General features: G+C 57.6%; 54 protein-coding genes and 1 pseudogene (2 of these 55 running past the window's edge). 49 read left to right on the top strand and 6 right to left on the bottom strand.

Translation table 11 applies throughout. From position 1 onward, the window contains the following. From B9Z51_RS07790 to B9Z51_RS07750, 9 genes are all read left to right on the top strand, one after another. Positions 1–69 carry the final stretch of an isochorismatase family protein gene (locus tag B9Z51_RS07790; RefSeq protein WP_108374849.1) on the top strand. 537 nt of this gene lie to the left of the window's left edge, so the window shows 69 of its 606 coding nt (coding positions 538–606); the start codon falls outside the window, past its left edge; its stop codon occupies positions 67–69. A 157-nt stretch (positions 70–226) separates the two neighbouring features. Beyond that, on the top strand, positions 227–2,125 hold the full coding sequence (locus B9Z51_RS07785; protein ID WP_108373422.1) for a propionate--CoA ligase: 1,899 nt from the start codon (positions 227–229) through the stop codon (positions 2,123–2,125). Between the two features lie 209 nt (positions 2,126–2,334). Further along, positions 2,335–5,202: a 2-oxoglutarate dehydrogenase E1 component gene (locus tag B9Z51_RS07780; protein ID WP_108373420.1), complete on the top strand. Its 2,868-nt coding sequence runs from the start codon at positions 2,335–2,337 to the stop codon at positions 5,200–5,202. A gap of 44 nt (positions 5,203–5,246) precedes the next feature. Beyond that, positions 5,247–6,500 carry a 2-oxoglutarate dehydrogenase complex dihydrolipoyllysine-residue succinyltransferase gene (odhB, locus tag B9Z51_RS07775; protein ID WP_108373418.1) on the top strand — a complete coding sequence of 418 codons (1,254 nt, stop codon included), beginning with the start codon at positions 5,247–5,249 and terminating at the stop codon, positions 6,498–6,500. Positions 6,501–6,560: 60 nt separating this feature from the next. Next, positions 6,561–7,988, top strand: a complete 1,428-nt coding sequence (gene lpdA, locus B9Z51_RS07770; RefSeq protein WP_108374847.1) for a dihydrolipoyl dehydrogenase — start codon at positions 6,561–6,563, stop codon at positions 7,986–7,988. A gap of 125 nt (positions 7,989–8,113) precedes the next feature. Next, on the top strand, positions 8,114–9,211 hold the full coding sequence (zapE, locus tag B9Z51_RS07765) for a cell division protein ZapE (protein WP_108374845.1): 1,098 nt from the start codon (positions 8,114–8,116) through the stop codon (positions 9,209–9,211). After that, positions 9,208–9,546 carry a hypothetical protein gene (locus tag B9Z51_RS07760; protein ID WP_108373416.1) on the top strand — a complete coding sequence of 113 codons (339 nt, stop codon included), beginning with the start codon at positions 9,208–9,210 and terminating at the stop codon, positions 9,544–9,546. Before zapE ends, B9Z51_RS07760 begins: the two co-directional genes overlap by 4 nt. Then, entirely contained in the window at positions 9,546–9,761 is a 216-nt protein-coding gene (locus B9Z51_RS07755; protein ID WP_108373414.1) for a DUF465 domain-containing protein, read from the top strand. Before B9Z51_RS07760 ends, B9Z51_RS07755 begins: the two co-directional genes overlap by 1 nt. Next, a complete protein-coding gene (locus B9Z51_RS07750) occupies positions 9,758–11,860 on the top strand; it encodes an ATP-dependent DNA helicase (protein WP_369958781.1) in 2,103 nt (700 codons plus the stop codon). The genes B9Z51_RS07755 and B9Z51_RS07750 overlap by 4 nt, the downstream gene beginning before the upstream one ends. Here the strand turns inward: B9Z51_RS07750 and B9Z51_RS07745 are convergent. After that, the gene (locus B9Z51_RS07745; protein WP_108373412.1) at positions 11,826–12,632 is read right to left on the bottom strand and encodes an outer membrane protein assembly factor BamD; all 807 of its coding nucleotides are present in this window, start codon (positions 12,630–12,632) and stop codon (positions 11,826–11,828) included. The two genes, B9Z51_RS07750 and B9Z51_RS07745, sit on opposite strands and share 35 nt — an antisense overlap. Before the next feature lie 74 nt (positions 12,633–12,706). Between B9Z51_RS07745 and B9Z51_RS07740 the strand changes: the two genes are divergently transcribed. The 22 genes from B9Z51_RS07740 to B9Z51_RS07635 all read left to right on the top strand — a co-directional run bounded on the left by B9Z51_RS07740 (position 12,707) and on the right by B9Z51_RS07635 (position 33,956). Then, entirely contained in the window at positions 12,707–13,690 is a 984-nt protein-coding gene (locus B9Z51_RS07740; RefSeq protein WP_369958780.1) for an RluA family pseudouridine synthase, read from the top strand. A 143-nt stretch (positions 13,691–13,833) separates the two neighbouring features. Next, positions 13,834–14,577 (top strand): SMC-Scp complex subunit ScpB, encoded by a 744-nt coding sequence (scpB, locus tag B9Z51_RS07735; protein WP_108373408.1) that lies wholly within the window; start codon positions 13,834–13,836, stop codon positions 14,575–14,577. After that, entirely contained in the window at positions 14,574–15,785 is a 1,212-nt protein-coding gene (locus tag B9Z51_RS07730; RefSeq protein WP_108373406.1) for a pseudouridine synthase, read from the top strand. The genes scpB and B9Z51_RS07730 overlap by 4 nt, the downstream gene beginning before the upstream one ends. Before the next feature lie 124 nt (positions 15,786–15,909). Next, complete coding sequence (gene ndk / locus B9Z51_RS07725; RefSeq protein ID WP_053176502.1) at positions 15,910–16,335, top strand: nucleoside-diphosphate kinase; 426 nt, start codon at positions 15,910–15,912, stop codon at positions 16,333–16,335. Positions 16,336–16,367: 32 nt separating this feature from the next. Next, a complete protein-coding gene (gene rlmN, locus B9Z51_RS07720) occupies positions 16,368–17,513 on the top strand; it encodes a 23S rRNA (adenine(2503)-C(2))-methyltransferase RlmN (RefSeq protein ID WP_108373405.1) in 1,146 nt (381 codons plus the stop codon). Then, positions 17,513–18,466, top strand: coding sequence for a helix-turn-helix domain-containing protein (locus B9Z51_RS07715; RefSeq protein WP_108373403.1), 954 nt, complete (start codon positions 17,513–17,515; stop codon positions 18,464–18,466). The genes rlmN and B9Z51_RS07715 overlap by 1 nt, the downstream gene beginning before the upstream one ends. Further along, positions 18,463–19,737, top strand: a complete 1,275-nt coding sequence (gene ispG, locus B9Z51_RS07710; RefSeq protein WP_108373401.1) for a flavodoxin-dependent (E)-4-hydroxy-3-methylbut-2-enyl-diphosphate synthase — start codon at positions 18,463–18,465, stop codon at positions 19,735–19,737. The genes B9Z51_RS07715 and ispG overlap by 4 nt, the downstream gene beginning before the upstream one ends. Continuing rightward, a complete protein-coding gene (hisS, locus tag B9Z51_RS07705; RefSeq protein ID WP_108373399.1) occupies positions 19,734–21,062 on the top strand; it encodes a histidine--tRNA ligase in 1,329 nt (442 codons plus the stop codon). Before ispG ends, hisS begins: the two co-directional genes overlap by 4 nt. A 24-nt stretch (positions 21,063–21,086) precedes the next feature. Beyond that, on the top strand, positions 21,087–21,758 hold the full coding sequence (locus B9Z51_RS07700) for a tetratricopeptide repeat protein (RefSeq protein ID WP_108373397.1): 672 nt from the start codon (positions 21,087–21,089) through the stop codon (positions 21,756–21,758). Positions 21,759–21,772: 14 nt separating this feature from the next. Further along, positions 21,773–22,882: an outer membrane protein assembly factor BamB gene (bamB, locus tag B9Z51_RS07695; protein WP_233254877.1), complete on the top strand. Its 1,110-nt coding sequence runs from the start codon at positions 21,773–21,775 to the stop codon at positions 22,880–22,882. Between the two features lie 19 nt (positions 22,883–22,901). Further along, a complete protein-coding gene (gene der, locus B9Z51_RS07690) occupies positions 22,902–24,242 on the top strand; it encodes a ribosome biogenesis GTPase Der (protein ID WP_108373394.1) in 1,341 nt (446 codons plus the stop codon). Between the two features lie 87 nt (positions 24,243–24,329). Next, positions 24,330–24,575 (top strand): RNA chaperone Hfq, encoded by a 246-nt coding sequence (hfq, locus tag B9Z51_RS07685; RefSeq protein WP_108373392.1) that lies wholly within the window; start codon positions 24,330–24,332, stop codon positions 24,573–24,575. Positions 24,576–24,624: 49 nt separating this feature from the next. Continuing rightward, positions 24,625–25,818, top strand: a complete 1,194-nt coding sequence (gene hflX, locus B9Z51_RS07680; protein WP_108373390.1) for a GTPase HflX — start codon at positions 24,625–24,627, stop codon at positions 25,816–25,818. A 56-nt stretch (positions 25,819–25,874) separates the two neighbouring features. After that, positions 25,875–27,239, top strand: a complete 1,365-nt coding sequence (gene hflK, locus B9Z51_RS07675; RefSeq protein WP_108373388.1) for an FtsH protease activity modulator HflK — start codon at positions 25,875–25,877, stop codon at positions 27,237–27,239. 11 nt (positions 27,240–27,250) lie between these two features. Then, complete coding sequence (gene hflC / locus B9Z51_RS07670; RefSeq protein WP_108373386.1) at positions 27,251–28,150, top strand: protease modulator HflC; 900 nt, start codon at positions 27,251–27,253, stop codon at positions 28,148–28,150. A gap of 3 nt (positions 28,151–28,153) precedes the next feature. Beyond that, the gene (locus B9Z51_RS07665) at positions 28,154–28,339 is read left to right on the top strand and encodes a DUF2065 domain-containing protein (protein ID WP_108373385.1); all 186 of its coding nucleotides are present in this window, start codon (positions 28,154–28,156) and stop codon (positions 28,337–28,339) included. Between the two features lie 67 nt (positions 28,340–28,406). After that, positions 28,407–29,567 carry an ATP phosphoribosyltransferase regulatory subunit gene (locus B9Z51_RS07660; protein ID WP_108373383.1) on the top strand — a complete coding sequence of 387 codons (1,161 nt, stop codon included), beginning with the start codon at positions 28,407–28,409 and terminating at the stop codon, positions 29,565–29,567. Between the two features lie 17 nt (positions 29,568–29,584). Beyond that, positions 29,585–30,913, top strand: coding sequence for an adenylosuccinate synthase (locus tag B9Z51_RS07655; protein WP_108373381.1), 1,329 nt, complete (start codon positions 29,585–29,587; stop codon positions 30,911–30,913). A gap of 53 nt (positions 30,914–30,966) precedes the next feature. Next, positions 30,967–31,491, top strand: coding sequence for a phosphoribosyltransferase (locus tag B9Z51_RS07650; RefSeq protein WP_090139293.1), 525 nt, complete (start codon positions 30,967–30,969; stop codon positions 31,489–31,491). A gap of 65 nt (positions 31,492–31,556) precedes the next feature. Further along, positions 31,557–32,774: a PLP-dependent transferase gene (locus B9Z51_RS07645; RefSeq protein WP_108373379.1), complete on the top strand. Its 1,218-nt coding sequence runs from the start codon at positions 31,557–31,559 to the stop codon at positions 32,772–32,774. A 164-nt stretch (positions 32,775–32,938) separates the two neighbouring features. Then, entirely contained in the window at positions 32,939–33,754 is an 816-nt protein-coding gene (locus B9Z51_RS07640; protein WP_233254937.1) for a DUF2189 domain-containing protein, read from the top strand. A gap of 10 nt (positions 33,755–33,764) precedes the next feature. Next, positions 33,765–33,956 (top strand): hypothetical protein, encoded by a 192-nt coding sequence (locus tag B9Z51_RS07635; RefSeq protein WP_108373375.1) that lies wholly within the window; start codon positions 33,765–33,767, stop codon positions 33,954–33,956. A 29-nt stretch (positions 33,957–33,985) separates the two neighbouring features. Here B9Z51_RS07635 and mnmH read toward each other — a convergent pair whose 3' ends face one another. Continuing rightward, positions 33,986–35,047, bottom strand: a complete 1,062-nt coding sequence (mnmH, locus tag B9Z51_RS07630; protein ID WP_108373373.1) for a tRNA 2-selenouridine(34) synthase MnmH — start codon at positions 35,045–35,047, stop codon at positions 33,986–33,988. Further along, on the bottom strand, positions 35,044–35,703 hold the full coding sequence (locus tag B9Z51_RS07625) for an arylesterase (RefSeq protein ID WP_108373371.1): 660 nt from the start codon (positions 35,701–35,703) through the stop codon (positions 35,044–35,046). The genes mnmH and B9Z51_RS07625 overlap by 4 nt, the downstream gene beginning before the upstream one ends. Here B9Z51_RS07625 and B9Z51_RS07620 point away from each other — a divergent pair. The 4 genes from B9Z51_RS07620 to B9Z51_RS07605 all read left to right on the top strand — a co-directional run bounded on the left by B9Z51_RS07620 (position 35,702) and on the right by B9Z51_RS07605 (position 38,462). After that, positions 35,702–36,391 carry an ABC transporter ATP-binding protein gene (locus B9Z51_RS07620; protein ID WP_108373369.1) on the top strand — a complete coding sequence of 230 codons (690 nt, stop codon included), beginning with the start codon at positions 35,702–35,704 and terminating at the stop codon, positions 36,389–36,391. The genes B9Z51_RS07625 and B9Z51_RS07620 overlap by 2 nt on opposite strands. Before the next feature lie 204 nt (positions 36,392–36,595). Beyond that, positions 36,596–37,330, top strand: coding sequence for a 23S rRNA (guanosine(2251)-2'-O)-methyltransferase RlmB (gene rlmB / locus B9Z51_RS07615; protein ID WP_108373367.1), 735 nt, complete (start codon positions 36,596–36,598; stop codon positions 37,328–37,330). A 69-nt stretch (positions 37,331–37,399) separates the two neighbouring features. After that, a complete protein-coding gene (locus B9Z51_RS07610; RefSeq protein WP_108374841.1) occupies positions 37,400–37,750 on the top strand; it encodes a hypothetical protein in 351 nt (116 codons plus the stop codon). Continuing rightward, entirely contained in the window at positions 37,653–38,462 is an 810-nt protein-coding gene (locus B9Z51_RS07605; protein ID WP_108373365.1) for an MgtC/SapB family protein, read from the top strand. The genes B9Z51_RS07610 and B9Z51_RS07605 overlap by 98 nt, the downstream gene beginning before the upstream one ends. Positions 38,463–38,489: 27 nt before the next feature. Here B9Z51_RS07605 and B9Z51_RS07600 read toward each other — a convergent pair whose 3' ends face one another. Genes B9Z51_RS07600 through B9Z51_RS07590 form a run of 3 tightly spaced genes read right to left on the bottom strand, consistent with a single transcriptional unit; the run spans position 38,490 to position 40,295 of the window. Further along, positions 38,490–39,092: a chromate transporter gene (locus B9Z51_RS07600; RefSeq protein ID WP_108373363.1), complete on the bottom strand. Its 603-nt coding sequence runs from the start codon at positions 39,090–39,092 to the stop codon at positions 38,490–38,492. Next, on the bottom strand, positions 39,089–39,685 hold the full coding sequence (locus B9Z51_RS07595) for a chromate transporter (protein ID WP_108373361.1): 597 nt from the start codon (positions 39,683–39,685) through the stop codon (positions 39,089–39,091). Before B9Z51_RS07595 ends, B9Z51_RS07600 begins: the two co-directional genes overlap by 4 nt. 7 nt (positions 39,686–39,692) lie before the next feature. After that, positions 39,693–40,295: a YigZ family protein gene (locus B9Z51_RS07590; protein ID WP_108373359.1), complete on the bottom strand. Its 603-nt coding sequence runs from the start codon at positions 40,293–40,295 to the stop codon at positions 39,693–39,695. 108 nt (positions 40,296–40,403) lie between these two features. On the opposite strand from B9Z51_RS07590, the gene B9Z51_RS07585 reads away from it, so the two are divergent. The 14 genes and pseudogenes from B9Z51_RS07585 to B9Z51_RS07520 form a co-directional block, all read left to right on the top strand. Further along, on the top strand, positions 40,404–41,288 hold the full coding sequence (locus B9Z51_RS07585; protein WP_108373357.1) for a YafY family protein: 885 nt from the start codon (positions 40,404–40,406) through the stop codon (positions 41,286–41,288). Next, positions 41,285–41,875, top strand: a complete 591-nt coding sequence (locus B9Z51_RS07580; RefSeq protein ID WP_108373355.1) for a DUF1819 family protein — start codon at positions 41,285–41,287, stop codon at positions 41,873–41,875. Before B9Z51_RS07585 ends, B9Z51_RS07580 begins: the two co-directional genes overlap by 4 nt. Beyond that, entirely contained in the window at positions 41,872–42,450 is a 579-nt protein-coding gene (locus B9Z51_RS07575; RefSeq protein WP_108373353.1) for a DUF1788 domain-containing protein, read from the top strand. Before B9Z51_RS07580 ends, B9Z51_RS07575 begins: the two co-directional genes overlap by 4 nt. A gap of 25 nt (positions 42,451–42,475) precedes the next feature. Next, a complete protein-coding gene (gene brxC / locus B9Z51_RS07570) occupies positions 42,476–46,105 on the top strand; it encodes a BREX system P-loop protein BrxC (RefSeq protein WP_108373352.1) in 3,630 nt (1,209 codons plus the stop codon). 22 nt (positions 46,106–46,127) lie between these two features. Further along, on the top strand, positions 46,128–47,564 hold the full coding sequence (locus tag B9Z51_RS07565; protein WP_233254876.1) for a helix-turn-helix domain-containing protein: 1,437 nt from the start codon (positions 46,128–46,130) through the stop codon (positions 47,562–47,564). Further along, positions 47,561–51,100, top strand: a complete 3,540-nt coding sequence (pglX, locus tag B9Z51_RS07560; RefSeq protein WP_108373348.1) for a BREX-1 system adenine-specific DNA-methyltransferase PglX — start codon at positions 47,561–47,563, stop codon at positions 51,098–51,100. Before B9Z51_RS07565 ends, pglX begins: the two co-directional genes overlap by 4 nt. A gap of 26 nt (positions 51,101–51,126) precedes the next feature. Further along, on the top strand, positions 51,127–52,278 hold the full coding sequence (locus B9Z51_RS07555; protein WP_108373346.1) for an ATP/GTP-binding protein: 1,152 nt from the start codon (positions 51,127–51,129) through the stop codon (positions 52,276–52,278). Further along, a complete protein-coding gene (locus B9Z51_RS07550; protein ID WP_108373345.1) occupies positions 52,275–52,943 on the top strand; it encodes a DUF3226 domain-containing protein in 669 nt (222 codons plus the stop codon). The genes B9Z51_RS07555 and B9Z51_RS07550 overlap by 4 nt, the downstream gene beginning before the upstream one ends. Beyond that, the gene (locus B9Z51_RS07545; protein WP_108373343.1) at positions 52,940–54,148 is read left to right on the top strand and encodes an AAA family ATPase; all 1,209 of its coding nucleotides are present in this window, start codon (positions 52,940–52,942) and stop codon (positions 54,146–54,148) included. Before B9Z51_RS07550 ends, B9Z51_RS07545 begins: the two co-directional genes overlap by 4 nt. Continuing rightward, positions 54,145–54,897 carry a hypothetical protein gene (locus B9Z51_RS07540; protein ID WP_146187722.1) on the top strand — a complete coding sequence of 251 codons (753 nt, stop codon included), beginning with the start codon at positions 54,145–54,147 and terminating at the stop codon, positions 54,895–54,897. Before B9Z51_RS07545 ends, B9Z51_RS07540 begins: the two co-directional genes overlap by 4 nt. Before the next feature lie 37 nt (positions 54,898–54,934). Next, positions 54,935–55,222 (top strand): annotated as a pseudogene (locus B9Z51_RS07535) (DUF1016 N-terminal domain-containing protein); the annotation flags it as partial. Between the two features lie 101 nt (positions 55,223–55,323). Next, the gene (locus tag B9Z51_RS07530; RefSeq protein WP_108373338.1) at positions 55,324–56,388 is read left to right on the top strand and encodes a hypothetical protein; all 1,065 of its coding nucleotides are present in this window, start codon (positions 55,324–55,326) and stop codon (positions 56,386–56,388) included. A 66-nt stretch (positions 56,389–56,454) separates the two neighbouring features. Then, entirely contained in the window at positions 56,455–57,573 is a 1,119-nt protein-coding gene (locus B9Z51_RS07525) for an AAA family ATPase (protein WP_108373336.1), read from the top strand. Then, on the top strand, positions 57,567–57,671 hold the 5' portion of the coding sequence (locus B9Z51_RS07520) for a DUF4276 family protein (RefSeq protein ID WP_108373334.1). 480 nt of this gene lie beyond the right edge of the window; only the first 105 of its 585 coding nucleotides appear in the window; it begins with the start codon at positions 57,567–57,569; its stop codon lies beyond the right edge, outside the window. Before B9Z51_RS07525 ends, B9Z51_RS07520 begins: the two co-directional genes overlap by 7 nt.

The raw sequence follows: 57,671 nt of genomic DNA, 5'->3' as shown, positions 1-57,671 counted from the left end.
CTGGCCTTTGAATGGATTCGCAGCGCGGAACACCCGGACTTCAAATTGCTGCAAAGCTTGTTCAAATGATGGGGCACGGCAAACTTTGTGGGTCACAGTCTTGTGACTGACAAAGTCAGCTTGTTGCAAGTCCTTTGCCCATAATTATGAATTCAGAAGAGTGGGGTGTCGGGTTTCCAGTGACCCCACTTGATGGATTCATTTTTTCGGTATTCAGGAGACCTTCATGGCCAGCTTTGCTGACTTTCACGCACGCTCGATCAACGACCGCGACGCATTCTGGGCCGAGCAGGCCAAATTGGTGGACTGGAAAGTCCAGCCGCAGCAAATCTGCGATTACAGCAACCCGCCGTTTGCCAAATGGTTCGTGGGTGGTCAAACCAACCTGTGCCACAACGCCGTGGACCGCCACCTGGCCGAGCGTGCTGACCAGCCTGCATTGATCTTTGTTTCGACCGAAACCGATCAGGAAAAAACTTACACCTTCCGTGACCTGCATGCCGAAGTGCAACGCATGGCCGCCATCTTGCAAGACCTGGGCGTGGTCAAGGGCGACCGTGTGCTGATTTACATGCCCATGATCGCTGAGGCCGCGTTCGCCATGCTGGCTTGCGTGCGCCTGGGGGCCATCCACTCGGTGGTGTTTGGCGGTTTTGCCTCGCACTCACTGGCCACCCGCATTGAAGACGCTTCGCCCAAGGTCATCATCAGCGCCGACGCAGGATCGCGTGGCGGCAAGGGCGTGCCTTACAAGCCGCTGCTCGACGAAGCCATCAAGCTGTCGGCTCACAAGCCTGCCAACGTGATCATGGTCGACCGCAAACTGGCCCCATTCACACCCGTGGCAGGTCGCGATGTGGATTACGCCACCGAACGCGCCAAGCACATGGATACTGTGGTGCCTTGCGAGTGGGTCGATGCCACCCACTCGAGCTACACGCTTTACACATCTGGCACCACCGGCAAGCCCAAAGGCGTGCAGCGCGACACAGGCGGCTACACCGTGGCACTGGCCGCCAGCATGCCGCACATCTTCCAGGGCAAACCTGGTGGCACATTCTTCTGTACCAGCGACATTGGCTGGGTCGTGGGCCACAGCTACATCATTTATGGCCCACTGATCGGCGGCATGGCCACCATCATGTACGAAGGCCTGCCCATCCGTCCTGACGGTGGCATCTGGTGGAGCCTGGTTGAGAAATACAAGGTCAACGTGATGTTCAGTGCACCCACGGCCATCCGTGTGCTGAAAAAGCAAGACCCCGCGCTGCTCACCAAATACGATCTGTCCAGCTTGCAAGCGCTGTTCCTGGCAGGCGAGCCACTGGACGAGCCCACCGCCAAGTGGATTTCCGAAGGCCTGAACGGCAAGCCGATCATCGACAACTACTGGCAGACCGAAACCGGCTGGCCGATTTTGAGCATCTGCAATGGCGTGGAAAAAGCACCGAGCAAGTTCGGCTCGCCCGGCAAAGCCATCTACGGTTACAACGTCAAGCTGGTCGACGACCAGACGGGTGAAGAGCTGACCGGCGCCAACCAGAAGGGCGTGTTGACCATCGAAGGCCCGCTGCCTCCCGGCAACCTGCAAACCATTTGGGGTGACGACGACCGTTTCGTCAAGACTTACTGGAAAACCGTGCCCAACAAGCTGGTCTACAGCACTTTTGACTGGGCGGTGCGCGACGAAGACGGTTACTTCTTCATTCTGGGTCGCACCGACGACGTGATCAACGTGGCCGGTCACCGTCTGGGCACCCGCGAGATCGAAGAAAGCATTTCCAGCCACCCCAACGTGGCCGAAGTGGCGGTGGTCGGTGTGGCCGATCAGCTCAAAGGTCAAGTGGCCATGGCTTTTGCCATCGCCAAAGACACATCTGGACTGACCGATGCTGCGGCACGTCTCAAGCTGGAAGGCGAAGTCATGAAAGTGGTGGATTCGCAGCTCGGCGCTGTGGCCCGTCCATCGCGTGTGTTCTTTGTCTCGGCTTTGCCCAAGACACGCAGCGGCAAACTGCTGCGTCGTGCCATCCAGGCTGTGGCCGAAGGTCGTGATCCTGGCGATCTGACCACGATGGACGATCCCGCTGCATTGCAGCAGATCGTCGAATTGATCAAGGGCTGATGACCACAGACCCCGCCTATGGCGGGGTCTTTTTTCATCGGCACTTCTTGAACCTGTAAGTTTGATATCGGTGAACCCATGGCACAATGCGAAAGTTACTCAGGCCCTTCCTTAGCCACAGTCGCATCCGCCAACCGGTCAAGCCGTGTCGCGGAAGGTAATACTCAACCAACTTATGTTTCCCAGAGGGAAACGGAGGTCAGCGAAAAATGAGCGAGACAAATTCCGTCTACGCTGCCTATTCAGGCAACACCCACCTTTTCGGAGGTAACGGCCCGTACGTCGAAGAGATGTATGAAAACTACCTGGCCAACCCAGGCAGCGTGCCCGACTCCTGGCGCGAATACTTCGACGCCCTCCAGCATGTCCCCGCAGTTGACGGCTCCAATGCCAAAGACGTGCCTCACATGCCCGTTATCAACGCTTTCGCAGAGCGCGCCAAAGCAGGCGGCACCAAGGTCGTCATGGCCAGCGAAAACGTCGAAATGGGCCGCAAGCGTACCGCTGTGCAGCAGCTGATCGCCGCTTACCGCAACGTCGGCCAGCGCTGGGCCGATCTGGACCCGCTCAAGCGCACCGAGCGCCCCAACATCCCTGACCTCGATCCTGCTTTCTTTGGCTTCACCGACGCTGACCAGGAAACGGTGTTTGACACCAGCAACACCTTCTTCGGCAAGAACAACATGTCCTTGCGCGAGTTGCTCAATGCGCTGCGCGAAACCTACTGCGGCACGATCGGCGCCGAGTACATGTACACCACCGAGCAGGCTGAAAAGCGCTGGTGGCAGCAAAAGCTGGAAAGCATCCGCAGCAAGCCGAACTTTGGCGCTGACAAGAAAAAGCAGATCCTCGACCGCCTGACCGCAGCCGAAGGCCTGGAGCGCTACTTGCACACCAAATACGTGGGTCAAAAGCGTTTCTCGCTCGAAGGCGGCGAGAGCTTCATCGCCGCGATGGACGAACTGATCCAGCAAGCGGGCCTCAAAGGCGTGCAGGAAGTCGTGATCGGCATGGCTCACCGTGGCCGTCTGAACGTGCTGGTCAATACCATGGGCAAGCTGCCTGCTGACCTGTTTGCCGAGTTCGACCACACCGCCCCTGAAGACCTGCCTGCCGGTGACGTGAAATACCACCAGGGCTTCAGCTCCGACGTGAACACGGCCGGTGGCCCCGTTCACCTGTCGCTGGCGTTTAACCCCTCGCACCTGGAAATCGTGAACCCCGTGGTGGAAGGCTCCGTGCGCGCACGCATGGACCGCCGCAACGACCCGCTGGGCCAGCAAGTGCTGCCAGTGCTGGTGCACGGTGACTCCGCTTTCGGCGGCCAGGGCGTGAACCAGGAAACCCTGGCACTGGCCCAGACCCGTGGTTATTCCACAGGCGGCACCGTCCACATCATCATCAATAACCAGATCGGTTTCACCACCTCTGACCCCCGCGACATGCGCTCGAGCGTGTTCTGCACCGACATCGTCAAGATGGTCGAAGCGCCCGTGCTGCACGTCAACGGTGACGATCCCGAATCGGTCGTGCTGGCCACCCAGCTGGCACTTGAGTACCGCATGACCTTCCGCAAGGACGTGGTGCTGGACGTGGTCTGCTTCCGCAAGCTGGGCCACAACGAGCAGGACACCCCTGCGCTGACCCAGCCGCTGATGTACAAGAAAATCAGCGCACATCCTGGCACCCGCAAGTTGTTTGCCGACAAATTGGCCACACAAGGTCTGGGCGAAACCCTGGGCGACGACATGGTCAAGGCTTACCGCGCTGCTTTGGACGCAGGCAAGAACACAACCGAGCCTGTGCTGACCAACTTCAAAACCAAGTTCACCGTGGACTGGGCGCCTTACATGGGCAAGAAGTGGACCGACGCCGGTGACACGTCCATCCCATTGGCCGACTGGAAACGTCTGGCCGAGAAGATCACCACCATTCCTGAGTCGGTCACACCGCACCAGCTGGTCAAGAAGGTTTATGACGACCGCGCAGCCATGGGCCGTGGCGACACGCCAGTAGACTGGGGCATGGGCGAGCACATGGCTTTCGCATCCTTGGTGGCCAGCGGCTACCCTGTGCGTTTGTCGGGTGAAGACTGCGGTCGTGGCACGTTCACGCACCGCCACGCCGTGATTCACGATCAAAAACGTGAGAAGTGGGACACCGGCACGTACGTGGCCCTGCAAAACGTCTCGGACAAGCAGGCACCGTTCGTCGTCATCGATTCGATCCTGTCTGAAGAAGCCGTGCTTGGCTTTGAATACGGCTACGCCTCGAACGACCCGAGCACTTTGGTGGTCTGGGAAGCCCAGTTCGGCGATTTTGCCAACGGCGCACAGGTGGTCATCGACCAGTTCATCGCCTCCGGTGAAGTCAAGTGGGGCCGCGTCAACGGCCTGACGCTGATGCTGCCACACGGCTACGAAGGTCAAGGCCCAGAGCACAGCTCGGCCCGCGTTGAGCGCTTCATGCAGCTGGCTGCCGACACCAACATGCAGATCGTGCAGCCCACAACGGCCAGCCAGATCTTCCATGTGCTGCGTCGCCAGATGGTGCGTGACCTGCGCAAGCCGCTGGTCATCTTCACGCCCAAGTCACTGCTGCGCAACAAAGACGCCACATCGCCGGTGTCCGAGTTCACCAAGGGCAGCTTCCAGACCGTGATCGCTGAAACCAAGGACATCAAGGCCGATAAGGTCAAGCGCGTTGTCGCTTGCTCGGGCAAGGTCTATTACGACCTGGTCAAGCACCGTGAAGCCAAGGGCCTTGACGATGTGGCGATCATCCGTGTGGAACAGCTCTATCCGTTCCCGCACAAGGCGTTCGCTGCCGAGATCAAGAAGTACTCCAACGCAACCGACATCGTGTGGTGCCAGGACGAACCCCAGAACCAGGGTGCCTGGTTCTTCATTCAGCACAACATCCACGAGAACATGCTCGAAGGTCAGAAACTCGGTTATGCCGGTCGCGCAGCGTCCGCATCGCCAGCGGTGGGTTACTCACACCTGCACCAGGACCAGCAAAAAGCATTGATCGAAGCTGCCTTCTCGAAGCTTAAGGGCTTCGTGCTGACCAAGTGATCTACCAGAACAACCTAGCGTTTAACTTTTAAAGAGAATTCAACATGGCTATCGTAGAAGTCAAAGTCCCCCAACTGTCTGAGTCCGTGGCGGAAGCCACCATGCTGCAGTGGAAAAAGAAAGTCGGCGAAGTCGTCGCTGCTGACGAAATCCTGATCGAAATCGAAACCGACAAAGTCGTGCTCGAAGTGCCTGCACCTGCGGCTGGCGTGATCTCCGAAATCATCGTGGCCGACGGTGGCACTGTGGCTGCAGAGCAGCTGATTGCCCGCATCGACACCGAAGGCAAAGCCGGTGCAGCCGCTGCTGCCCCAGCCGCCGCTCCTGCTGCTGCACCAGCAGCTGCCCCCGTGGCCGCTGCTGCTGCCACCGGTGGCAACATGGCCGGTGTGGCCATGCCCGCTGCTGCCAAGCTGATGGCTGACAACAACCTGGCCTCTGGCTCGGTGGCCGGTTCCGGCAAAGACGGCCGTGTCACCAAGGGTGATGTGTTGTCCGCTGTGGCTGGTGGCGTCAAGTCCACAGCCGCTGTGATCCCCACCGGAGTGCCCGCCAAGACCCTGCCGCAAGTCTCGGCGCCAGCCGTGGCTTTGGGTGACCGCCCAGAACAGCGCGTGCCCATGACCCGTCTGCGTGCTCGCGTGGCCGAGCGTTTGCTGCAATCGCAGTCAACCAACGCCATCCTGACCACTTTCAACGAAATCAACATGGCCCCGGTCATGGACATGCGCAAGCGCATGCAAGAGCGTTTCGAGAAGGAACACGGCGTCAAGCTCGGCTTCATGAGCTTCTTCGTCAAGGCTGCCGTGCACGCCCTGAAGAAGTTCCCCGTGCTCAACGCCTCGGTGGACGGCAATGACATCGTGTACCACGGCTACTTCGACATCGGTATCGCTGTGGGTTCCCCGCGCGGTTTGGTGGTGCCAATTTTGCGCAACGCCGACCAGATGAGCTTTGCCGAGATCGAGAAGAAAATTGCTGAATTCGGCGTCAAGGCCCGTGACGGCAAGCTGGGCATCGAAGAGATGACCGGTGGCACCTTCTCCATCTCTAACGGCGGCACCTTCGGCTCGATGATGTCGACTCCCATCATCAACCCACCTCAGTCGGCCATTTTGGGCGTTCACGCGACCAAAGACCGCGCCATGGTGGAAAACGGCCAAGTCGTGGTTCGCCCCATGAACTACTTCGCCATGTCGTATGACCACCGCATCATTGACGGCCGTGAGGCTGTCTTGGGCCTGGTGGCCATGAAGGAAGCGCTGGAAGATCCAGCACGCTTGCTGTTCGACATCTAAATCCCCTTGTTTTGAATGCCCCCTGTCAAGGGGGCGTTTTTCATCCTGAAGACAAACACCATGAGCAAACAATTTGACGTCGTCGTCATCGGCGGTGGCCCCGGTGGCTACATAGCAGCCATCCGCGCTGCACAACTCGGTTTCCAAGTCGCTTGTATCGACGAGTGGAAAAACGCAGCCGGTGGCCCAGCGCCCGGCGGCACTTGTACTAACGTGGGTTGCATCCCCTCCAAGGCTTTGCTGCAGTCCAGCGAGCACTTTGAGCACGCCAACCACCACTTTGCTGACCACGGCATCACCGCCACGGACGTGAAGATGGACGTGGCCAAGATGATCGCCCGCAAAGACACCGTCGTGAAGCAAAACAACGACGGCATCTTGTACCTGTTCAAGAAAAACAAGGTCACCTTCTTCCACGGTCGTGGCAGTTTTGCGGGCAAGGCCGAAGGCGGTTACACCCTCAACGTGGCGGGCAAGACCGAAGAGTCCATCACGGCCAAGCAAGTCATCATCGCCACCGGCTCCAACGCCCGTGCGCTGCCCGGCACACCGTTTGACGAAGTCAACGTGTTGTCCAACGACGGCGCGTTGCGCGTGGGTGCTGTGCCCAAGAAGCTGGCCTTGATCGGTTCCGGCGTGATCGGTCTGGAGATGGGCTCGGTCTGGCGTCGCCTGGGTGCAGAAGTCACCATCCTCGAAGGCCTGCCCACATTCTTGGGCGCGGTGGACGAGCAAATCGCCAAGGAAGCCAAGAAGGCTTTCGACAAGCAAGGCCTGAAGATCGAACTCGGCGTGAAAGTCGGCGAAATCGTCAATGGCAAGAACGGTGTGACCGTCAACTACACCAACGCCAAGGGCGAAGCCATTGTTTTGGATGCTGACAAGCTCATCGTCTCTATCGGTCGCGTGCCTAACACGATTGGTTTGAATGCCGAAGCCATTGGCTTGCAGCTCGACGAGCGCGGTGCCATTGTGGTGGACGGTGAATGCAAAACCAACGTCCCCGGCGTTTGGGCGGTGGGCGACGTTGTGCATGGCCCGATGCTCGCGCACAAAGCCGAAGAAGAAGGCGTTGCTGTGGCCGAGCGCATGGCTGGCCAACACGGCCATGTCAACTTCAACACCATCCCTTGGGTCATCTACACCAGCCCCGAAATCGCTTGGGTGGGCCGCACAGAGCAGCAGCTCAAGGCCGACGGCGTGGCTTATAAAGCTGGCACATTCCCGTTCCTCGCGAACGGCCGTGCACGCGCTTTGGGCGACACCACCGGCATGGTGAAGTTCTTGGCCGATGCCACGACCGACGAAATCCTGGGCGTGCACATGGTGGGCCCACAGGTGTCAGAGTTGATTTCTGAAGCTGTGGTGGCGATGGAATTCCGCGCCAGCGCTGAAGACATCGCACGCATTTGCCACGCTCACCCCAGTTTGAGTGAAGCGACCAAGGAAGCAGCTCTGGCCGTGGACAAGCGCACCCTGAACTTCTAAGCCCATGACCCGTTTGTGGCTGCGGCCCCGGATGAGTTGAGTTAAAGTTCTTGCATCCCCAAAACCCGGGCATTGTCCCGGGTTTTTTTCCGGGTTTTGTTTTGAAGTCGAAGATCGATCCGCCCATGTCCGTTCGTGCTGTTTACGAAGAAGAACTCCGCAAACGCGGCTTTCAGAGCGATCCTGCTCAGTTGCGCGCTATCGAGGCGCTGGAGCGCTGCGCGAGCGAATGGGCGGTTTACCGCGCCAAACGCTCCAACGCCCTGAAAAAACTCATCCACCGTCCTGACATTCCCAAGGGGGTGTACATGTTTGGTGGAGTAGGGCGGGGTAAGAGTTTTCTGATGGACTGCTTTTATGAAGCGGTGCCGATCAAGCGTAAAACTCGCCTGCATTTTCACGAGTTCATGCGCGAGGTGCACCGCGAGCTGACCGCCATGCAAGGCACCGTGAACCCGCTGGATGTGCTGGGCAAGAAAATGGCCAAGCGCTATCGGTTGATCTGCTTTGATGAGTTCCATGTGGCCGACATCACCGATGCGATGATCCTGCACCGCTTGCTTGTGGCGCTGTTTGACAACGGCGTGGGTTTTGTGACCACGTCCAACTTCATGCCCGATGGCCTGTATCCGAACGGTCTGCACCGCGATCGCATCCTGCCCGCCATTGCCTTGCTTAACCAGCGCATGAATGTGCTGAACGTCGACAACGGCACCGATTACCGCCGCCGCACGCTGGAGATGGTCAAGCTGTACCACTCTCCCTTGGGGGCGCAGGCCGATGCTGAAATGCAGGACGCCTTCAACCGCCTTGCCACAGGACCCGACGAAGATCCTGTGTTGCACATCGAGGCCCGCAAGATCCAGTCGCGCCGTCGTTCGGGTGACGTGGTCTGGTTCGACTTCATGGCCATTTGCGGTGGCCCGCGTTCGCAAAACGACTATTTGGAGATCGCCACGCAGTTTCATACGGTGCTCTTGAGCAATGTGCCGCAACTGCCCGTCAGCATGGCGTCCGAAGCAAGGCGCTTCACCTGGCTGATCGATGTGCTGTATGACCGCCGCGTCAAGCTCATTCTGTCAGCGGCCGTGGAACCCGAAGCGCTTTATCTGCAAGGGCCCATGTCGCATGAGTTCCCGCGCACCATCTCGCGCCTGCACGAGATGCAGTCGAGCGAATTTCTGGCGCTCGAGCACCGCACTGTGGACACGCACCTGACATGATCAAACGGCTGTGTTGGCTTATGGCGGTGTTCAGTGTGTCGGGCGCTAGCGCACAGACGCAGAATGCTTTGCCTGAGCACATTGTGTTGGGCCGCGAAAAATTGACCATGGAGCGTCAAGTCGTGATGGCCGCCCATGAGCAGCAGGCCCGTGATTGTTGGCAAAAATTGGCGGTCAATGCCTGTCTGAGTGATGTGCGCAAAGTCCGTAGGCAGGCTCTGGAGCCCATTCGCCAGCAGGAGTTGCGCTTTAATGAGGAAGAGCGTCAGTGGCGCACGGAGCAGCGTCAAATTCGGCTGGAAGGCAAACAGCCAGAAAGTCGTTCGTCACCATGATGGACACAACTCATACCGACTTGCGTTCGCCGCAGCGCCAATTGATCGAATGGCAAATGGAGCACGCAGATCTGGATGCGCTGATTGACCAGGCCACTTTATTGCCTCTGTCACTGGACGAGTTGCGCTTGCGGCGTCTGAAAAAACGGCGTCTGGCCTTGCGTGACCAAATCGCGAAGTTGCAACAATTGTTGGACCCCAAGGAGCCCGCTTGAGTCTATTGGGACAAAGGGTGGCCGAGACCCTGTCAGATCACGGTGTGTTGGCTCAGGTTGTGCCTGGTTTTCAGCCCAGGCAGGGACAAACCGACATGGCGATGGCGGTGAGCCAGACCGTGCAAGAGGGCGGCCAACTGGTGGTGGAGGCGGGTACCGGTGTCGGTAAAACCTATGCTTACCTGGTGCCGGTCTTGTTGAGTGGCCAACGAGCGCTGGTGTCCACCGCCACCAAGGCATTGCAAGACCAGTTGTTTTCACGGGACATCCCCCGACTGGTCGAGGTGCTGGGCTTGCCTGTTCGGGTGGCTTTGCTCAAAGGTCGCTCCAATTATTTGTGTCTGCACCGCATGGAGCAGGCCAGGCACAGTCCGGAATCTGCCCAGCCCGGGGCTCAAAAGGCCTTGGCCAAAATCGAAACTTGGGCTCAGTCCACCCGCACCGGTGACATGGCCGAATTGACAGGTCTGGATGAGCGTTCTTCGCTGTGGCCTTTGGTCACCTCGACCCGGGACAACTGCCTGGGTTCGAGCTGCCCGCGTTACAGGGCCTGCCATGTGATGCTGGCACGCAAAGAGGCCATGGCTTCCGATGTGGTGGTCATCAATCACCATTTGTTTTTTGCCGACATGGCGGTGCGCGAGTCGGGCGTGGCCGAGCTGTTGCCTACCGTGCGGGTGACCGTATTTGACGAGGCGCACCAGCTCAATGAGATTGGCGTGAACTTCTTGGGGAAGCAGTTGTCCACGGTGCAATTGCTCGAATTGGCGCGTGATGTGCTGGCCACCGGCCTTCAATTGGCGCGGGGTTTGGTGGATTGGCAGACCTTGAGCGGCCAGCTGGAAAAGGCGTCGCGTGATTTGCGTTTGGCGGCAGGCATGCACCGGGGATCTGTGCGTTTGCGCTGGACGCATGCCTTGCCCGAAGGGGTGGATGAGTCCGAGTGGACGCAGGCGCTGAAGACTCTGAGCATCTCGCTGGAACTGTTGATGGCGGGTCTGGATACGGTCAGCGAGCTGGCCCCGGATTTCCAGCGACTGTGTGAACGCACTCGGGAGCTTTTGCAGCGAACAGCCTTGTTTTCAAGCGCCCCTGACCCGGAAGGGGTTCGCTGGGCAGAGGTGAGCGCGCAACTTCGTCTGGTCGAGTCGCCACTGGACATTGCCCAGGCTTTTTCCGCCTTGACGAAACCCGTGGCCTCCAGGCCGCCTGGTCAAGATGCGTCTGAAGATTTGATGGCCCACTTGGGTGCATCTGAGCCTGCTATGTCCCCTGAGGAGGCTGTGGCTCAGGTCGATGCTGGGCAACGGGCTTGGGTCTTCACGTCGGCCACGTTGGGTGATGATCCTTCGCTGCGCTGGTTCACAGAGCCCTGTGGGTTGACATCGGCTACTGTGATGCAGGTCACCAGTCCGTTTGACTATGCCCGTCAAGCCGCTTTGTATGTACCTGAGCATTTGCCCAAGCCCGGAGATCCGGGGCACGCTTTGCAAGTGGCCCAGTTGGTCGAAGAAGCCGTGCGGCTTTTGGGTGGGCGAACGCTGGTGTTGACCACGACGTTGAACGCCATGCGCACGATCGGCGAATATTTGCAGTCCCGTCTGGACGCCAGCGCCAATGTGGAGGTGCTGGTGCAAGGTCAAAGCCCCAAGCGCCGCCTCATGGAGCGCTTCAGAGAAGGGGCGGGCGAGGGCCGCTCGGGATGTGTGTTGGTGGCTTCTGCCACTTTTTGGGAAGGCTTTGACGTACCCGGCGATGCCCTGCAATTGGTGATCATTGACAAATTGCCATTCCCGCCACCGGGTGATCCCTTGTTTGAAGCCCGCAGCCAGCGAGTGACGCGAGAGGGCAAGAGCGCATTTGCCGACCATGCCTTACCCGAGGCAGCAGTCACGCTCAAGCAGGGTGCGGGCCGATTGATTCGCAGTGAGACAGACAAAGGTGTGTTGGTGGTGTGTGACAACCGATTGGCCACGATGTCTTATGGGCGGCGATTGGTTCGGGGCTTGCCCGAGATGCGCCGCTTGAGTTCTTATGCCGAGTTTCTGGACCTGGTGCAGCAACTCACCACAGACGCCACCAGCTCGACGACTTTTTGACGCTGTTGGCCTGAAGGAATTGCGATTGAGGGAAGTTCGTTTCCAGAATGCGCAGGGTGTCGTCGCGCAATGTGGTCATGCCCATGGCGTCGTAAGACTTGACCAAAATGGCCAGCGCTTCTTCAAGGGCAGGCACACCCGGGTAATCTGTGATGGCTTGCTGAGCACGGTTGATGGCCGCAATGTGGGCGCCACGGCTGGCGTAATAACGTGCCACGTGCACCTCATAAGTGGCCAGCGAGTTGACTATGTAGGTCATGCGCTGGCGAGCTTCTGGCGCGTATTTGGAGTCGGGAAAGCGTGTGGTTAACTCCCGGAATGACTCGTAAGAGTCTTTGGCCGCTTTTTGATCACGTTCTGACAAATCCTGGTTGGTGATGGCCGAGAACAGGCCCAGGTTGTCGTTGAAGTTGACCAGTCCTTTGAGGTAAATCGCGTAATCCAGCGCAGGACTGGTTGGATGCAGACGAATGAACCGATCCAGTGTGGCCACAGCCTGAACCTTGTCACCTGTTTTGTATTGGGCAAAAGCCTTGTCAATCTGAGCTTGCTGTGCCAGGACAGTGCCAGCAGCACGGCCTTCGAGCTTTTCATGCAGGCCGATGGCTTTGTCCCAGGCGCCTGCGTTGACTTCGTCGCGTGCTTCGTTGTAAATCTTCTCAGGCGTCCAGCCTGCCGTGATGTCTTTGGGCGTGTTGGAGCAGCCTGACAGAAGGAGGCCCAAAGCCACCACCAAGCTGGCTGGAACCACCGATAATCTGAAGCTTTGCATCTCTGACGTCCTTGAACTGTTCAATCGAATTGATTATATCGACCCCCTCCGCCGCCGAAGCGGCAATAACCCCATTGGCCGACGACACTGAACGCCTCGGCGAGAGCCCTGAGGTGGAAGTCCGAACCACCCAGGTGCCCATCGATTTGCATGGCCAGCGGCTTGACCGCGCCCTGGCCCAAATGGTGCCTGAGTTTTCACGCAGCTATTTGCAGCAACTGATCGAGCAGGGCGATGTCCTGGTTGATGAACGTGTGACCACCAAGGTGTCAACCAAGGTGCGTCTGGGCCATCGTGTTCAAGTGACCTTGCGCGCCACGCCGCAGTCGCAGGCCTTTGTGCCAGAGGCCATGCCCATCGACGTGGTGTACGAGGACGCCCATTTGCGCGTGATCCACAAGCCTGCCGGGCTGGTTGTGCATCCTGCGCCTGGCAATTGGCGCGGTACTTTGCTCAATGGCCTTTTGGCACTGGATGCTGCAGCCGCCGAAGTGCCCCGGGCGGGCATCGTGCACCGCTTGGACAAAGACACCAGTGGCTTGATGGTGGTGGCACGCACGCGCCAAGCCATGGATGCTTTGGTGCAGCAAATCGCCGCGCGTGAAGTCCATCGCCAGTACGTGGCCATTGCGCACAAGGCTTGGACGGCGCCGTCTCCCCTGACGATTGAGGCTGCGATTGGCCGTGATCCGGCCAATCGTCTGCGCATGGCGGTGGTTGATTTGGCTTACCAATCGGGCAAAACGGCCGCCACCACCGTGGATGTGCTGGACCAAAATGAGCGCTACTGTCTGGTGCAATGCACTTTGCATACCGGGCGCACACACCAGATTCGCGTTCACATGGCCCATGTGGGGCATCCCTTGCTGGCCGATGCTGTGTACGGGGGCTCTCCTGCACTGGGCATGCTGCGTCAGGCTTTGCATGCTTGGCATTTGGCCTTCACACACCCGATCACGGGAGAATCCATCGACCTGACCACCGATTTGCCTGCCGACATGGCGCAAGCCCTGGTTTTGGGAGGCCTCAGCTACAATGGCCTTTTACAGGGAGCTTGAGCCGATCATCCGGTTTGGGCGCATCCAGAGCTTGGCCATAGGGGTTTGAGCTCACCAGAATGGGCTTGTTTCAGTGCTTGAAGCAGCCATCACCTCTGCACCTTTGACGCCGTGAGGCGTCTTTTTCCCGAAAGATAGACACCATGAATACGGCGCAAGCCAAGCGTGTCCTGGAAACGGCTCTGCTCACTGCAGGCCAGCCTTTGTCATTGCGCGAGCTGCGCACCTTATTTGACGATGCACTCGGGGCCGACACCCTGCGGCAAATGCTGCAAGAACTCCAGCTCGAATGGGCCCAACGGGGTCTGGAGCTGGCCTGCGTGGCCAGTGGCTGGCGCTTTCAAAGCCGCCCGGAGATGCGTGAGTACCTCGACCGCCTGCATCCGGAAAAGCCCCCCAAATACACCCGTGCGGTCCTGGAAACCCTGGCCATCATTGCGTACCGGCAGCCGGTCACGCGGGGGGACATGGAAGACATTCGCGGGGTCACCATCAGTTCGCAAATCATCAAGCAACTTGAAGACCGAGGGTGGGTCGAGGTCATCGGCCACCGTGAAACGGTGGGGCGCCCCGGGTTGTTTGCGACCACGCGTCAATTTTTGGACGATCTGGGGCTGTCGTCGCTGGACCAGTTGCCCATGCTGACGCAGGCTGATGGCCAGGCTTCGGCTTTGGCCCAATTGGTGCAAGAGCAGCCCGTTCAGCCGGTGCTGTCTCTGGAGGAGGCCATTGGGCAAGTGTCTGGCTCCTTGCCTTTTGATGAGCCCGAGCCGCATGATGCGGCCCACTTGCCCACGGTTTTGCCTTTGGATGCCACTGATCCAGACGCCTCCGAGCCTCCTACATCCACCAGCCCCTTGCACGGCGAAGAACCCGAGAATCCATGAACTCCAAGACACACGACACAGCTTCGACCGCACTCAGTGCCGAAGAATCCCGCACCCGCAAGTCCAAGGCTGCGCCCGCTGAGATCATCTACAAGCCCATCGAATTGTCCGATGTGGTGTCGGGACAATTTGACGAAGAAGAGTCAGCCCAGCCGTCCTCGGACATTGATTTGGGCAAACGGGTGTTGGCGCCTGAAGTCGACTCACCCAAATTGCACAAGGTGTTGGCTCAGGCGGGCATGGGCTCACGCCTGGAGATGGAGAAACTCATTGCCGAAGGCCGCGTGGTGGTCAACAACGAGCCGGCCCACGTCGGTCAGCGCGTTCAGTACGGCGACCAGATCAAGGTCAATGGCAAACCGATCCGCATCCGCATTGATCCGCCACCGGCGAGGGTGATTGCTTATCACAAGCCCGCTGGCGAAATCGTGAGCCACGATGACCCGCAAAACCGGCCCTCTGTTTTTCGCAAGTTGCCGCGCCTGATGAACGGCAAATGGCAGTCTGTTGGGCGTCTGGACTTGAACACAGAAGGCTTGCTGCTGTTCACCAGCTCGGGTGAATTGGCCAACCAGTTGATGCACCCGCGTTTTGGTCTCGAGCGTGAGTACGCCGTACGTGTTCTTGGCGCATTGAGCAAGGAAGAAAAGCAACGCCTGCTCGACGGTGTGATGCTGGATGACGGTATGGCCCAGTTCGGCTCCATCGAAGACGGTGGCGGTGAGGGCTCCAACTGCTGGTACCGCGTGACGATCTCGGAAGGCCGCAACCGCGAAGTACGACGCATGATGGAGTCGGTCGGGCATGCCGTGAGCCGCCTGATTCGCATCCGCTACGGCGCCATGGTTTTGCCACACGGACTGCGCCGTGGCGCCTGGCTGGAGCTTGATGAAGCCGATATTCGCTCACTGATGCGTGCTGCGGGCACCCTTGACCGGCCGCGCGCCGTGCCCGCGCGCCCGGTTTCAAGAACCGACCGTAACGATCGCCGTCCCCGTACTGGCGGACAGGGCAGGGCCGGTTCGGCTGTGCCGCGCGCCAAACCAGCGGCCAAACCCAACCAGGCGCCGGGCGGCTCCGGCTTGCATGCGAAGTCGGATGCACCGAAGACTGAAGCCAAGTACATTGGAGCCGAGAGCTTCAATCGCTTGAAAAAGGCCCCGGGCGGAACAGGCCGAGGCGGACGCGGCACCGGGCGCAGCCGTTGATTTCGGTTTTCATCGTGGGGGCATGTGGCCCCGCGCTGCCATTTGGCAGTCTCGCTCAGGTTAGAATAGTGGGCTTTGCCGCAGGGCAAAAATGCTTAAAAACACTTTAATTTCAGGAAATACCATGGCCATCGAACGCACACTCTCCATCATCAAACCCGACGCAGTTGCCAAAAACGTGATCGGTCAGATCTACGCTCGTTTTGAAGCTGCTGGCCTGAAAGTGGTTGCCGCCAAGATGGCCCACCTGTCACGCGGCGAAGCCGAGCAGTTCTACGCTGTGCACAGCGCACGTCCTTTCTTCAAGGACTTGGTCGACTTCATGATTTCTGGCCCTGTGATGATTCAAGCCCTGCAGGGCGAGAACGCCATTGCCAAGAACCGTGACCTGATGGGCGCTACCGATCCCAAGAAAGCCGACGCTGGCACCATCCGCGCTGACTTCGCAGACAGCATCGATGCCAACGCTGTCCACGGCTCTGACGCTCCTGAAACCGCTGCCGCTGAAGTTGCTTTCTTCTTCCCCGGCATGAACGTTTACGCGCGCTGATCGCGTCGCGGCTCCAGCGCGACCTTGACCCGATGACGGCCAACCTTCTCGAATTCGACCTGGAAGGTCTGGCCGTTTTTTGCGACGGTCTGGGTGAAAAGCGCTTTCGGGCCACCCAATTGTTCCGCTGGATTCACCAGCGGGGCGCCTCTGATTTCGATCAGATGAGTGATCTGGCCAAGTCCTTGCGCCAGAAGCTCAAAACGCACGCGCATGTCTCAGCGCTGCCCGTGATCAGCCAACATATCTCCAGCGACGGCACCATCAAGTGGCTGTTTGACGTGGGCGATGGCAATGCCATCGAATCGGTGTTCATCCCCGAAGACGACCGCGGCACCTTGTGTGTTTCTTCGCAGGCCGGGTGCGCAGTGGGTTGCCGTTTTTGCTCCACCGGCCATCAAGGCTTCAGCCGCAACTTGACGACAGGTGAAATCCTGGCTCAGCTGTGGTTTGCCGAGCACTTTTTGCGCAAATACCTCAAAACCGATGAACGCGTCATCTCCAATGTGGTGATGATGGGCATGGGTGAGCCGCTACAAAACTATTCGGCCCTGGTGCCCGCCTTGCGCACCATGCTCGATGACCACGGCTATGGTCTGTCGCGGCGACGTGTCACGGTGTCCACCTCTGGTGTGGTGCCCATGATCGAGCGTTTGTCGGCCGATTGCCCGGTGGCGCTGGCCGTGTCCCTGCATGCGCCCAATGATGCACTGCGTGACAACCTGGTACCGCTCAACCGCAAATACCCGCTGGATGAGCTGATGCAAGCGTGCATTGCCTACCTGGCGCATGCCCCGCGTGACTTCATCACGTTTGAATATTGCATGCTCGAGGGTGTGAACGATCAGCCTGAGCATGCGGAACAGTTGATTGATTTGGTTCAAAAACATGCTCGTCAGGGTTTGCGCTGCAAATTCAACTTGATCCCGTTCAACCCATTTCCCGCCTCGGGTTTGCTGCGCTCCTCCAATGCGCGTGTCCAAGCGTTCGCCAAGAAATTGCAGGATGCGGGTCTGGTGACCACAGTGCGTAAAACCCGTGGGGACGACATTGATGCCGCTTGTGGGCAACTGGCGGGAGATGTCAAAGACCGGACACAAGTGCACAACCGAATCGCGCAGCAGCGTACCATCGCCTTGGTTCCTGTTTCTTCTGTTGATTACCCAAGAGATCAGTGATGTCGGAAACCCCAAAGCTTGACGAAGGCTCGATGCCCCCTTCACCGCCTGATGCCCCTGAAGCGGTCACTGCAGGGCAATTGCTGCGTGCGGCCCGGATCAAGGCCGGTGTGCACTTGGCGGTTTTGTCGGTCAATTTGAAAGTCTCGGTTCGGCAACTGGAGGCGCTTGAGGCCGATGAGTACGATCCCGCCAAAGGCCCTGTTTTTGTGCGGGCCTTGACCGCCAGTGTCTGTCGTCAGTTGCAGACAGATCCAGCCCCTATGTTGGCCTTGTTGCCCAAGGCATCTGATCATGTGAAGGCCAGTCATTTGCTTGTGAAATCAAGCTTGTCTGATATGAGCCTGAATGTTTCGCATCCGGCCTCTGCACGGGTGTTGTCACCCCAGGCCTTGTGGGTGGCGGCTGTCATGTTGGTGTTGACTGTTGCACTCATTTGGCTTCCCGGTCCGTCGCAGTGGCCATGGGTCGGTCCACTGACTGACTGGTTCAAGTCCCGCCCCGCGGAACAGTCTAAGGTGGTGAGTGAACCTGATGCTTCACTGTCCGCACCCGTTTTTCCGCCCACCGATGTGTCGCCTCAGGCTTCAGACCCTGCAGGCTTGCCCCCAGCGCAACTTGGGGTTGCTGTTGTGACTACAGCTGCGCCATCTCCCCAGCCGGTCTCCGCAGCGCCTGTAGTCAGCTCCACAGCGACCAACGTGACCTCCGCGCTGCCTGAACTGGTGTTTTCGGCTTCCGATATGACATGGATTGAAGTGCGCGGTGGGCAAAACCAGGTGATCTGGAGCGGCGTCTTGCAAGCGGGTGAATCCAAGAGCGTGAAAAATGCCTTACCGATGAATGTCACGGTGGGGCGTGCTCATGGGGTCACGGTCAAATACCGAGGTGAACCCTTTGACCTCAAGCCCCACACCAAGGTCACCGTAGCACGTTTTGAGGTGAAAGAATGACAACACCTTCCATGCCCATTGCGATTGCGTTGCCTGCTCAGCGCATGAGTCGTCAGTCCAAAGTGGTCTGGGGTTCGCGCGTCGTCACTGTGGGCGGCGGCGCCTCTGTGCGCGTGCAGTCCATGACCAACACCGATACGGTGGACGTGATTGGCACGGCCATTCAGGTCAAGGAGCTGGCGATTGCCGGCTCCGAGATGGTGCGCATCACCGTGAACACGCCCGAAGCTGCCGAGGCTGTGCCGCACATTCGCGACCAGCTCGACAAGATGGGCATTGACGTGCCCCTGATCGGTGACTTCCATTACAACGGCCACCGCCTGCTGACCGACTATCCTGCCTGCGCCGAGGCGCTGTCCAAATACCGCATCAACCCCGGCAACGTGGGCAAAGGCGACAAACGCGACGTGCAGTTCGGTCAGATGATCGAAGCGGCCATGCGCTATGACAAAGCCATCCGCATTGGCGTCAACTGGGGCAGCCTCGATCAGGAATTGCTGGCCGAGTTGATGGATGTCAACAGCCAGCGCGCAGCACCCTGGGAGGCACGCCAGGTCATGTACGAAGCGTTGATCACCTCGGCCATCACGTCCGCGCAACGCGCCGAGGCCATGGGCATGAACGGTGCCCAGATCGCCTTGTCGTGCAAGGTCTCGGGTGTGCAGGATTTGATTTCGGTTTACCGTGAGTTGGGCCGTCGCTGCGATTACCCGCTGCACCTGGGCCTGACCGAAGCGGGCATGGGCACCAAGGGGACGGTGGCTTCAGCCGCGGCTTTGTCTGTCTTGCTGCAAGAGGGCATTGGCGACACGATCCGTGTCTCGCTGACGCCCCAGCCGGGCGAAGCCCGCACCCAAGAGGTGGTCATCGCCTCCGAAATCTTGCAGTCGTTGGGTTTGCGCATTTTTGTGCCCAGCGTGACGGCCTGCCCGGGCTGTGGCCGTACCACCAGCAGCACCTTTCAGGAGCTGGCCAAGCAAATCGACGACTTTTTGCGCGCCCAGATGCCCATCTGGCGTGTGCGCTACCCCGGGGTGGAAAACCTCAAGGTGGCGGTCATGGGCTGCATCGTGAACGGCCCGGGTGAAAGCAAACACGCTGACATTGGCATCAGCTTGCCGGGCACGGGCGAAGCCCCGTCTGCGCCGGTCTTCATCGACGGTGAAAAGCGGCTGACCTTGCGCGGCGAAGGCATCGCGCAAGAGTTTCAGGTGCTGGTTGAAAACTACATTGAGAACCGTTTTGGTTCCGGATCTACTGAAAAAAAATGAGCGAGCCTCAAAAAGAACAAGCGCCCAAGGTGGCCAAAGCCCAGAAGCTGACGGGCGTCAAAGGCATGAACGACATCTTGCCGCCTGACTCGGCGCGCTGGGAGTGGCTGGAAGCCCAAGTGCGCGGCCTCATGGCCCGTTATGCCTACCGCAATGTGCGCCTGCCCATCGTCGAGCCCACTGCGCTGTTCGTGCGCGGTTTGGGCGAGGTGACCGACATCGTCGAAAAGGAGATGTACTCCTTTGAAGACCGCCTGAATGGCGAGCAGCTCACCCTGCGCCCCGAAGGCACGGCCGGTTTGGTGCGCGCCGTGGTGGAGCACAACTTGCTGTACGAAGGCGGCAAGCGCCTGTATTACATGGGCCCCATGTTTCGCCATGAGCGCCCGCAGCGCGGCCGCTACCGCCAGTTCCACCAGATCGGTGCCGAGGTGCTGGGTTTTGGTGGTGCCGAGGTCGACGCCGAGCTGATTTTGCTGGCCAATGATCTTTGGAAAGTGTTGGGGCTGAAAGATGTGCGACTGGAACTCAACAGCCTGGGCCAACCTGCCGAGCGCCAGGCCCACCGTGCAGCGCTGATCGCACATCTCGAAAAGCACAGTGATGTGCTGGACGAAGAGGCCAAGCGCCGCCTGCACAGCAACCCGCTGCGCATTCTGGACACCAAGAACCCGGCCATGCAAAGCGTGGTCGAGTCGGCCCCGCGTCTGCTCGACTTTTTGGGTGAAGCCTCTTTGGCGCACTTCAACGCGGTCAAAGCCATTCTGGATGCCAATGGCGTCGCCTACAGCATCAACCCGCGCCTTGTGCGCGGCATGGACTACTACAACCTCACGGTGTTCGAGTTCATCACCACCAGCTTGGGCTCGCAAGGCACGATCTGTGGCGGTGGTCGTTACGACTACCTGATTGAACAAGTGGGCGGCAAGCCGTCGCCCGCTGTGGGCTGGGCGCTGGGTGTCGAGCGCGTGCTCGAACTCATCAAGGAGCAGGGCGATGCTTTGCTCGATATCGCGCCTGATGTTTACGCCATCGTTCCAGAGGCTGCATCTTTGCCTGTGGCCATGCAAGTGTTGCAAGCCTTGCGTGCACAAGGCGTGTCGGCCCAGATGCACGCTGGCAGCGGTGACAGCATGGGCAGCATGAAGTCCCAGTTCAAGAAGGCCGATGGCTCAGGTGCCCGTTTTGCCTTGGTCTTTGGCGCCGAAGAATTGGCGCAAGGCCAGGTCGCGGTCAAATCGCTGCGCGACGGGCAGGGTGCTCAGCGCACCGAGTCTTTGGCCACAGTGCCCACTTGGGCCCACAGCCTACAATCCACGCTTTGATGCGCACACAGCAGTAAATACACCATGGCCAATGCACTCGACCTTGAAGAACAAGAACAACTCGACCAGATCAAGCATTTCTGGAAGACGTGGGGCAACCTGATTTCATGGCTGCTGATCGCTGCGTTGGGCGGTTATGCGGCCTGGAATGGCTACCACTACTGGCAACGCAGTCAGGCGGTCAAGGCTTCTGCTCTTTATGACGAAGTCGAGCGCGCAGTGGCGTCTGGCGATGTGTCGCGCGTGGAGCGCAGTTTCGCTGACATGAAAGACAAATTCGCATCGACACAATTTGCACAGCAAGCGGGTTTGCTGGCCGCCAAAAGCCTGCTGACGCAAGGCAAAGCCGATGCGGCACGCGATGCGCTCGGCTGGGTGTCGACCAGCGCTTCAGACCCGGCTTACCGTGACATCGCCCGTCTGCGTCTGGCTGGTTTGCAACTGGATGCCAAAGCCTACGACGATGCCCTGAAGACTTTGGGCCAGGATTTCACACCTGCCATGGCGGGCTTGGCCGATGATCTGCGTGGTGATGTACTGCAAGCCAAAGGCCAAGCGCCTGAAGCCATTGCGGCTTACCAAAAGGCTTGGGCAATGCTGGTCAATACCCCCGATTACCGCCGTCTGGTTCAAGCCAAGCTCAATGCTTTGGGGGTTGATCCTGAATCAGCGACTGTTTCGGAGAGCAAAAAGTGAAATATCGGATGTCCATGCGTTGGTCCTTGCTGGCTGTGGTGGCCGTTTTGGCAGCAGCCTGTTCGAGTGCTCCTGAAAAACCCAAGCCTGCCCCTTTGCCCACGGTCACCGGACAGTTGACGGTTCAAAAACTTTGGGAAACCAGCATCGGTTCAGTCACAACGCCCTTGATCCCTTCGGTCAAGGGGACGCAAGTGGCCGTGGCCTCTACGGCTGGCCAAGTGGCTGTACTGGATGCCAACACCGGCAAGGACATTTGGCGTCTGAATCTGAATGCGAGCATTCAGGCCGGAGTAGGGGGTGATGGTCAGCGCTTTGCGGTGATCACTGGCAACAACGAAGTGGTGGCCATGGAAGCGGGCAAAGTGCTGTGGCGCTATGCCTTGTCGGCCTTGTCATACACGCCGCCAGTGGTGGCTGGTCAGCGGGTGTTTGTATTGACGGCAGACCGTGCGGTGACCGCCCTGGACGGAGCGACCGGTCAAAAGCTCTGGACGCAGCAACGTGCAAGCGATCCGCTGATCCTGAAGCAGGCCGGTTTGTTGATGCCTTTTGGGGATGCTTTGTTGGCCGGTTGGGGCGGACGTTTGGCTTCTTTGAATCCGACAACAGGTGTTGTGCGCTGGGAAACTTTGTTGGGGGCTTCTCGAGGTACCAACGAAGTGGAAAGGCTGGTTGACATGGTGGCCGGGGTCAGTCGATTGGGCACTACCGTTTGTGCCCGTGCTTTTCAATCGTCCGTGGCCTGCCTTGATGGCAACCGCGGAACCAACCTGTGGAGTCGCTCGGCGCAAGGTCACCAAGGCGTTGATGGGGATGACAAGCTGATTTACGGCGCAGAGTCCGACAGCAAAGTCGTGGCCTGGCAGCGTTCGGGTGGTCAAGTCGCCTGGACGCAGGAGGCCTTGCGTTTTCGTGGAGTGACAGCCCCAGTGGTCCTGGACCGTTCGGTGGCATTCGGTGATGACAATGGTTGGGTGCATTTCTTGTCCAAACAGGACGGTCAGGCTTTGCAGCGGTTGAGCACGGATGGCAGTGCCATCATGGGCCGTCCGGTGCTGGCAGGACAAATTTTGGTGGTGGTAACACGCACCGGGGGCGTATTTGGATTTCGCCCCGAATGATGGATCGGAAAATTTTTAAGTGAAACCTGTTTTGGCCCTGGTGGGCCGCCCCAATGTGGGCAAATCCACGCTGTTCAACCGACTCACCAAGAGTCGCGACGCCATCGTGGCCGACTTCGCTGGCTTGACCCGTGACCGACACTATGGTCAGGGCAAGCAAGGCAAGCATGAATACATCGTGATTGACACGGGCGGCTTTGAGCCTGATGCCAGCAGCGGTATCTACAAGGAAATGGCCAAGCAGACTCAGCAAGCGGTGGCTGAAGCCGATGTGGTCATTTTTGTGGTCGATGCACGAGGGGGCTTGTCTGCGCAAGACCACGACATCGCCAAATACCTGCGAAAAATTGGCAAACCCTGCCTGCTGGTGGCCAACAAGGCCGAAGGCATGCGCGAAGGCATTCAGCTGACCGAGTTTTATGAACTGGGTTTTGGTGAAGTCCTGGCCATTTCGGCTGCGCACGGGCAGGGCATTCGTGGCTTGGTTGATCTGGCTCTGGAGTCCTTGAACCTGCCTGAAGAACCCGAAGAGTACGAAGTAGACACCTCGATCATCAAGCTCGCCGTGGCGGGCCGACCCAATGTGGGCAAGTCCACCCTGATCAATACCTGGTTGGGCGAAGAGCGGCTGGTGGCGTTTGACATGCCCGGCACAACGCGTGATGCGATCAGTGTGCCATTTGAGCGCGATGGCCAGAAGTTCGAGTTGATTGACACAGCGGGTTTGCGTCGCAAAGGCAAGGTCTTTGAAGCCATTGAGAAATTTTCGGTCGTCAAAACCCTGCAAGCTGTTGAATCCGCCAATGTTGTCTTGTTGCTGCTCGATGCAGAGCAGGGCGTGACCGACCAGGATGCCCACATTGCTGGCTTTGCGCTCGAAAGTGGTCGAGCCATGGTGCTGGCCGTCAACAAATGGGATGCGGTGGACGAGTACCAACGTCAGCTGGTGCAGCGCTCCATAGAAACGCGTTTGCCGTTTTTGAGCTTCGCCAACATGCACTTCATCTCGGCCAAAAAGCGCCAGGGTTTGGGGCCGGTGTGGGGCTCGATCATCAAGGCGCACAAGTCCGCGATGATCAAGATGAGCACGCCTATCCTGACGCGTTTGCTGCTGGAGGCGGTGCAGTTTCAAAGTCCTCAGCGCGGTGGCATGTTCCGTCCCAAGATGCGTTATGCCCACCAAGGGGGCATGAATCCACCGGTGATCGTGATCCACGGCAACTCGCTGGAGCATGTGACAGAGTCCTACAAACGCTTTCTGGAAGGTCGCTTTCGCAAAGCCTTTGATCTGTCTGGAACGCCACTGAGGATCGAAATGAAAACCTCCACCAATCCGTATGCAGACAAGGAATCCTCTTGAAATTTGCGGATTTGTGTTTTCCATTCAAGACACCTGCAGGCCTGTGGTAAGGTCTGCCCTTTACAACTTCGGAACACGGAGAATATCGTGAGCAACAAAGGTCAACTTTTGCAAGACCCCTTCCTGAATGCATTGCGCCGCGAGCATGTGCCGGTATCGATCTATCTGGTCAATGGCATCAAACTCCAGGGCCAGATTGAGTCCTTCGATCAATACGTGGTGTTGTTGCGCAACACCGTCACGCAAATGGTCTACAAACATGCCATTTCAACCATAGTTCCCGGACGTTCTGTGACCTTCAGCACACCCGAGCTGGGCGAAATCACCGCTTGATGTCTTCTCGACATCAGTGGTGGCGTCATGATGGCCACACCGGAGGGCACTGAGCGTGTCCGACATACCATCCAACCAGCCAGCGCCGACCCTCTTGGTCGGCGTTGATTTTGGGCTGCCGCATTTTGATGGCGATTTGCAAGAACTGGGTCTGCTGGCAGAGTCTGGCGGCTTGCGACCCATTGCGCGGTTGACGTGCAAGAGACGCGCCCCTGACCCCGCCTTGTTTGTGGGCAGCGGCAAAGCCGATGAGATCAAGGAATTGGCCTTGATGCATGGGGCCAAAGAAGTGTTGTTTGACCAGGCCTTGAGTCCGGCACAACAGCGCAACCTGGAACGTCATATAGGCCTTCCGGTGAATGACCGCACCTTGTTGATCCTGGAAATTTTCGCCCAGCGTGCACGCAGCCACGAGGGTAAATTGCAGGTCGAACTGGCCAAGCTTCAGTACCTGAGTACGCGGCTGGTGCGACGCTGGTCCCACCTGGAGAGACAAACAGGCGGCATCGGTTTGCGCGGCGGCCCCGGCGAGACCCAAATTGAGCTGGATCGCCGCATGATCGGCGAAGCGATCAAGCGCACCAAAGAACGGCTGGTCAAAGTCAAGCGCCAGCGCAACACCCAGCGTCGACAGCGCGAGCGCCGCGATACCTTCAATATTTCCTTGGTGGGTTACACCAACGCAGGCAAGTCGACCTTGTTCAATGCCTTGGTCAAGGCTCGGGCTTATGCCGCAGACCAATTGTTTGCCACGCTGGACACCACCACCCGGCAGCTTTACTTGGGTGAGGCTGGACGCTCTGTATCTTTGTCGGACACGGTTGGCTTCATCCGTGATTTGCCGCACGGTTTGGTCGAAGCGTTTCAGGCCACTTTGCAAGAGGCGACCGAGGCGGATTTGTTGCTGCATGTGGTGGACGCCGCCAACCCGGATTTCCCGGAACAAATGGCCGAAGTCCAAAAGGTCCTGGCTGAAATCGGGGCCGAAACCGTGCCGCAACTCCTGGTTTTCAACAAGCTCGATGCACTGGCGGCTGAGCGCTCTCCAATGCAACTGCAAGATCAGTACGAACTCGATGGGGTGCCTGTGCCCCGCGTGTTTGTCAGTGCGAAATCGGGTTTGGGCTTGGATCGCTTGCGTTCGGCTTTGTCTGACATCGTTAAAACGGCTTTGCCACCGGCGATGCCCCTGGCTGCCGATCCCCGTGACATGACCCGGGAATATCCGGGTGATCTGCCTTGAGTGGCACCCGAATTCGGCACAATGCGAAATCGTCATTCTGACTAAGACACTTCACCATGAATTTTCAACTGCCAGCCCTGCGATGGTCCTTGTTGCCTGCAAAGATCCGAGGCATGTTCAATCTGAACGATCCCCGCTGGGGCCGGGATGACGACAAAACTCCTAATGACTCAGGTCAAAAGCCATCGGGTGAGGTGCCGCCCACAGGGGGCAAGCCTGAAGGCTGGCAGCAGCCGCCTCAAGGCCGAGGAGGCCCGCAAAGTGGCCCGCCCGATCTGGACGAGCTCTGGCGAGATTTCAACCGCAAGTTGGGTCAATTGTTTGGCAGCAAAGGCGGCCCGCAGCCACCTCAAGGTCCAGGGGGCTCCGGAATGCCTGGCATGTTCAAGAACTTGGGAATCGGCGTGATTTTGGCTGCCGCCTTGCTCGTTTGGATGGGCACAGGCTTTTTCATCGTGCAAGAAGGCCAGCAAGCGGTGATCACCCAGTTTGGCAAGTACCACTCCACCGTCGGTGCCGGTTTCAATTGGCGTTTGCCTTACCCATTTCAGCGGCATGAACTGGTCTACGTCTCACAAATTCGCTCGGTTGACATTGGCCGCGACACCATCATCAAGGCCACGGGTCTGCGTGAGTCGGCCATGCTGACCGAAGACGAGAACATCGTCGAGATCAAGTTTGCCGTTCAATACCGCTTGAACGACGCTCGTGCCTATTTGTTTGAAAGCCGTAACCCCACCGAAGCCGTGGTGCAGTCTGCCGAAACGGCAGTGCGCGAAGTGGTGGGCAAAATGAAAATGGATTCGGCTCTGGCAGAAGAGCGTGACCAGATCGCCCCGCGCGTGCGTGACAAGATGCAAAAAATTCTGGACCGCTACAAAGTCGGTATCGAAGTGGTCGGCATCAATTTGCAACAAGGCGGCGTGCGCCCTCCAGAGCAAGTGCAAGCGGCCTTTGACGATGTGCTCAAGGCCGGTCAGGAACGTGAACGTGCCAAAAACGAAGCCCAGGCTTATGCCAACGATGTGGTGCCGCGTGCCGTGGGTGCCGCTTCGCGGCTGAAAGAAGAAGCTGACGCTTACCGTGAGCGCATCGTGGCTCAGGCCGAAGGTGATGCGCAGCGTTTCAAGACCATCTTGCCCGAGTACCAAAAATCGCCGCAAGTCATGCGTGACCGTCTGTACATCGACACCATGCAACAGATTTACAGCAACGTGACCAAAGTATTGGTGGACAGCAAGCAGGGCTCCAACCTGCTGTATTTGCCGCTGGACAAAATCATGCAGCAGGTGGGCCAAGGCCCCGCACCAGTGGCAGATGCCGTCGCGCCTGCCAGTGCCGCCACCACCACATCGGGCAATCCCGCTGTGGACACACGCTCCCGTGACATTCAGCGTTCGCGTGACCGCGATCCACGATAAGGACAGACAAAATGAATCGCATTGGATTGTGGGTTTCCAGCCTGTTGGTCGCGTTTGTGCTGTTCAGCTCAACCGTGTTTGTCGTCGATCAACGCCAGTTCGGTGTGGTCTATTCTTTGGGACAAATCAAAGAAGTGATCACCGAACCTGGTTTGCATTTCAAATTGCCGCCTCCGCTGCAAAACGTCAATTACATCGACAAGCGTTTGCTGACCCTTGACAGCCCGGACAATGAGCCGATGCTCACGGCTGAAAAGCAGCGCGTGGTGATTGACTGGTATGTGCGTTGGCGCATCGCCGATCCACAGGCCTATATCCGCAACGTTGGATTGGATGAAAAATCAGGCACGATCCAGCTCAACCGCGTGGTGCGCAACGCCTTCCAGGAAGAGATCAACAAACACACAGTCAAGGAGCTGCTGTCATTGAAGCGCGAAGAGCTGATGGACAACGTCAAGAAGGCGGTTCTTGATGTGGTCAAGGGTGCCAAGCCCTGGGGGGTCGATGTGGTCGATGTGCGCATCACCCGCGCCGACTATGTGGACACCATCACCGAGTCGGTTTATCGCCGCATGGAGGCTGAGCGTAAACGCGTGGCCAATGAATTGAGATCCACTGGGGCGGCCGAGGGTGAAAAAATCCGCGCCGATGCCGATCGTCAGCGCGAAGTGGCCGTGGCCAATGCTTACCGTGAGGCCCAGAAGATCAAAGGGCAGGGCGACGCCAATGCTGCGCGTATCTACGCTGAATCTTTTGGTCGCGACGCGCAATTTGCCCAGTTTTACCGCAGCCTGGAAGCTTACAAAGCCAGCTTTGCTGGCAAAAATGATGTGATGGTGATTGATCCATCCAGCTCCGAGTTCTTCAAGGGCATGCGCAGTTCCGGCGCCGGTTCTGCGCCCAGAAAGTAAATCTTGCTTCAGACCCTCCTGTTGGCTGTGGGCCTGATGCTCATCCTGGAGGGGCTGATGCCCATGATCTCTCCTTTGAAGTGGAAACGCCTGTTTGAGCAGTTGTTGCAACTGCAAGAAGGTCAGATCCGCTTCTTTGGCATGGTCATGGTTGTCAGCGGATTACTGCTGATCTGGCTTGTTTCCTGAACCGATGGGCAAAAAACGGCTTTCAAGCCGGTAAAATCCCTGTTTTAACAGTCCCCCCTCCATTCCCATGTCTGCTTGGGTCCTTCCGGATCACATTGCCGATGTGCTGCCCTCCGAGGCACGTCACATCGAAGAACTCCGACGCGAACTGCTTGATACCGCCCGTGGCTATGGCTACGAGCTGGTCATGCCGCCGCTGCTGGAGCATTTGGAGTCCCTGCTGACCGGCACGGGCGAGGCCCTGGATTTGCAGACGTTCAAGCTGGTTGACCAGCTTTCGGGTCGCACTTTGGGCTTGCGTGCCGACACCACACCACAGGTTGCACGGATCGATGCCCACTTGCTGGGCCGCTCCGGTTTGACACGTCTTTGTTATTGCGGCCCTGTGCTGCATACCCGTCCTGCCAGGCCTCACGCCACGCGTGAACCCTTGCAGCTGGGGGCTGAAATTTATGGCCATGCAGGGCCAGAAGCCGACTTGGAAGTCTTGCAACTGACACTCGATTGCTTGCGTGCAGCGCGCGTGAGTGATTTGCAGGTGGATTTGGCCGATGCCCGCATCATCAACAGTTTGCTCCAGTCGGAAAGCATCACCGATGCTCTGCGGCACGATATCCATGCCGCTTTGGCGATCAAGGATGGCAGCACCTTACACCGCTTGACGGCCGATTTTTCAGCCGCCAACCGCGACGGCATCCGCGCATTGGTGCACCTTTATGGCGATGCGAAGGTGCTCGACGAGGCGGCCAAGCTTTTGCCTGCGACCCCGGTGATTGTTCAGGCTTTGGATCAATTGCGGTGGTTGGCGGCGCAAATTCAGGGCGCAGCCATCAGCTTTGACCTGGGCGATTCGCGGGGCTATGCCTATTACAGCGGCATGCGCTTTGTCATCTACGCCAAAAGCGCCGCGGACGCACTGGCACGCGGTGGCCGATATGACGGTGTGGGGGCCGTGTTCGGGCACCGCATTGACCGCGACCGTCCTGCCGTGGGCTTTAGTCTCGATTTGAAGGAAGTAGTGGCCGCTGTGGCTCCCTTGGCCTTGCGTGCAGCGATCCGCGCGCCTTGGAGCAACTCGGTCACATTGCGCGATGCGATTGCCGCTTTGCGCTGTGCAGGCGAGACCGTGGTGTGTGTCTTGCCCGGTCACGAAAGTGAAATTGATGAATTCCATTGCGACCGCGAGCTCATTGAAGCGGCCGGGCATTGGGTGGTACAGGCTCTTTGAGAAAGAACATTTCAAGCATGAACATGAAGCAAGGCCGTAACGTGGTCGTCGTGGGCACCCAGTGGGGCGACGAGGGCAAAGGCAAACTGGTGGACTGGCTGACCGAGAGCGCCCAAGGCGTGGTTCGTTTTCAGGGCGGACACAACGCAGGCCACACCTTGGTGATCAATGGCGTCAAGACCGCCTTGCACCTGATCCCCAGCGGCATCATGCGTGCGGGCGTCAAGTGCTACATCGGCAACGGTGTGGTGCTGTCGGTGCCCAAGCTGCTCGAAGAAATCGCCGGGCTTGAAAAAGCCGGTGTGGAAGTTCGCTCACGCCTGCGCGTGAGCGAGGCTTGCCCGCTGATCTTGCCTTACCACGTGGCCCTCGATGTGGCCCGTGAAGCCGCCAAGGAAAAGGCTGGCACCGCCAAGATCGGCACCACCGGCCGTGGCATTGGCCCGGCCTACGAAGACAAAGTAGCTCGCCGGGCCATCCGCGTGCAGGACTTGAAATACCCCGAGCGCTTTGCCACCAAGCTGCGCGAAAACCTGGCACTGCACAACCATGTGTTGGTCAACTTCCTGGGCGCCGCGCCTGTGGACTTTGACGCCACTTACAACGAAGCCATGGAATACGCCAAGGCTTTGCTGCCCATGGTGGCCGACGTCTCGCGTGAATTGAATGACGCCCACAAAGCCGGTGCCAACCTGCTGTTTGAAGGCGCGCAGGGCACCTTGCTCGACGTGGACCACGGCACTTACCCCTTCGTCACTTCGAGCAACTGCGTGGCAGGCAACGCTGCGGCAGGCTCTGGCGTCGGCCCCGGCATGCTGCACTACATCCTGGGCATCACCAAGGCTTATTGCACCCGCGTGGGCGGCGGCCCGTTCCCAACCGAACTCGAATGGGAAAAGGAAGGTACGCCCGGTTACCACATGTCCACCGTTGGCGCAGAAAAGGGTGTGACGACTGGCCGTTCACGCCGTTGCGGCTGGTTCGATGCCGCGCTGCTCAAGCGCAGTGCCCAGGTCAACGGCCTGAGCGGTATGTGCATCACCAAGCTCGACGTGCTCGATGGCCTCAAAGAGCTGATGCTGTGCACGGGCTACGAACTGGACGGTGAAACCATCGATATCCTGCCCATGGGCGCGGACGAGATCGCCCGCTGCAAGCCAATTTACGAAGTCATTCCCGGCTGGACCGAAAGCACCGTGGGTGTGACCCAGCTGGACAAGCTGCCCTTGAATGCCCGCAAATACCTGGAACGCATCGCCGAGGTGACCGGCGTGCCGGTGCACATGGTGTCGACCAGCCCGGATCGAGACCACACCATCTTGTTGCACAACCCCTTTGCGGCTTGATGGCTGGTTCCAAAAGCTTTTTCCCTCACTGATTTTTCATTGGAGTTCTCCCCATGTTGACCGAAGACGGCAAGCACCTGTACGTGAGCTATGACGAGTACCACAACCTCATCGAAAAGCTCGCCATCAAAATTCACCAGTCCGGCTGGGAGTTTGACAACATCCTTTGTCTGGCGCGTGGCGGCATGCGTCCGGGTGACATCTTGTCGCGTATTTTTGACAAGCCTTTGGCCATCATGTCGACCAGCTCTTACCGCGCTGAAGCCGGTACTGTGCAAGGCCACCTGGACATCGCCCGCTACATCACCACCCCCAAAGGCGAAATCGCTGGCCGGGTCTTGCTGGTGGACGATCTGGCCGATACCGGACACACCCTGCGTGCCGTGGTCGACCAGTTGAAAAACAACTACAAGCCAGTGACCGAATTGCGCTCTGCCGTGATCTGGACCAAGGGTGTGTCGACATTCAAGCCCGACTATTCAGTGGAAGAGTTGCCCACCAACCCCTGGATTCACCAGCCTTTCGAGCCCTATGACAACATGCGTCCCGAAAAATTGCTGGAAAAGTGGAGCGTGTAAGTCTTCTCCTTCAGACTTGACTTGAACAGCCTCCTTCGGGAGGCTGTTTGCATTAGGATGTCGGCATGAATGACCCGCATGACACGCCCGATCTGACCGGGCTGATCCACCATCCTTACCTTCCCCCAGCAGGCTTTGAGGCCCCACAAGTTGGTGTGTACAAAGCATCAACGGTGTATTTCCCGACGGTGGCGGACATGCGCCAGCGCGAATGGAAAGACAAGTCGGCCTACACCTACGGACTGCACGGCACGCCCACGACCTACATCCTGGAAGAGCGCTTGTGCGCCCTCGAAGGCGGGCTGCAATGCGTATTGGTGCCCAGCGGACTGGCGGCCTTGGCTACTGTGGCTTTGGCGCTGTTGAAAACTGGCGATGAAATTTTGCTGCCGGACAACGCTTATGGCCCGAACAAGGCCTTGGCAGAAGGAGAGTTGCGCCATTACGGCATCACGCACCAGTATTACGACCCCATGCAGCCCGATGACCTGTCTGCACGCCTGAACGAGCGCACCCGCTTGGTTTGGCTTGAAGCGCCAGGCTCGGTCAGCATGGAGTTCCCTGATTTGCCAGAATTGGTGCGGCGTTGCAGGCAGCACGGCGTGCTGACCGCCCTGGACAACACCTGGGGCGCAGGCTTGGCTTTCCAGGCGTTTGATTTGCTCGGTGACGGTCAGTGTGCGGTGGACATCAGCGCCCATGCCTTGACCAAATACCCCAGCGGGGGAGGGGATGTGCTGATGGGCAGCATCATCACGCGCGATCAGGCCCTTCACCTGAAAATCAAGTTGTGTCACATGCGCCTGGGTTTGGGGGTCGGTGCCAACGATGCTGAAACCGTGTTGCGCTCATTGCCCAGCATCGGCTTGCGCTACGCCGCGCATGACCGCACAGCCCGTGCGTTGGCCCACTGGTGGGGGCAGCAGTCGGCTTGTGTGCAGGTGTTGCATCCAGCGGTGCCTGGCGCACCAGGGCATGCGCATTGGCGTGCTGTTTGTCGTTCCGGTTTGGCGGCAGGCTTGTTCAGCGTGATGCTGCACCCGCGCTACAGCCAGGCCCAGGTCGATGCGTTTGTCGATGGCCTCAAGCTGTTCAAGATCGGTTACAGCTGGGGCGGGCCTGTGAGTCTGGTCGTGCCCTATGCGCTGCGCAGCATGCGCACGCTGGAGTCCGCAGAGGTGGCGCAAGGCACCTTGGTTCGCTTTTCTACTGGCCTGGAGTCGGCGCAGGCTTTGCTGAGTGATTTGCAGCAAGCCATGCAGGCCCATTTGCCGACCGCCTGAACCATAAACTGTTTTTTTGGTACTTGCTTGGTAGTTTCCTGAGTGTTCAACGTGGCTGATCAAGGGTAGGCTTATCGTTCATCAGAACACTTGGCTGTCCATTCATGTCCTCCAACGCCACCGACCCCAACCACAAAGCCCCAGACGATTCGTCGCTGCCCACCATGGCACAGCCTTATGTGCCCCCCGCACCGGTTGGCCCCACGGCGCTCATGCGCCCGCTGGGATGGGGCAGCCCGTTTCGTTGGCTCGAATTGGGCCGCAAAGACCTGTTCAGGCATCCAGGCATTGCGCTGTTTTATGGGGTGAGCTTTTTCTTGATGGCTCAGGTCCTGGCGCTGGTCTTCAAATACAAACCCGAATACACCTTGTCGATGATTTCGGGGTGTTTACTGATTGGCCCGTTTCTGGCCATGGGCCTGTATGAAGTCAGTCGGCGCCTGGAGCAGGGCGAACAGCCCGATATGGCCTCGTCTTTGATGTGCTGGGACCAGCACATTCCCAGCATGGCGATGCTGGTGCTGGTGTTGATGGTGCTTGAATTGCTGTGGGGCAGGGCGTCCTTGGTGGTTTTTGCCGTGTTCTTCGACACCGGCATGCCCTCCACCACAGGGGTGTTGGAAGCCATTTTTAACCCCAAGAACATCGAATTCGTGATGGTCTACCTGGCTGTGGGCGGGGTGTTTGCTGCCTTGGTCTTTGGCTTGTCGGTGGTCTCCATTCCCATGATTTTGGACCGGGATACGGATGCTATTTCTGCGGTATTGACCAGCATGCGGGTGGTTTTTTCTCATCCCGGGGTGTTGCTGTTGTGGGGCGCCTTGCTGGGCCTGTTTGTGGTCGGCGCCTTGTGGCCATGGGGCTTGGGCATCATTTTGGTAGGGCCGTGGCTGGGTCATGCCAGCTGGCATGCCTATCGCGGCTGCGTCGAGTGGCAAGAAAACCCCTGCGAAGCTGTTACATTGGGCAGCTCAAATTAAAGGAGCCATCTTGGCCACACCCAACTACGGATTCGAAAAACGCCAGAAAGAATTGGCCAAGAAACGCAAAAAAGAAGACAAGCTCAAAGCCAAAGCTGATCGCAAGTCCGGTTTGTTGCCTGAGGACGGCAGCGAGGGCGACGAAACTGGCGATGAGGTCGCGGCCCCTGAGGCGCAAGTCCCCCCCAACGCTGCAGCCTGATCGGCTGTGCCCAGCATTCAGGCGGGCGCTCAGATCGGCGTAGCCAGCATGTGCTCAGCCAAGGCCTGCATGTCGGCCTGCGCATGGCTGGCTGGCGTGATGATCGGGGCTTGGGCATAGTGCACAAAGTTGTTGCCTGTAGAGTTTTCGTAGCCCGGGTCGTAATGCGCGGACAGCAGTTGAGCCACCACTTCACGCATCTGTCCGGCTTCGATTTGCGTTTTCCAGCCATCCACCACCGCTTTTCCGCGCAGCGCGACCAGTCTTTCCAGCCGGTCAATGAACAGCGCCTTGTCGTGCGTGAAAAACGCATAGTCTTCCATCAGCAGACTCACTCTGTCCTGGAGTGACAGCTCTACACGCAGGCACGGGCTGGCACGCATGGCGACCATCAACTCGGCGGGTACGCTCAGATTGCCCACTTTTTTGCTTTCCGCTTCCACATACACGGGGCGGTCGGGACTGAAGCTACGCAAGGCATCCCAAATTTGTGTGTCAAAGGCTTTTTGTGTGGGCTGGGGCTGGCCAGGAATCAGGCCCAACACCGAGCTGCGATGCACCGCAATAGCTTCCAGGTCCAGCACCTGCGCGCCCTGGCTGGCCAGGGCTTGCAGCAAGCGCGTCTTGCCCGAGCCGGTAGGGCCACACAGCACCTGAAAATGCAGGCGCTGGGCTTGGCGCGGCGTGTCTTCCATGACCTCTTTGCGAAACGCCTTGTAGCCGCCTTCGATCAAGTGCACCTTGAAGCCGATTTGCCCCAGGATCAGCGCCAGCGAGTTGCTGCGCTTGCCGCCGCGCCAGCAATAAATCAGCGGCTGCCAGCTCTTGGGCTTGTCCATCAGGTGGGTTTCGATGTGGCGGGCGATGTTTTTGGCCACCAGGGCCGCGCCCACTTTTTGTGCTTCAAAAGGGTTGACCTGTTTGTACAGGGTGCCCACCTTGATGCGCTCTTCGTTGTTCAGTGACGGCCAGCTCAAAGCACCGGGCAGGTGGTCCTCGGCGTGCTCGCCTTCGGAGCGCGCGTCGAGGATGGCGTCAAATTGGTCAAGTCGGGCCATGGCCTGTGCGGCCGAAATCAGATGAACGCTCATTTCAGTTGTTTCTTCAAAGTGGGCCAGACGTTGGCCAGCATGCGCGGCTGCGCGGCTTCGTTGGGGTGGATGCGGTCGGCCTGAAACCATTTGAGCGGCTCGGGGTCGTCGCCCACACCTTTCAAAAAGAAAGGCACGAGCGCCGCTTTTTGGCTTTTGGCCACTTGGGTGTAGGCCGCTTCAAACTGGCGGGCCATGTCGGGGCCGTAATTGGGTGGCATTTGCATGCCCAGCAACAGCACCTTGGCCCCAGCCGCTTGGGCTTGTTTAGTCATGTCCAGCAAATTGCCTTGCGTCATGGCCATGGGCAGGCCGCGCAAGGCGTCGTTGCCACCCAGCTCGATCACCACAAGGCTGGGCTGGTGTCGTTTGAGCAAGGCGGGCAGGCGCGATCGCCCGCCTGATGTGGTGTCGCCGCTGATGCTGGCGTTGATCACTTCAAAGCCGGGCTTTTCCTGAGCCACTTGTTTTTGCAGCAAAGCCACCCAGCCCGAGCCCCGGGCCAAACCATATTCGGCGCTCAGCGAATCACCCAACACCAAAATGCGCTGAGCGGGGGCAGAAGGGGCGGCTTGGACAGGTGCAACAAAGCCCCGGCTGGCAAGGGCCAGCAGGGTCCAGTTAAAGTCGCGTCGTCTCAACAAAGGTGTGTGCATGCCTGAATCCATCATTGCCGTGCGTGGCGTTTCCAAAAGTGTGCAAGATGCCAGTGGGCAACTGGACATTTTGCGCGATATCGATTTTTCATTGAACGCTGGGGAAACAGCCGCCATTGTCGGCGCATCCGGCTCGGGCAAAAGCACCTTGCTGGCCATTTTGGCGGGCCTGGACACGCCCAGCACCGGGCAGGTGCTGCTGGCCGGGCAATCGCTGTTTGACTTGTCCGAAGACGAACGCGCCGCAGTGCGGGCCCAGCATGTGGGTTTTGTGTTCCAGAGCTTTCAACTCATGCCCAACCTCACGGCACTTGAAAACGTCATGCTGCCTTTGGAGTTGGCCGATCGCCCCGATGCCCGCAGCACCGCCACGGCCATGTTGCAGCGCGTCGGTTTGGGCGAGCGCCTGAAACACCTGCCCAAGGTCTTGTCAGGTGGCGAGCAACAGCGCGTGGCTCTGGCCCGTGCTTTTGTGGTGCAGCCCGCTTTGTTGCTGGCCGACGAGCCCACGGGCAGTCTGGACCACGCCACGGGCGAGTCCATCATGGATTTGATGTTCGCGCTCAACCGCGAGCAGGGCACCACCTTGGTTCTGGTCACGCACGACCGCCAGCTGGCCGCCCGCTGTGAACGCAGCCTGGTGATTCAGGCCGGCTGTTTGTCCGAGGCGCCGGCGCAGCCATCCTGAAACCCGGCACCAGGGTGTGATGCATTTGCCCCACGAGGTTTGAATGTGCATGTGCGGGTTTCAGGCATGCGTCTGTTTTTTCCCCCTTAGGCGTCCACCCTTTGAAAACCATCGCGCACCTGGAGCACTCTCATTGGATTGGCCGTTTGCCTTTTGCTCAAGTCTTTGATCGGTCGGGTTGTTGGGACCAACGATAATCCCCGCATGTCATCTCACAAAGTGCTGTTCGGCTTTCATGCCGTGGGCGTTCGCCTCAAGATCGCCCCCCAATCCGTTGTTGAAATCCATTACGAGGTCACCCGCCGCGACGCGCGCATGCGGCAGTTCATCGACAAGGCCCGCGATTCAGGCATGCGCCTGATCGAGTCAGACAACGAGCGCCTGGCCAAGCTGGCCGGCGGCCATGGACACCAAGGCGTGGTCGCCGTGGTCGCGCCTTTGCCGCAAAACCATTCGCTGGACGACCTGCTGGACACCGTGCAGGGCCCGCCTTTGCTCTTGGTGCTGGATGGTGTGACCGATCCGCACAACCTGGGCGCTTGCTTGCGCGTGGCCGATGGTGCGGGAGCGCACGCGGTGATCGCCCCCAAGGACCATGCGGCCGGCATCAACGCCACCGTGGCCAAGGTCGCCAGCGGCGCGGCTGAGACCATGCCGTATTTCATGGTCACCAACCTGGCCCGCACCTTGGGGGAACTCAAGGAGCGCAGCCTCTGGGTGATCGGCACCAGCGGCGACGCGCCACGCAGCATCTACCAGGCCGACCTGAAAGTGCCCACCGCCTTGGTGCTCGGTGCCGAAGGCGACGGCATGCGCCAGCTGACCCGAAAAAACTGCGACGAACTGGTCAGCATCCCCATGCGCGGTGCCGTTGAGAGCCTGAACGTCTCGGTGGCCAGCGGCGTGTGTCTGTATGAAGCTTTGCGCCAGCGCAGTTGACGGCATCCGTAGGTCGGTGGCTTCAGCCCCGACATGACCCTTACAGCCATTTCACACAAGGAATTTTCCATGTTGCAAAAGATCAAACACACAGCCCTGATCACCACGGTCATCGGCGCCAGCTTGTTGGCCGCTTGCACGCAAGAGCAGCAAAACAAGATCAGCCGCGACATTCAAAACTGGACCGGCACCAACGGCGTGATGGAGGTGTATGCCGGTGACAAGGTCGTGCGCCGTTTTCTGAAGGTGGACAAAGTCAGCACCGCGTTGGGCACCGATGACAAACAGCCACGCGCCTACCGTTTTGGTTACGGTGTGCTGGATGAAAACCTCAACATGCAGGTGGACCCGGGCGAGAAGAAGGTCTATTTCGAGGTCAGCGACTATTCAAATACGGTATTTTTCGAAAACCCGCGCTGATCTAGCATGGGGGATGAATTTTTTTTCTAATCAGTTGTCTGAATATTTTCTTGAGTCGATCCTGTTGGCCTTGGTATTGGGCTCCTTGGTCGGCATCGAGCGTCAGTGGAATCGTCGATTGGTGGACCTCAAGACCAATGCATTGGTGGCCATGGGCGCAGCCCTGTTCATGCTGCTGTCGAAAACACCTCAAGGTTTTGTCGAGCCAATTCAAATGGCTGCTCAAATTGTGGTGGGCGTGGGTTTTCTTGCTGGCGGGATCATGTTTCGCGATTCGAGGCAGGCCCAAGGCTTGAACACGGCCGCCACTTTATGGTGTTCCGCCGCCTTGGGCGCCCTGTGTGGCATGAATCGCTGGTTCGATGCAAGTTTTGCCTCCATCGCCATTGTGTTGGCCAACAGCTTGTTGGGAATGTTGGCGCAATACCTGAACAAGAAAATGGGTATCGCCGATAACTTGACCGACAGTGTGCTGTTTCAATGGATTTGCTCGGCGAGCGATGCGCTGGCAGTGCACGAAAAAATGACAGCGATGTCGCGCACCAGCCTGTGGGAAATCCATGAGGTCAGACTGGAGCGGCATGGGGTCGACAACTCCTTGTTGTCCATCACCGCCCTGTTTGAACAGGGAGAGTCCGACAAAGGGGCACTCTCCATTCAACAAGCTACAGCGGGTTGGCCTGCGTTCAATTTTTCCTGGCGAAAACTTTAAGTCTGTGCCAAGAGGCCAAGAGGCCCATCAAACCCAGCCCAGGCCCCCCAGCAGGGCGCCCAGGCCAATCAGCCACAGCATGTGGACCTGGGTGCGCCAAATCACCAAGGTGGTCAGCCCCGTCAGCGCATACAGTGGCCAGTCACGCGCTGGCTGGTTGTGGCTCAAGGTCAAAAGCCAGGCCGTGGACAGTAAGAGGGCAATCACGATGGGCGCCATGCCGGACTTGAAGGCCCGGATGCCGATGTTGTCACGGTGCTGGTGCGCCCAGCGTGTGGCCGTGTAGGTCAGCACCGAAGACGGCAGCATGATGCCCAGCATGGGCACCACCACCCCCAGGCAGGCCAAGCCCACACGCAGCCAGCCGTCGGCCAAGCCTGCACCGGCATTCATGCCCACGTTGAAACCCATCAAAGCCACAAACAGGATGTTAGGACCCGGCGCGGCTTGGGCCAGCGCAATGGACGAGGTGAACTGCGCATCGCTGAGCCAGTGGGTTTCGTCCACCAGATAGCGGTGCATGTCGGGCGCCGTGGTGATGGCGCCACCCACCGCCAGCAAAGACAGCGAGGCAAAGTGGTTGAACAGACTCAGCCAGTCACTGGCCGTCAAGTCAAGCACCGGATTCATGGCTGCGCTCCTGAAGATGCGGCTTGTTTAGCCAGCTGCCAATAAGCCCAGCTGCAAGCCAGCAGGCCCGTTCCCAGCAGCACAAAGGCAAGCGGCCAGCGCATCACGCCCACACCCACAAAACTGGCCGCTGCCAGGCCCACACACATTGGCATGCCCATGGGGTTGCTCTTGAGTGCGCCGATCAATTTGAGGCCAACCGCAGCGATCAGACCGGCAGACACGGCCCCCATGCCCCGCAAAGCACCTTGCGCGCAGGCTGCATCCGACACACCGCCAAAGGCGATGGCCAGCACAAGCACCACCACCAAAGGCGCGGCCAGCATGCCCGCCAAGCCCGCCAGTGCGCCGGGCAAGCCAAAGTAACGCCCCCCAATCATCAGCGACAGATTCACCACATTCGGGCCGGGCATGATCTGGGCCACAGCCCAGTCTTCAACGAATTGCTCGCGCGTCATCCAGCGCTTTTTCTCGACCAATTCACGCTGCACCACGGCCAGCACCCCGCCAAAACCCTGCAAGGCCAGCAGGGTGAAGGACACAAACAGGTCGGTTTTCGAACGGGGATGGTTCAGCGGCGGGTGATCAGGCATGGGGCGATTATCCCTGTGTGGCCTCATCGTCCAGCCACACCAACAGCCCCCGGCCGCTTTCGCTCAGCCGGTGCATCAGGGCCGCTGCGTCAGACGCGGGCAGGGCAAAGCGCAAAGTGACCACGCTGCCATGCGTGACCTCTTGCAACTGGGCCTGGGCCAGCTCCACCTCGCGGCGCACCAGCCCTTCCAATGCATACGGCACGCTGCAGGCCAGCTCGGTTTTCTTGATCAAGGGAATCTTTTCTACCGTCAGCAGCGCCTGCGCCACCGCATCGGTGTAGGCCCGCACCAGCCCACCCGCGCCCAACTTGACGCCGCCAAAGTAACGCACCACCGAGGCCATCACACCCTGCAAGTCTTGATGTCGCAGCACGTCCAGCATGGGCCGACCTGCGGTGCCGCCTGGCTCGCCATCGTCGTTGGCCGCCGACTGACCACCGGCCAGCAGCGCCCAGCACACATGCGCCGCATCGGGGTGCTGAGCCTTGAGCTGCGCCACCCGGGCCTGCGCCTCTTCACGCCCGGGCATGGGCTCCACGCAGGCGATGAATCGGCTTTTCTTGATGACCAGTTCGTGGTGGGCGGGGATGGCGAGGGAAAAGGGCATGGGTGGAGGATAGCGGAGGCTTTATCTCCCAAAAAACAAAGTCGACCTTCTGATTTTGATGACCTTGTCTGATAGGATGTCTTTTCTTTTTTCTATCAGCGTGGGGCCATGCAAATCAACGAGTTATCGCAAGCGCAGCGGGAGCGCCTCGCGTACCTCGAGTTGCGGGTTTTCTTCACGGGGGAACTGCGCCGCGCTGACATAGAAAAGCGCTTTGGCGTCAAGCCAGCTGCCGCATCCCGCGACATCAGTGTCTACCGTGAACTCGCGCCACAAAACCTTGGCTACGACCTCTCGTTGCGCTGTTATGTCGCTGCGACAAACTTTTCTCCGGTCTTTGACATGCGCCAGGAACGCGTGCTCACCTGGCTGGCTCAGGGTTTTGGGGATGGCCTAGAACTGAGTCTGCCCACGCAGACCCCATTTGAAGGCCCGCAACACTTTTTTTCACCCAATTTACCGACGCTCGCCGCCCTGACCCGCGCCATCTGTGCCAAAAGAGCGATCTCCATTGACTACTTGTCCGTGTCAACTGGCGCAAAACACAGAGAAGTGGTTCCCGTGGCCCTGGCTGACAACGGCCTGCGCTGGCACCTTCGCGCCTATGACCGTTCTAAAAAACAGTTTGCCGACTTTGTGATCACGCGCATTCGTCAAGTCACACCACTAGAAGGCAAGCCGCAGCCCCACGAATGCATTGCTGCAGATGAGCAATGGATGAGCACTGTGCAGTTGCAGCTGGTGCCGCACCCCCATATGAAGTGGCCCCAGGCGGTTGAGCTCGACTACGGTATGACCCAAGGCGTTCTGCAGGTCACCACCCGCGCCGCCATGGCCGGTTACGTTTTGCACCGCTGGTCCGTCGATGCATCGCCCGATCACAGCCTTGACCCAAGTGCTCACCACCTTTGGCTGCAAAACCCCGAAGTCTTACGCAATGTGCAAAGTGCAGTGCTTGCCCCGGGTGCACAGCCGCAAGAGGGGGCTGAGTGACTTTGTACAACGCCGAAATTTCAGCCGGTTCCCTTCTTATCCCCGAAAGCCGTCGCATAGCCGAGCTCATGCTCACCCAGCCCAGTGCAGAGGTATGGGCCGAAGCCATCGTGCGCGACAACATCTTGCAAAAAAAACCGGCCACAGCCAAACGCCAGTCCAATCTCATCCGCAAACGCCTGCAGACGCTTGATGCTCAAGGCCTGCAGCTCATCGTGCAAAGCGACGCCGAACTCTGTGGCCAGCTCCTCATGGCCGCAGCCTTGCGGCATAGCCAGCTCATGGCCGACTTTATGCGCGACGTCTATGCCGCCGATTTGCGACAGCTTGAACGCAGCTTGAGCCATAGGCAATGGGACAGCTTTCTGACCGAATGCGCCCACCGAGACTCAGCGGCTAGCAAGTGGGCCAAAAGCACACGACTCAAATTGTTCGAGGTCATCGTTCGCATCCTGGTCGAGGCCAAATTCCTCGACTCCACAAAAAACATGCAACTCACTCCACCCATGCTCCACCCCCGATTGCACACCTACCTGACGCTGTTGGGTGCCCGCGACACATTGGCAAGAATGGAGTTTGGCCAATGACCGATCGTTTTGACGAACGCCTGAACCAGGTCCTGCCACGGCTCTTGTCGCCCGACGTGCTCGACAACCGTGGCGCTGGTGGCGAAATCGGTTTCTGGATTTTTGACTACCCCGTCGAGCGCGAGTTGGACATGCGCCAGTGGCTGACGGGTGTGATCGAACCCGGCATCCAGCGGCAACGCCCGGACCTCAAGTACACCGTCATCGACCTTTTTCAGGAAGTCCTGGCCATTCTTCAAGAGCGCAGTTTGCTGGAAAAAGCCTACGAAATGCAAACCAAAAAAGGCGATGCCGCACTGCTGGCCTCGTTGCGTTCTGTGCTCAAAGAAGACCGCCTGGCTGCCCGATTGGCTGATAAAACCGACGCCGCCAACCTCGATTTGCTCATCATCAAAGGCGTGGGTGCCGTCTACCCCATGCTGCGCACCCACACATTGCTGTCAGCGCTCCACCCGCACATGAGTCACACACCGCTCTTGATGCTTTATCCCGGCGTGTACGACGGACTGTCGCTCAAGCTCTTCAACACGCTCACCGACGACAACTACTACCGGGCCTTCCGCCTGGTGTCTTGAAACAACAACTAAAAAAGGGACCCTCATGCAAATCAAAGACCTTTTCGTCAAACCGATCAATCGCCCCATCAACGGCGTGATCAAAGCCGACCAACGCGACGAAGACAGCATCTGGCAAGAGCTGGACGAATACGTGGCCACCAAACAGGTCACCGAATACCTGCGCAAGTTTTTTGATGCCTATTTGGCCACAGCTGACAACCCACATGATGCGGCCGTCACCTCGCGCATGGGCGTGTGGGTTTCAGGCTTTTTTGGCAGCGGCAAATCCCACTTCATCAAAATCCTGTCCTACCTACTGGGCAACATCGAAGCCCGCAACGCGCTGAACCATGACAGCCAAAAAGCCGTGCAGTTCTTTGAATCCAAAATCAAAGACCCCATGCTCTTGGGCGATATCCGCCGCGCCGTGGCGGGTGATACCGATGTCATCTTGTTCAACATCGACTCCAAAGCCGATGCCAAAAATGACCGCGACGCCATCTTGCAAGTCTTCTTGCGTGTCTTCAACGAAATGCAAGACCTGTCTGGCGACGCGCCCCATGTGGCCGACATGGAGCGCCACCTGATCAGCAAGGGTGTTTTTGACACTTTCAAGCAAGCCTTTCAAACGGCCAGCGGCAGCACCTGGGAGGCCGAGCGTGACGCGGTGGACTTCATGCGTGACGAAGTCATCGCCGGTCTGGGCCAAGCACTTGGCATGAGTGCCGAGTCGGCAGGCCAGTGGTTCGACAAAGCCCGCGACAGCTACAAAATCAACATCGAAAGCTTTGCCGACCTGGTCAACAGTTACCTCAGCACCAAGAGCGCTGCGCACCGTGTTGTCTTTTTGGTGGACGAAGTGGGGCAGTTCATTGGGCAAAACACCCAGCTCATGCTCAACCTGCAAACCATCACCGAGCAGCTGGGCACCCGATGCAAAGGCCGTGCGTGGGTCATCGTGACCAGCCAAGAAGACATCGATGCCACGCTGGGTGAGGCCAACCAGTCCCGCACCAACGACTTCTCCAAAATTCAGGGCCGCTTTCACACGCGCCTGTCGCTGTCCAGCTCCAACACCGACGAAGTCATCGCCCACCGCCTGCTGGAAAAAACACCCGAGGCACGCACCCAGCTCGAAGCCGCCTGGCAGGCCAAAGGCGACATCATCAACAACCAACTCTCCTTCGCCGACCACGCCATCGCTTTCAAGCGCATCCAAAGCGCCGAAGACTTTGCCACGCACTACCCGTTTGCGCCTTATCAGTTCCAGCTGCTGCAAAAAGTGTTCGAGTCCATACGCAAAGTGGGTGCCACCGGGCGACACTTGGCCAAAGGCGAACGCTCCATGCTCGACGCCTTCCAGACCGCTGCCTTGCTCAACATCGACAAAGGCACCGACATTCTGGTACCGCTGTACGACTTTTACCCCTCCATCGAAAGCTTCCTCGACTCCACTGTCAAACGTGCCATCGACCAAGCCAGTGACAACCCCGCGCTGGAAAAATTTGACCTCAAGCTGCTGCGTGCGCTGTTCTTGATCCGTTATGCCGAAGCCGTCAAAGGCACCGTCGACAACCTGGCCACACTGTGTCTGGACCGGATTGACGCCGACAAACTCACCCTCAAGCGCGAGATCGAAACCAGCCTCAACCGTCTGGAGCGACAAAACCTGGTCAGCCGCAACGGCGACTTGTGGTTCTTCCTCACCAACGAAGAGCGCGACGTTTCACAAGAAATCAAATCGGTTGAAGTGTCGTCCACCGAAGTGGGGCGCTTGGTGGCCGAAATCATCTTCGATGAAATCCTGAGCGGCCAGACCAAGGTTCGTCACCGCGACACCAAGAGCGATTACGAATTCAACCGCTTTCTGGATGGTGCCCCCTTCAAGCAAGCCAATCACGCCCTCACACTTGAAGTGCTCACCCCAGTAGGTGCTGATTACGAACTCATGACCGATGCCAAGTGCATCGGCCGCAGCGTTGAAGGGCAGGGCAAAGCCATCTGCCGCATAGCCAACGACGCCCGGGTCGATCTGGAGTTGCGCACCTACTTGCAGATCGAAAAATACATCAGCCCCAAGTCGGATGCAGCCACTCCCGCGCTCAAACGCATCTTGCTCGACCGCAAAGAAGAAAACCGTGAGCGCCGTGGCCGTTTGGTTTTGCAACTGACCGAATCCATGACCCGTGGCGACTTTTTTGCCTTGGGCCAAAAACCTGCCATCAAGCCCCAGTCACCCGGCGCACAGGTGGACGAACTGCTCAACTATTTGGTCACCAACACCTACAGTAAGCTCAGCTACATCAAGGTTCGCCAACCCGACCCGGCCGCCGAAATCCGCAGCGTCCTCTCGGCCGACAGCGTGGGCCAAATCAAAATCGCCAACCTGGGCGAAGAGGGCAACCCGCTGGCCATGGCCGAAATGCGCCAATACCTGACCGTGGCTGCGAGTGCAGGTCGCGTGCTGCTGTCTGATGTGGTGAACCGCTTCGAAGGCGCTCCCTGGGGCTGGCGTCCGGAGCTGGAAACCGTTTTGCTCATTGCCCGCCTGTTCATGGCTGGTGAGATCAAGCTGGTGATGGAAGGCAATGACCTGGAGCCCAAAAACGCCATCGAGCCGCTGACCAAGTCAGCCCGGTTCAAACAAGTCTCGCTGCTCAAGCGCAAAACCGCCGACGAAGGCACCCGCGCCAAAGCCCGTGAGCTGCACAAAAACCTGTTTGCCACCCTGCCGCCCGAAGACGAAGACGCGCTGGTCGCCACCTTCCGCACCAATCTGGCCGACCTCAAAAGCCAACTCGACCGCGCCAAAGGCAAAGCCGAACAAAAGCACTTTCCCGGCCTGACTGAAATCACCCAGGCCCTTGCCACCATCGACAAACAGCTTGCCATTCGCGACCCGTTTGAATTCATCTCGGCCCTGCTCGAAAGCAAAAACGACTGGCTGGACTTGTCAGACGACACCCACGACGTGCTCAGCTTCTACAAAACCCAGGCCACGGTCTGGGCACGCATGCTCGAAGCCATGACCGGCTTTGCCGATAACCACACCGAATTGGCCAAAGACCCGGCCGCTGCCGCCGCCATGGCCGAGTTGGAGCGTATCCACACCCACAAAACGCCCTACGCCCAAGTCAACAAAATCGAAGCCTTGCTGGCCACTGTTGAAAAGGTGAACGACGGCCTGGCCGCAGAGCGCCGAGCCAAAGCCATTGAGGCCATTGACAGCAAAATCACCGAAGCCAGCCAAGCGCTGGACGCTGCGCAAGCCGAAGCGGCCTTGCGCAACACCGTGCTCAAGCCCCTGCAAGACCTCAAGCTCCAGCTGGCAGGCCTGAGCAGCATCCCACGCATTCTGTTTTTGCAAAACCGCGCAGGTGACCTGCTCGACGAAGTGATGGACAAGCTGGCTCAAGCTGAAAAGGCTAAAGCGCCACCACCGACACCGCCGTCTGTTGATAGCGGAAAGCCAAACCAGACGGGCGAAAAAACACAACTTGCGCCGCCTGCTCCCCCCGCACCACAATCGCGCCCCATCAAGGTCGTGCGCTCGGCAGATGTGGGTGGCAAAACCTATCTGGAATCCGAAGCCGATGTGGAGGACTACCTGGCTCGCCTCAAGAAAGAGTTGATGACCGTCGTCCAGTCGGGCCAACGTGCACGTATTCAATAAACCGCACGCTACCCATCCCATGATGAACGAACTCCTGCACCAATCCGAAGGCAAAACGCTTGAATTCAAGCGCGACTTGTCTTCGCCCAAGCCTCTGCTCAAAACGCTGGTGGCATTTGCCAACACGGCGGGTGGTCGCTTGGTGGTGGGGGTTGCCGATGACCGCCAAGTATTGGGCGTGACCAATGCGCTCGATGAAGAAGAGCGTTTGTGCAGCCTGATTGCCGACGCCATCGCGCCGCGTCTGGTGCCCAACGTAGAAATGGTCACCGTTGAAGACAAACCCCTTTTGCTGGTCGAAGTGTTTGTCAGTGGCTCACGCCCGCATTGGCTCAAAGCCGATGGGCCTGAGCATGGGGTCTACGTGCGACTGGGTTCCACCAGCCGCCAGGCTGACTCGGCCCTGATTGGCGAGCTGCGCCGCACGGCCGAAGGCGTGGCCTTTGACGAGCTGCCCATGCCAGAACTGAGCCTGGACGATCTGGATCTGGCGACGGCCAAAAAACTCTTCCAAGGCATCAGCCCGCTCGATGAACAGGCGCTGCGCACCCTCAAACTGGTCACCGCGTACCAAGGCCGCACCGTGCCAACCAAAGGCGCGGTGCTGCTGTTTGGAAAAGAGCGCAACCTGCACTTTTCGGATGCTTGGGTGCAATGCGGCCGCTTTGTGGGCACCGACAAAGCCCACATTTTTGACCACATCGACATTCACGAGCCCCTGCCGTTGGCCCTGGACAGCATCATGCTGTTCCTCAAAAAACACGCCATGCGCGGGGCCGACTTTTCGCAAACGCGCCGACAAGACGTGTGGAGCATTCCACTGACCCTGCTGCGCGAGGCGGTCATCAACGCCCTGGTGCACACCGACTATTCACAGCGCGGAGCGCCCATACGCGTCTCGTTTTTCGACGACCGGATCGAAATCGAAAACCCCGGCATCCTGCTGCCCGGCATGACCGTAGAAGACATGCGCCAAGGCGTGTCCAAGATCCGCAACCATGTGCTGGCCCGCGTGTTCAAAGAACTCAACCTCATTGAGCAATGGGGCAGCGGCGTGCGCCGCATTTACAGCGAGGCCCTTGAGCTGGGCCTGCCCGAGCCGCAAATCACCGAACTGGGCCTGCGCGTGCGCCTGGTTGTTCCTTTGGCAGAAAAAGTACTCACTGAGGCCGCAGTCAAAGCCCCAAAACCAGAGTCACGGCCCGAGTCACGGCCTGAGTCACGGCCTGAGTCGACCTTGGCGATCAAAATCCTCCAACGCTTGTTGGATGGCAACGCGAGCAAAGCCCAATTGGCCCAGCATCTCGGCCACAAAACCGTCTCAGGTGAGCTGAAAAAGCAAATCACCCACCTGCTCACCCTCGAATTCATTGAAATGACGCGGCCCGACATTCCAAACAGTCGGCTGCAACAGTACAAGCTGACCGACCTGGGTCGCCAAAACATCTCCAAACCATGAACAAATCGAACCTCAAGTCCTACGCCCCCCAGGCGCGCAAAGACTTCATCGCCGCTGTCACCGCCCGTGCCCACCAACTGGGCTTCACGTCCACCCACGTCAATGACGCCACCTTGCGTGGCGACGTGCTCATCATCGACGGTGTGGAGTGGCCAGCCAAAGTGGCGGGGTTGCGGGCCAAGTTGCTCGACAAGATCCTGCAGCACGGCTTCGAGCAGACCATGGAAGAGGTGGCCTACACCTGGTTCAACCGCTTTGCTGCCCTGCGCTACATGGAGCTGCACGACTTTCTGGAGCACGGCCACCGCGTGCTGAGCAGCCGCGACGGGGGCTTGCCCGAGCTGTTGCGCCACGCGGCCAGCGTCACCCTGCCGGGCTTGCAAGCGGCCAAAGTGCAAGAGATGCAACTGGCGGGCAACCGCGACGACGAGCTGTACAAAGCCTTGCTGGTGGCCCAGTGCAACGAGCTGTCGCGCGTCATGCCCTTTTTGTTTGAGCGCATTGACGACGAAACCGAGCTGCTGCTGCCCGACAACCTGCTGCGCACCGACTCCATCGTGGCCAAGCTGGTGGCGGGTGTGCCCGAAGAAGACTGGCAAGAGATCGAGGTCATTGGCTGGCTGTACCAGTTCTACATCAGCGAGAAAAAAGACCAGGTCATTGGCAAGGTGGTCAAGAGCGAAGACATCCCCGCTGCCACCCAGCTCTTCACGCCCAACTGGATCGTGCAATACCTGGTGCAAAACAGTGTGGGCCGCCTGTGGCTCATGGCCAACCCGCAAAGCACACTGGCCAGCGAGTGGCCTTACTACATCACCCCCGCCGAGCAAACGCCCGAGGTACAAGCCCAGCTCGACGCACTCATCCAGACCCGCGTGCGGGAAGACGGCGACACCCTGAACCCCGAATCCATCACCGTGTTAGACCCGGCCTGTGGCAGCGGCCACATTCTGGTGGTGGCCTATGACGTGCTCAAGGCCATCTATGTGGAGCGCGGCTACCGGGTGCGCGATATCCCGCGCCTGATTCTGGAGAAAAACCTCTACGGCCTGGACATCGACGACCGCGCCGCGCAAATGGCGGGCTTTGCTTTGCTGATGAAAGCCCGCGCCGACGACCGCAGCCTGTTCACCGCAACGGACGATGCGGGCAACCTGCAGCCACCCAAGCTCAATGTGCTGAGCCTGCAAGAGAGCAAAGGCCTGAGCGTGGACGAGCTTTCTACCCACCTGGCCCCGTTCAAGGTGCAGCGCGCCACCATCACCTCGCTAGTTGAAACTTTTGAGCACGCCAAAACCTTTGGCTCGCTGATCCAGATTCCCTATGCGCTCAAGACACATCTGACCGTGTTGCCGGAGGTGCTAGCGTTGGTCAAGCAGAGTGGGGACATGTATGCCAGTGCGGCTGCGGATGATTTGCTGACGCTGGTGCAGCAGGCGCAGGTGCTGGCAATGCAGTTTGATGCGGTAGTGGCGAATCCGCCTTATCTCGGCGGCAAGGGGATGAACGCAACTCTACTCACGTTCGCAAAGGATAAGTATTCGGACGGCAAGTCGGATCTTTATGCAATGTTTATCAGTCGTAGCGTTGATTTAGCCCGCCAGGGGGGGCTTGTTTCGATAATTACGATGCAAAGTTGGATGTTCATTAATGCGTATAACAAATTTCGTGAAGCTCTATTCAATAGATCTGAATTGATACAGATGTTCCACACCGGACCTGGTCTTTTTCCAGATTTGGGCGCGTTTAATGTTTTGACTACAAATATAGTTTTAATTAATGCAAGGTTTTCACCCCGATTAACGAGTCGATTTGTTAAAGCAAATCAAGGGCCAGGTATTCAAGAGAAAATTAATGCGCTGAAAAATATCGAAAGTTATTACGATATATCGATAGCCCAAATAAAATCAATCCCAGATTTTCCAATAATTTATTGGTTCAGTTCGTCGGCGTTATCTAATTTTGAAAAACTAGATCTTTTGGAAGATTTTTGTCCAGCACGAGGAGGCATGACATCTGGCGAAAATAGTGTATTTCTTCGTCACTGGCAAGAAGTAAATTTTGAGAAGATCGGATTGAACTTTCAAAACGGAATGGCTGCCAGAAAAAATTTCAAGAAATGGATTCCGTATAACAAAGGTGGAAACTATAGAAAGTGGTATGGAAACAACGAGGTGATTATTAACTGGGAAAACGAGGGTGCATCAGTTGTTGGTTCTTCTAGATCGGTCATCCGCAACGCCGATTACTTCTTCAAAAGTGGCATTGTCTATTCTTCCTTTGGGTTTGAAAATATAGGCGTTAGATACAAGCAGGAAGGATTTATTTTCGATGTTTCTGGTTCATCTATTTTTCCGCCATCTAATGTTGAAATTATTCTCGCCTATCTTTGTTCAAATGTTGCATTTTATTATTTGAGTGCACTCGCACCAACTGTGAACTTTCAAGTGGGTGATTTAGGTAGATTGCCAATTCCTTCACTTGATGATAGTCAATCGAGAATCATAAAACACCTAGCATTGCGAAATGTCGAGTTGGTGAAGAGTGACTACGATTCAAATGAAAAGTCTTGGGACTTCCTCGAAAGTCCTCTAATTTCAATTAAGGCAGCAGGCATTAAAGAAGCAGTTCAACATTACATGACACGATGTGATGTAGCCAGATGCGAATTGCGTGGAAATGAAGAAACAATTAACAGCGTATTCATTTCTTCTTACGCGATTGAAGGTGAAGTTTTGAAGGAGGTAAACGACAGGGATCTGTCGCTAAAGCAGATGGTTTGCGCGTCAATAGTTGAGGACCTAATCTCCTACGCCATCGGCTGCATGATGGGCCGCTACAGCCTCGACGAGCCGGGCCTGATCTATGCCCACGCGGGCAACGTCGGCTTTGCCCCGAGCCGTTACACCCGCTTTGCAGCCGATGCCGACGGCATCTTGCCCATCACCGACGAGCATTGGTTTGACGACGATGCACCTGCGCGTGTGCGTGACTTTCTGCAAGTCGTCTGGGGGCCAGAGACTTTGGCCGAAAACATGGCCTGGTTGGCCGAGAGCCTGGGCGGCAAAGCCAGCGAAACACCCGAGGAAACCATCCGCCGCTACATGGCCGACAAGTTCTACAAAGACCACCTGCAAACCTACAAAAAGCGCCCGATCTACTGGCTCTTCAGCAGCGGCAAGCAGGGTGCTTTCCAGGCGCTGGTCTATCTGCACCGCTACAACGAGGGCACCTTGTCCCGCATGCGGGCCGAATACGTCATTCCCCTGACCGCCAAACTGGCTGCCCGCCTGGAGATGCTGGAGCAAGACGCCAACGCCGCCTCATCCGCCGCCGCCCGCACCAAGATCCGCAAACAGATCGAGGGCCTGCGCAAGAAACAAGTCGAACTCCTGTCCTTCGACGAAAAACTCCGCCACCACGCCGACATGCGCATCACCCTCGACCTGGACGATGGCGTTAAAGTGAACTACGGCAAGTTTGGGGATTTGCTGGACAGTGTGAAGGTGGTGACTGGGGGAGCAGGGGATGACTAAGATAGCCGCAGATTGGAGAACACGACATGCTTGACTCGCTTTTGATTAAAAACTTTCGTTCGCTAGAACACCTAGAGGTTCCGAAGTTGGGGCGCGTTAACTTGATGGTGGGCAAGAACAATTGCGGCAAGAGTACGGTGCTGGAGGCCCTGCGTATTTACGCTGGCAATGCCCAAAGACCACTGTTGGAGGCTATTGCACAGGAGCACGACGAGCGCTACCGTGCGCGTGAATCTGAAACATTGTTCGAAGATGCATTGATGCCTTTTCAAGACTTCTTTCCAGGTCGTGAGTTCCCCTCCGATGAAAAAGCCATCGAGATTGGAAGCATCAACGCTGCCGATGATCGCTTGCGGGTTTCTCATGAACTGATGGAAGAGTCCATGAGTGAACCTGAGGAAATGAATGGAGAAATGATCAATCGCATTCGTCGCCGCTACATTCCAAAGTCTCAGGCGAACTTATTTCCAAGTGAATTGCAGCAGGTCATTTTGGTGCGTAAGGGGGATCGGTTATTTCATCCATTGAAGCTGATCAACGGAGCACGCCGCCCTGCGGCATATGAGACTTCTACAGTACCCTGCAGTTTTATCCCCACCCAATTCATATCCATGGATGAGCTGGGCGATGAATGGGACCGCATCGTTTTTACCGAGCAAGAGGCTGTGGTCAAACGGGCGTTGCTGGTTATAGAACCGAGCTTTGAAAACTTGACTTTTGTGCGTGCCGAAGGCTATAGCCCGCCACACATCCGCTCTAGGTCATCTCGCACCGCCATGGTGAAACTAAAAGGGGTTGATCGCCCAGTTCCACTCAACAGCATGGGTGACGGAATGTTGCGTGTGTTGCAACTGTCATTGAAGTTGTTTGCCTCTAAGGGCGGTTTCCTTTTGATTGACGAGTTTGAAAACGGTCTGCATTACTCTGTGCAGGAGAAGGTTTGGGACCTGTTGTTTGAGATGGCCGAGCGGCACAACATTCAAATCTTTGCCACCACACACAGCTGGGATTGCATCGAGAGCTTCACCAAAGTGGCCGTGGATCGTAAGCAGACAGATGGCGTGCTGTTCCGTCTAGGCCGCAGCGTGCGTACCAGTGACCAAGGCCGGGTGATTGCCACTGTGTTTGACGAGGCTGCATTGCAGAACATCACCCAAGCTGATGTGGAGGTGCGATGAGCCAGATAAATATATTGCTTGTTGAAGGCGAGGCTGACCGCTCGTTTTTTGAGGCCTTGTGCAAGCACTTGGAGTTGCCTGTTGTGGTCAAGATCGCCACGCCACGGGATGCAGGGCAATACAAAAATTCCAAAGAGGCGGCTTTTGCTGCGGTTGAAAAAACCTATCTGAGTCAGTTGACAGATGGACAAACAGAACGTTTGGCCATCGTTGTTGATGCAGACAGAGTCGCAGATGGTGGGGGCTTTGATAACACGCTTGCAAAGCTAACGCAGCTGTTAACTGGCAAAGGGTATGTGTTGTCTACCCCTGCTAGTCAGGGCCTCGTTTTCACACACGGCGATGGACTACATGACTTGGGTGCTTGGATCATGCCCAACAATGCCGATGAAGGGGCATTGGAGCACTGGATTCAACTCAACCTTCATGCTGACGAAGCGGCGTTGATGCAGCACGCCTGTTGTTCGATTGATCAGATTCCACATGCGCCCAAGTTTAAAACTACAAGGCGTTCAAAGGCCGAGGTGAGCACTTGGTTGGCATGGCAGTCAGAGCCTGATCACGGGCTGTGGCAAGCGGTCAAGCCCGGGCTGCTGGATGAATCAGCGCCTCAGTTCCTTGCCCTGAAGGCTTGGCTTGTACAAATATTTCCTGTAGCCAAATGATTGAAATCGTACGTATTGTTAATTTCAAGTCTTTGGCGGCGGTGACCATACCGCTGGGGCATTTCACTTGTCTGGTAGGCATGAACGGTGCGGGCAAAAGCACGGTGCTGCAAGCCCTGGATTTTGTCTCGCAGCTGATGCGTGGTGATGTGCAGGGGTGGCTGGATCGGCGCGGGTGGACAGCAGCTGATCTGCGCTGCAAGCTTCGCACGGAGCTGAACATTACGTTCACTGTGTCTTTTAAGTCTTCAAAGGGCATAAATTTAGCTTGGAGTGGGACATTCAATAGATCCGACTTGCGCTGCACGCAAGAAGCCGTTGTTGTTATTAGTCGTCCAAAAACAGACTTAAAAGTGCTACGTTTAGATGGGAAAACTTATTCCCTTGGTGGTCGTGAGAGCCAATCTATTGCGTTCGAATACCAAGGCTCTATCCTTTCTGCGCTGAAAGACTCGGAGCTGCCTGCGGAGTTGCTGGAGTTCCGCGATGCACTGCGCCGTGTGCGTTCGTTGGAATTGTTGTCACCAGACAAATTGCGCAAAAGCGCCCGTGCCAGCGAGCACGACATTGGAAGCGGCGGTGAAAAACTCTCGGCCTACCTCGACACCATCAAGGGGGAGCGAAAGACCAAACTGGTGTCGCTGCTTCAAAGGTTTTACCCCGCCTTGGTGGACTACAAAGTCACCTCACAAAAGTCAGGATGGAAAAAGCTGTCGGTGTTTGAGCAGTTTGGTGACCAGAAGCTAGAAACCGATGCCCTGCATTTGAACGATGGCTTGCTGCGCATCTTGGCGGTGTTGACGCAGGCCGATGCGGACCGCTCGCTGTTGCTGCTGGATGAGTTGGAAAATGGCATCAATCAAGAAATTGTTGAAACACTGGTGGACACCTTGCTGGAAAGCCCGCAGCAGTTGTTGGTGACGACACACAGCCCTTTGCTGCTCAATTTTTTACCCGATGCAGTGGCGCGGGCTGCGGTGCAGTTTTTGTATAAAACGCCTAAGGGCGAAACTCGCATCAAACCGTTTTTTGACATCCCCCGCATCTCGGCCAAGCTGGAGGCGATGGGCCCTGGCGATGCATTTGTGGACACTGACTTGCGCCTGTTGGCGCAGGAATGCATGGAGCTGGATGCCCAAATCGAAGCTGTTGAACGTGCCGAAGCCGAGGCTGAAGCCAAGGCCGTGGATGCAGGTGAGGCATGAAGCTACTGATCAGTGGAGAAGGCCCGCGAGACTTGGGGACCTGTAACAACGCACAAGGCCAGTGCAGTGACGAGACATTCAACCGTGGACCCATGGCGGTTTGGTTAGGACGCTTGTGGGTCTCCTTACTGAGCTACAACTTGTTGGATACACCTGAGGCTGTGCAGTTCGTTAGCAAGACCGCTTTGGCTGAACAGGCCAAAAATTCCGGTAAGCGGATGCAACCCTTACGGGGCAAGAAGCTGGTGACTGAAACGGGCCTGTACTTCAGCAACGCCCAACAGTTGGGCCTGATGGCCAAGCAATTGGCGGCAGACTACGCCGGGCCGGTGATGGCGGTGTTGTTCCGCGATGCCGATGGCACAGGCAGCGCCCCAGGGCAAATGTGGCAAGCCAAGTGGGGCAGCATGGTCAATGGCTTTAAGTCTGCTGAGTTTGATTTCGGCGTGCCCATGCTGCCCAAACCCAAATCCGAGGCATGGTTGCTGTGTGCGGGCCAAACCTCGCAGCATTCACATGCCTCTCTGGAAGACATTTCGGGCAACGACAACTCACCCAATTCAGCCAAAGACCAGTGGGAAGCTTTCATGGGGGCGCCGCAAAACGCGGCATTGGAGGCTGACTGGTGTGTCAGCAACCCGCAAGATTGGAGCAATTTGCAGACAATGCCCAGCTTTCGGGCGTTTTGCGATCGTTTTCATGAGGTGGCACAAGCAATCCTGCGCCCAGCGGGGCGGAGCTTCACATGAACAATCTGTCTGAGGGGGGGGGGACGGAGAGTGGCAGTTGGATCTGAAACAGCGCATCCAGTCCGCCCAGCAACGCTCAAGCCTGACCGTTAACCGTGAATTGGTGTTGTTGTACTGGCAGATTGGCCGCGACATTCTGGAGCGGCAGCAGGTGCAGGGCTGGGGTTCCAAGGTGATCGAACAGCTGGCACGCGACTTGACGGCGGAGTTCCCCGACATGAAGGGCTTTTCACGCCGAAACCTGCTGTACATGCGCAGTTTTGCGGAGCAATGGCCGGATCTGGACTTTGTGCAACAGGCTGTTGCACAAATTCTGTGGGGCCACATTCGAGAATACCAATGGCGCACTTCTTTCGGTGCATAAGATTGAAAATGATTTGCTGCAGCTGGATAAATGGACAAGGACGGACTTAGCTACAGCAGTAGATGGAATTTTTTGGCAAAATTTTTAGGATTGATATGAACCATTTTTTGAGTGGCAAGACATTGGACACAGCCAACAAGCTGCTTGCAACGCTGGACCAGTTACTGTCTGTCGCAACTGACAAGTATTCGGCCATCGAAGAACACGAGTTACGGGGGCTTTGCTCAAGGGTCAAATCTGCTCGATCAGGATTTCCATTTGTGATGGAAGAAGTGCCATGCCAGAAAGTTGATCGCTTGGGTAGCGTTCTATTGGGGCCTGTGTTTACCAGCCAACCGTACCCATGGCCCATGGATGACAATGCAGAGCCCATGGCACCCCTTTGTCAGTTAGATACAGCCCTTTTCCCTGTGCAGATGGATGCGGTGGAGGGGCTTGTTCAGGTGTGGCTCTCTCAGTCGGGCGATCAACAGGGTGAGGCTTTGGTTCGAGTGATTCCGTCTGCTGAGGCCGATGCCAGCTTGTTGACGCCAGTCATCCCCTATGAATCGGATATTGAAGTTCTTTTGCCTGATGCCGCCGAGTGGTTGAGGGATTTCCACTCAGAGCTCAAGCCCAGTAAAAACCAATTTATTACCGAGGCGGCCTTGAAATTGGGCCACGCCAGCGCCGACGCTTTGGAAGATACGGATTGGGATGAGTGGATTCGCTTGGCGGAAATTTATGGTGACACCTATGGCGACGATGTGGTCATGTGCTCACAGATCACGGGCTTTGCCGAAAGTCGTATTTACTGCACCACTACCCTAGACCAGCAAAACGCCGTTGCAAAACTTGAAAAGCTGAAAAAGAAGCTTTTGGAAAAGTCCACACCAGAGGATGCTGCAGTCATCGCTTTGCTCCATGACGTTTGCAGTGCCTACGAAGCCTGGCGTGATTGCTGCGGCAAGGACGAGTACCCATGCTTTCTGGGAACGTTCCATCACATTCAATACGCAGCTGACGACAGAGATCCACCATTACTGTGCTTTGAGTCGATTGGCTTGCGAGAATGGGGTGATGGCGGTAATGCACAAGTCTTTTACAGCAAGGAAAAGGGCTTCTCGTTCGATTGGAGTTGTAGCTGAGTTGTTTTGATCGGCGAAATCGAACATGTTGCAAAGCATGGTCTAAATTCGAATTGGAAAGAAAAAATGAAAATTGATATGGTTCAGGTCTCAGGCTTCAAAAGCGTAGCAGACATGAAGCTAACGGGACTGACGCCATTCAGTGTGTTTGCTGGCCCCAACGGTTCTGGCAAAAGTAATCTGATGGATGCCTTGTCTTTCGTCAGCGCCGTTGTGGAGTCAGGGGCTGTTAAGGCCTTGCGGCAGTTTCGTGGGTTTCCACAGGTGCACAGTTACAAATTGCGAAGACGAAACGCCCGCACATTTGGTTTCACTATGCGTGCAACATTAGACGGTCTAGCCTTGGTCTATGCGCTGAAGGTACACGACATGGACACAACGCCACAACTGGATGAGTTATTCACGGTGAATGGCAGAAAAATCCTGGAGCGAAAAAAGGGGAGTGATCCCTTGATTTCGTCCAGGGACAGTGACAAGTCCACGACGATCGAAAAATGGCCGCCAGACATGTCGGCGCTGCTGTTCACCCAGGCGGAATTCCATTTTTATGACTATTTAACCAATGTCGAGGTTTTTAGATTCGATCCCATGGGGGCCAAGGAACCAGACGGGTCAAGCGCTGACACGACAGCTTTACATCCAAATGGTCATAACGTGGCCACAATGCTTGCCACTCTTGAAAAAGACGACGATTTCCGCACTCAGGTCATGGAGTGGATGAGTTTGTTAGTGCCCGGCATGGAGCAAGTGCGCGCTGAGCCTGATCGCCTGAGTGGGGGCACTGTCATTAAATTCAAGGAAGAGGGCACGAAGGCGCACTTTCCTGCCAATTTGATTTCGGACGGAACAATTTACGCGCTGTGCATCATGACTGCGGTGCTGAGCCGTGCCAAAAAGCATGGCATCACGCTGATTGAGGAGCCCGAGCGAGGGCTACATCCCAAAGGGATAGAAGCTTTAGTTGATTTGATGCGGCAAAACGCGAGCATTGAGCACCCGGTTTTTGTGACTACACACAGCGAGTCTTTGGTGCGTGCGTCAACTGTTGAAGAGTTGTGGCTCGTTAACAAGCTTGAGGGTAAGACCGTGGCAAAAAACGCAGCTCAAAGCAGCGCTGCTCTAGATGGGCTGAATTTGGATACGGCATGGCTGATGAACATGTTTGACGGGGGCTTGCCATGGTGAAAGTCGGCTTCATAGTCGAGGGAGATTCTGAAAAGGTGCTAATCGAATCAGCCGGATTCAGAAAATGGGCAAGTGAGCAAGGAATTGAAATTTGTAGT

This window comes from Limnohabitans sp. T6-5 (assembly GCF_003063315.1).
Taxonomy (GTDB): Bacteria; Pseudomonadota; Gammaproteobacteria; order Burkholderiales; family Burkholderiaceae_C; genus Limnohabitans_A.
Note: the sequence above shows the minus strand (reverse complement) of the source record. Positions and strands in the feature narration are given on the sequence as shown.

Coding starts and splice junctions, on each gene's coding strand:
- B9Z51_RS07565 (WP_233254876.1), top strand. CDS start 46,128: ATGAACGAACTCCTGCACCAATCCGAAGGCAAAACGCTTGAATTCAAG.
- B9Z51_RS07540 (WP_146187722.1), top strand. CDS start 54,145: ATGAAGCTACTGATCAGTGGAGAAGGCCCGCGAGACTTGGGGACCTGT.
- rlmB (WP_108373367.1), top strand. CDS start 36,596: ATGTCATCTCACAAAGTGCTGTTCGGCTTTCATGCCGTGGGCGTTCGC.
- pglX (WP_108373348.1), top strand. CDS start 47,561: ATGAACAAATCGAACCTCAAGTCCTACGCCCCCCAGGCGCGCAAAGAC.
- B9Z51_RS07645 (WP_108373379.1), top strand. CDS start 31,557: ATGAATGACCCGCATGACACGCCCGATCTGACCGGGCTGATCCACCAT.
- B9Z51_RS07620 (WP_108373369.1), top strand. CDS start 35,702: ATGCCTGAATCCATCATTGCCGTGCGTGGCGTTTCCAAAAGTGTGCAA.
- hflC (WP_108373386.1), top strand. CDS start 27,251: ATGAATCGCATTGGATTGTGGGTTTCCAGCCTGTTGGTCGCGTTTGTG.
- B9Z51_RS07530 (WP_108373338.1), top strand. CDS start 55,324: ATGGAATTTTTTGGCAAAATTTTTAGGATTGATATGAACCATTTTTTG.
- B9Z51_RS07585 (WP_108373357.1), top strand. CDS start 40,404: ATGCAAATCAACGAGTTATCGCAAGCGCAGCGGGAGCGCCTCGCGTAC.
- B9Z51_RS07700 (WP_108373397.1), top strand. CDS start 21,087: ATGGCCAATGCACTCGACCTTGAAGAACAAGAACAACTCGACCAGATC.
- mnmH (WP_108373373.1), bottom strand. CDS start 35,047: ATGAGCGTTCATCTGATTTCGGCCGCACAGGCCATGGCCCGACTTGAC.
- B9Z51_RS07610 (WP_108374841.1), top strand. CDS start 37,400: ATGTTGCAAAAGATCAAACACACAGCCCTGATCACCACGGTCATCGGC.
- brxC (WP_108373352.1), top strand. CDS start 42,476: ATGCAAATCAAAGACCTTTTCGTCAAACCGATCAATCGCCCCATCAAC.
- ndk (WP_053176502.1), top strand. CDS start 15,910: ATGGCCATCGAACGCACACTCTCCATCATCAAACCCGACGCAGTTGCC.
- B9Z51_RS07780 (WP_108373420.1), top strand. CDS start 2,335: ATGAGCGAGACAAATTCCGTCTACGCTGCCTATTCAGGCAACACCCAC.
- B9Z51_RS07545 (WP_108373343.1), top strand. CDS start 52,940: ATGATTGAAATCGTACGTATTGTTAATTTCAAGTCTTTGGCGGCGGTG.
- B9Z51_RS07745 (WP_108373412.1), bottom strand. CDS start 12,632: ATGCAAAGCTTCAGATTATCGGTGGTTCCAGCCAGCTTGGTGGTGGCT.
- hisS (WP_108373399.1), top strand. CDS start 19,734: ATGAGCGAGCCTCAAAAAGAACAAGCGCCCAAGGTGGCCAAAGCCCAG.
- B9Z51_RS07595 (WP_108373361.1), bottom strand. CDS start 39,685: ATGCCTGATCACCCGCCGCTGAACCATCCCCGTTCGAAAACCGACCTG.
- B9Z51_RS07555 (WP_108373346.1), top strand. CDS start 51,127: ATGCTTGACTCGCTTTTGATTAAAAACTTTCGTTCGCTAGAACACCTA.
- B9Z51_RS07575 (WP_108373353.1), top strand. CDS start 41,872: ATGACCGATCGTTTTGACGAACGCCTGAACCAGGTCCTGCCACGGCTC.
- rlmN (WP_108373405.1), top strand. CDS start 16,368: ATGACGGCCAACCTTCTCGAATTCGACCTGGAAGGTCTGGCCGTTTTT.
- B9Z51_RS07640 (WP_233254937.1), top strand. CDS start 32,939: ATGGCACAGCCTTATGTGCCCCCCGCACCGGTTGGCCCCACGGCGCTC.
- B9Z51_RS07600 (WP_108373363.1), bottom strand. CDS start 39,092: ATGAATCCGGTGCTTGACTTGACGGCCAGTGACTGGCTGAGTCTGTTC.
- B9Z51_RS07660 (WP_108373383.1), top strand. CDS start 28,407: ATGTCTGCTTGGGTCCTTCCGGATCACATTGCCGATGTGCTGCCCTCC.
- hflK (WP_108373388.1), top strand. CDS start 25,875: ATGAATTTTCAACTGCCAGCCCTGCGATGGTCCTTGTTGCCTGCAAAG.
- B9Z51_RS07760 (WP_108373416.1), top strand. CDS start 9,208: ATGATCAAACGGCTGTGTTGGCTTATGGCGGTGTTCAGTGTGTCGGGC.
- ispG (WP_108373401.1), top strand. CDS start 18,463: ATGACAACACCTTCCATGCCCATTGCGATTGCGTTGCCTGCTCAGCGC.
- B9Z51_RS07625 (WP_108373371.1), bottom strand. CDS start 35,703: ATGCACACACCTTTGTTGAGACGACGCGACTTTAACTGGACCCTGCTG.
- B9Z51_RS07785 (WP_108373422.1), top strand. CDS start 227: ATGGCCAGCTTTGCTGACTTTCACGCACGCTCGATCAACGACCGCGAC.
- bamB (WP_233254877.1), top strand. CDS start 21,773: ATGCGTTGGTCCTTGCTGGCTGTGGTGGCCGTTTTGGCAGCAGCCTGT.
- B9Z51_RS07730 (WP_108373406.1), top strand. CDS start 14,574: ATGAACTCCAAGACACACGACACAGCTTCGACCGCACTCAGTGCCGAA.
- B9Z51_RS07550 (WP_108373345.1), top strand. CDS start 52,275: ATGAGCCAGATAAATATATTGCTTGTTGAAGGCGAGGCTGACCGCTCG.
- B9Z51_RS07655 (WP_108373381.1), top strand. CDS start 29,585: ATGAACATGAAGCAAGGCCGTAACGTGGTCGTCGTGGGCACCCAGTGG.
- B9Z51_RS07755 (WP_108373414.1), top strand. CDS start 9,546: ATGGACACAACTCATACCGACTTGCGTTCGCCGCAGCGCCAATTGATC.
- B9Z51_RS07525 (WP_108373336.1), top strand. CDS start 56,455: ATGAAAATTGATATGGTTCAGGTCTCAGGCTTCAAAAGCGTAGCAGAC.
- B9Z51_RS07715 (WP_108373403.1), top strand. CDS start 17,513: ATGTCGGAAACCCCAAAGCTTGACGAAGGCTCGATGCCCCCTTCACCG.
- B9Z51_RS07605 (WP_108373365.1), top strand. CDS start 37,653: ATGAAAACCTCAACATGCAGGTGGACCCGGGCGAGAAGAAGGTCTATT.
- scpB (WP_108373408.1), top strand. CDS start 13,834: ATGAATACGGCGCAAGCCAAGCGTGTCCTGGAAACGGCTCTGCTCACT.
- lpdA (WP_108374847.1), top strand. CDS start 6,561: ATGAGCAAACAATTTGACGTCGTCGTCATCGGCGGTGGCCCCGGTGGC.
- B9Z51_RS07650 (WP_090139293.1), top strand. CDS start 30,967: ATGTTGACCGAAGACGGCAAGCACCTGTACGTGAGCTATGACGAGTAC.
- B9Z51_RS07590 (WP_108373359.1), bottom strand. CDS start 40,295: ATGCCCTTTTCCCTCGCCATCCCCGCCCACCACGAACTGGTCATCAAG.
- odhB (WP_108373418.1), top strand. CDS start 5,247: ATGGCTATCGTAGAAGTCAAAGTCCCCCAACTGTCTGAGTCCGTGGCG.
- zapE (WP_108374845.1), top strand. CDS start 8,114: ATGTCCGTTCGTGCTGTTTACGAAGAAGAACTCCGCAAACGCGGCTTT.